General features: G+C 59.9%; 45 protein-coding genes and 3 pseudogenes. 26 read left to right on the top strand and 22 right to left on the bottom strand.

What is annotated here, in order from left to right; genetic code table 11:
- Positions 1–554: 554 nt before the first annotated feature.
- From phnE to phnC, 3 genes are read right to left on the bottom strand one after another with little or no spacing between them, the layout of a single operon-like run.
- Positions 555–1,379, bottom strand: coding sequence for a phosphonate ABC transporter, permease protein PhnE (phnE, locus tag PMES_RS03025; RefSeq protein WP_009573551.1), 825 nt, complete (start codon positions 1,377–1,379; stop codon positions 555–557).
- A gap of 24 nt (positions 1,380–1,403) precedes the next feature.
- Positions 1,404–2,279 carry a phosphate/phosphite/phosphonate ABC transporter substrate-binding protein gene (phnD, locus tag PMES_RS03020; protein WP_009573550.1) on the bottom strand — a complete coding sequence of 292 codons (876 nt, stop codon included), beginning with the start codon at positions 2,277–2,279 and terminating at the stop codon, positions 1,404–1,406.
- Between the two features lie 23 nt (positions 2,280–2,302).
- The gene (phnC, locus tag PMES_RS03015; protein ID WP_236549677.1) at positions 2,303–3,061 is read right to left on the bottom strand and encodes a phosphonate ABC transporter ATP-binding protein; all 759 of its coding nucleotides are present in this window, start codon (positions 3,059–3,061) and stop codon (positions 2,303–2,305) included.
- A gap of 142 nt (positions 3,062–3,203) precedes the next feature.
- Here phnC and PMES_RS03010 point away from each other — a divergent pair, with 142 nt between their 5' ends.
- Both PMES_RS03010 and PMES_RS03005 read left to right on the top strand, forming a co-directional pair.
- A complete protein-coding gene (locus PMES_RS03010) occupies positions 3,204–4,199 on the top strand; it encodes an NAD(P)-dependent oxidoreductase (RefSeq protein WP_009573548.1) in 996 nt (331 codons plus the stop codon).
- On the top strand, positions 4,196–5,062 hold the full coding sequence (locus PMES_RS03005) for a LysR family transcriptional regulator (RefSeq protein ID WP_009573532.1): 867 nt from the start codon (positions 4,196–4,198) through the stop codon (positions 5,060–5,062). The genes PMES_RS03010 and PMES_RS03005 overlap by 4 nt, the downstream gene beginning before the upstream one ends.
- Positions 5,063–5,160: 98 nt before the next feature.
- Here the strand turns inward: PMES_RS03005 and PMES_RS03000 are convergent.
- Positions 5,161–5,340: pseudogene (locus tag PMES_RS03000) on the bottom strand (DDE-type integrase/transposase/recombinase); the annotation flags it as partial.
- A gap of 249 nt (positions 5,341–5,589) precedes the next feature.
- Between PMES_RS03000 and PMES_RS02995 the strand changes: the two are divergent.
- Genes PMES_RS02995 through PMES_RS16960 form a run of 4 tightly spaced genes read left to right on the top strand, consistent with a single transcriptional unit; the run spans position 5,590 to position 9,080 of the window.
- Positions 5,590–5,823, top strand: coding sequence for a hypothetical protein (locus tag PMES_RS02995; protein WP_009573530.1), 234 nt, complete (start codon positions 5,590–5,592; stop codon positions 5,821–5,823).
- Positions 5,820–7,190: a TnsB C-terminal domain-containing protein gene (locus PMES_RS02990; protein ID WP_038147408.1), complete on the top strand. Its 1,371-nt coding sequence runs from the start codon at positions 5,820–5,822 to the stop codon at positions 7,188–7,190. The genes PMES_RS02995 and PMES_RS02990 overlap by 4 nt, the downstream gene beginning before the upstream one ends.
- Positions 7,191–7,206: 16 nt before the next feature.
- Positions 7,207–8,073, top strand: coding sequence for a TniB family NTP-binding protein (locus PMES_RS02985; RefSeq protein ID WP_093412196.1), 867 nt, complete (start codon positions 7,207–7,209; stop codon positions 8,071–8,073).
- On the top strand, positions 8,070–9,080 hold the full coding sequence (locus PMES_RS16960) for a TniQ family protein (protein ID WP_131815007.1): 1,011 nt from the start codon (positions 8,070–8,072) through the stop codon (positions 9,078–9,080). The genes PMES_RS02985 and PMES_RS16960 overlap by 4 nt, the downstream gene beginning before the upstream one ends.
- A 16-nt stretch (positions 9,081–9,096) precedes the next feature.
- Here the strand turns inward: PMES_RS16960 and scpB are convergent, their stop codons facing one another.
- Both scpB and PMES_RS02970 read right to left on the bottom strand, forming a co-directional pair.
- A complete protein-coding gene (gene scpB, locus PMES_RS02975; protein ID WP_093412185.1) occupies positions 9,097–9,693 on the bottom strand; it encodes an SMC-Scp complex subunit ScpB in 597 nt (198 codons plus the stop codon).
- 3 nt (positions 9,694–9,696) lie between these two features.
- Positions 9,697–10,581 carry a DUF1403 family protein gene (locus PMES_RS02970; RefSeq protein WP_093412187.1) on the bottom strand — a complete coding sequence of 295 codons (885 nt, stop codon included), beginning with the start codon at positions 10,579–10,581 and terminating at the stop codon, positions 9,697–9,699.
- Between the two features lie 279 nt (positions 10,582–10,860).
- On the opposite strand from PMES_RS02970, the gene PMES_RS02965 reads away from it, so the two are divergent.
- Together PMES_RS02965 and PMES_RS02960 are read left to right on the top strand one after the other, a co-directional pair.
- Entirely contained in the window at positions 10,861–11,847 is a 987-nt protein-coding gene (locus PMES_RS02965; protein WP_159964041.1) for a tyrosine-type recombinase/integrase, read from the top strand.
- An 88-nt stretch (positions 11,848–11,935) separates the two neighbouring features.
- A pseudogene (locus PMES_RS02960) lies at positions 11,936–12,528 on the top strand (recombinase family protein); the annotation flags it as partial.
- Between the two features lie 78 nt (positions 12,529–12,606).
- Here the strand turns inward: PMES_RS02960 and PMES_RS02955 are convergent.
- The gene (locus tag PMES_RS02955) at positions 12,607–13,002 is read right to left on the bottom strand and encodes a PIN domain-containing protein (protein ID WP_159964036.1); all 396 of its coding nucleotides are present in this window, start codon (positions 13,000–13,002) and stop codon (positions 12,607–12,609) included.
- Positions 12,992–13,219 (bottom strand): AbrB/MazE/SpoVT family DNA-binding domain-containing protein, encoded by a 228-nt coding sequence (locus tag PMES_RS02950; protein ID WP_009503866.1) that lies wholly within the window; start codon positions 13,217–13,219, stop codon positions 12,992–12,994. Before PMES_RS02950 ends, PMES_RS02955 begins: the two co-directional genes overlap by 11 nt.
- 208 nt (positions 13,220–13,427) lie before the next feature.
- Between PMES_RS02950 and repA the strand changes: the two genes are divergently transcribed.
- The 5 genes and pseudogenes from repA (at position 13,428) to PMES_RS16980 (ending at position 18,891) form a co-directional block, all read left to right on the top strand.
- Positions 13,428–14,621: a plasmid partitioning protein RepA gene (repA, locus tag PMES_RS02945; RefSeq protein WP_150297037.1), complete on the top strand. Its 1,194-nt coding sequence runs from the start codon at positions 13,428–13,430 to the stop codon at positions 14,619–14,621.
- Positions 14,605–15,537 (top strand): plasmid partitioning protein RepB, encoded by a 933-nt coding sequence (gene repB / locus PMES_RS02940; protein WP_043872231.1) that lies wholly within the window; start codon positions 14,605–14,607, stop codon positions 15,535–15,537. The genes repA and repB overlap by 17 nt, the downstream gene beginning before the upstream one ends.
- A gap of 213 nt (positions 15,538–15,750) precedes the next feature.
- Positions 15,751–16,962 (top strand): plasmid replication protein RepC, encoded by a 1,212-nt coding sequence (gene repC, locus PMES_RS02935; RefSeq protein ID WP_159964040.1) that lies wholly within the window; start codon positions 15,751–15,753, stop codon positions 16,960–16,962.
- Positions 16,963–17,130: 168 nt separating this feature from the next.
- Positions 17,131–18,737 (top strand): annotated as a pseudogene (locus tag PMES_RS02930) (ParB/RepB/Spo0J family partition protein); the annotation flags it as partial.
- 13 nt (positions 18,738–18,750) lie between these two features.
- Complete coding sequence (locus tag PMES_RS16980) at positions 18,751–18,891, top strand: hypothetical protein (protein ID WP_244512628.1); 141 nt, start codon at positions 18,751–18,753, stop codon at positions 18,889–18,891.
- A gap of 156 nt (positions 18,892–19,047) precedes the next feature.
- Here PMES_RS16980 and PMES_RS02925 read toward each other — a convergent pair whose 3' ends face one another.
- Both PMES_RS02925 and PMES_RS02920 read right to left on the bottom strand, forming a co-directional pair.
- Positions 19,048–20,415 (bottom strand): ATP-binding protein, encoded by a 1,368-nt coding sequence (locus tag PMES_RS02925; RefSeq protein WP_159964035.1) that lies wholly within the window; start codon positions 20,413–20,415, stop codon positions 19,048–19,050.
- The gene (locus PMES_RS02920) at positions 20,412–21,071 is read right to left on the bottom strand and encodes a response regulator transcription factor (protein ID WP_159964034.1); all 660 of its coding nucleotides are present in this window, start codon (positions 21,069–21,071) and stop codon (positions 20,412–20,414) included. The genes PMES_RS02925 and PMES_RS02920 overlap by 4 nt, the downstream gene beginning before the upstream one ends.
- A gap of 145 nt (positions 21,072–21,216) precedes the next feature.
- On the opposite strand from PMES_RS02920, the gene PMES_RS02915 reads away from it, so the two are divergent.
- From PMES_RS02915 to PMES_RS02875, 9 genes are all read left to right on the top strand, one after another.
- Positions 21,217–21,534, top strand: coding sequence for a PepSY domain-containing protein (locus PMES_RS02915; protein ID WP_159964033.1), 318 nt, complete (start codon positions 21,217–21,219; stop codon positions 21,532–21,534).
- Entirely contained in the window at positions 21,491–22,876 is a 1,386-nt protein-coding gene (locus PMES_RS02910; protein ID WP_159964032.1) for a ferredoxin reductase family protein, read from the top strand. Before PMES_RS02915 ends, PMES_RS02910 begins: the two co-directional genes overlap by 44 nt.
- Positions 22,877–23,057: 181 nt before the next feature.
- Positions 23,058–23,438, top strand: a complete 381-nt coding sequence (locus PMES_RS02905) for a PepSY domain-containing protein (RefSeq protein WP_159964031.1) — start codon at positions 23,058–23,060, stop codon at positions 23,436–23,438.
- A gap of 38 nt (positions 23,439–23,476) precedes the next feature.
- Positions 23,477–23,947, top strand: a complete 471-nt coding sequence (locus tag PMES_RS02900) for a DUF2271 domain-containing protein (RefSeq protein WP_159964030.1) — start codon at positions 23,477–23,479, stop codon at positions 23,945–23,947.
- 11 nt (positions 23,948–23,958) lie between these two features.
- On the top strand, positions 23,959–26,166 hold the full coding sequence (locus PMES_RS02895) for a PepSY domain-containing protein (RefSeq protein WP_159964029.1): 2,208 nt from the start codon (positions 23,959–23,961) through the stop codon (positions 26,164–26,166).
- Positions 26,147–27,127, top strand: coding sequence for an FAD:protein FMN transferase (locus PMES_RS02890; RefSeq protein ID WP_159964028.1), 981 nt, complete (start codon positions 26,147–26,149; stop codon positions 27,125–27,127). Before PMES_RS02895 ends, PMES_RS02890 begins: the two co-directional genes overlap by 20 nt.
- Positions 27,128–27,132: 5 nt before the next feature.
- A complete protein-coding gene (locus tag PMES_RS02885) occupies positions 27,133–29,040 on the top strand; it encodes a heavy metal translocating P-type ATPase (RefSeq protein WP_159964027.1) in 1,908 nt (635 codons plus the stop codon).
- Entirely contained in the window at positions 29,037–29,738 is a 702-nt protein-coding gene (locus tag PMES_RS02880; RefSeq protein ID WP_159964026.1) for a VIT1/CCC1 transporter family protein, read from the top strand. The genes PMES_RS02885 and PMES_RS02880 overlap by 4 nt, the downstream gene beginning before the upstream one ends.
- 5 nt (positions 29,739–29,743) lie before the next feature.
- Positions 29,744–30,034 (top strand): hypothetical protein, encoded by a 291-nt coding sequence (locus PMES_RS02875; RefSeq protein WP_009503882.1) that lies wholly within the window; start codon positions 29,744–29,746, stop codon positions 30,032–30,034.
- Positions 30,035–30,062: 28 nt separating this feature from the next.
- Here PMES_RS02875 and PMES_RS02870 read toward each other — a convergent pair whose 3' ends face one another.
- Positions 30,063–30,356 carry a hypothetical protein gene (locus PMES_RS02870; protein WP_009503883.1) on the bottom strand — a complete coding sequence of 98 codons (294 nt, stop codon included), beginning with the start codon at positions 30,354–30,356 and terminating at the stop codon, positions 30,063–30,065.
- A gap of 352 nt (positions 30,357–30,708) precedes the next feature.
- Between PMES_RS02870 and PMES_RS02865 the strand changes: the two genes are divergently transcribed.
- Positions 30,709–31,179 (top strand): hypothetical protein, encoded by a 471-nt coding sequence (locus PMES_RS02865; protein WP_236549676.1) that lies wholly within the window; start codon positions 30,709–30,711, stop codon positions 31,177–31,179.
- Positions 31,180–31,219: 40 nt separating this feature from the next.
- A complete protein-coding gene (locus PMES_RS02860; protein ID WP_159964024.1) occupies positions 31,220–32,044 on the top strand; it encodes an ArdC family protein in 825 nt (274 codons plus the stop codon).
- Positions 32,045–32,293: 249 nt separating this feature from the next.
- On the opposite strand, the gene PMES_RS02855 is transcribed toward PMES_RS02860, so the two are convergent.
- The 8 genes from PMES_RS02855 to PMES_RS02820 form a co-directional block, all read right to left on the bottom strand.
- Positions 32,294–33,001: a VIT1/CCC1 transporter family protein gene (locus PMES_RS02855; RefSeq protein WP_159964023.1), complete on the bottom strand. Its 708-nt coding sequence runs from the start codon at positions 32,999–33,001 to the stop codon at positions 32,294–32,296.
- The gene (locus PMES_RS02850; protein ID WP_159964022.1) at positions 32,998–33,168 is read right to left on the bottom strand and encodes a hypothetical protein; all 171 of its coding nucleotides are present in this window, start codon (positions 33,166–33,168) and stop codon (positions 32,998–33,000) included. Before PMES_RS02850 ends, PMES_RS02855 begins: the two co-directional genes overlap by 4 nt.
- Before the next feature lie 101 nt (positions 33,169–33,269).
- Complete coding sequence (locus tag PMES_RS02845) at positions 33,270–33,677, bottom strand: hypothetical protein (protein ID WP_159964021.1); 408 nt, start codon at positions 33,675–33,677, stop codon at positions 33,270–33,272.
- 214 nt (positions 33,678–33,891) lie between these two features.
- A complete protein-coding gene (locus tag PMES_RS02840) occupies positions 33,892–35,568 on the bottom strand; it encodes an ATP-binding cassette domain-containing protein (protein WP_159964020.1) in 1,677 nt (558 codons plus the stop codon).
- Positions 35,565–36,662 carry a DUF1611 domain-containing protein gene (locus PMES_RS02835; protein WP_159964019.1) on the bottom strand — a complete coding sequence of 366 codons (1,098 nt, stop codon included), beginning with the start codon at positions 36,660–36,662 and terminating at the stop codon, positions 35,565–35,567. The genes PMES_RS02840 and PMES_RS02835 overlap by 4 nt, the downstream gene beginning before the upstream one ends.
- Positions 36,663–36,673: 11 nt before the next feature.
- The gene (locus PMES_RS02830; RefSeq protein ID WP_159964018.1) at positions 36,674–37,573 is read right to left on the bottom strand and encodes an alpha/beta hydrolase family protein; all 900 of its coding nucleotides are present in this window, start codon (positions 37,571–37,573) and stop codon (positions 36,674–36,676) included.
- 36 nt (positions 37,574–37,609) lie between these two features.
- Positions 37,610–38,191 (bottom strand): aspartyl/asparaginyl beta-hydroxylase domain-containing protein, encoded by a 582-nt coding sequence (locus PMES_RS02825; RefSeq protein ID WP_159964017.1) that lies wholly within the window; start codon positions 38,189–38,191, stop codon positions 37,610–37,612.
- A gap of 293 nt (positions 38,192–38,484) precedes the next feature.
- On the bottom strand, positions 38,485–38,931 hold the full coding sequence (locus PMES_RS02820; protein WP_159964016.1) for a DUF4399 domain-containing protein: 447 nt from the start codon (positions 38,929–38,931) through the stop codon (positions 38,485–38,487).
- A 66-nt stretch (positions 38,932–38,997) separates the two neighbouring features.
- Here PMES_RS02820 and PMES_RS02815 point away from each other — a divergent pair, with 66 nt between their 5' ends.
- Together PMES_RS02815 and PMES_RS02810 are read left to right on the top strand one after the other, a co-directional pair.
- Positions 38,998–39,528, top strand: coding sequence for an RNA polymerase sigma factor (locus tag PMES_RS02815; protein ID WP_328809144.1), 531 nt, complete (start codon positions 38,998–39,000; stop codon positions 39,526–39,528).
- Positions 39,525–40,268 carry an anti-sigma factor family protein gene (locus tag PMES_RS02810; protein ID WP_159964015.1) on the top strand — a complete coding sequence of 248 codons (744 nt, stop codon included), beginning with the start codon at positions 39,525–39,527 and terminating at the stop codon, positions 40,266–40,268. The genes PMES_RS02815 and PMES_RS02810 overlap by 4 nt, the downstream gene beginning before the upstream one ends.
- Positions 40,269–40,806: 538 nt before the next feature.
- Here the strand turns inward: PMES_RS02810 and PMES_RS02805 are convergent.
- Genes PMES_RS02805 through PMES_RS02795 form a run of 3 tightly spaced genes read right to left on the bottom strand, consistent with a single transcriptional unit; the run spans position 40,807 to position 43,148 of the window.
- Complete coding sequence (locus tag PMES_RS02805) at positions 40,807–42,189, bottom strand: sensor histidine kinase (RefSeq protein WP_159964014.1); 1,383 nt, start codon at positions 42,187–42,189, stop codon at positions 40,807–40,809.
- Entirely contained in the window at positions 42,189–42,857 is a 669-nt protein-coding gene (locus PMES_RS02800; protein ID WP_159964013.1) for a response regulator transcription factor, read from the bottom strand. The genes PMES_RS02805 and PMES_RS02800 overlap by 1 nt, the downstream gene beginning before the upstream one ends.
- Before the next feature lie 3 nt (positions 42,858–42,860).
- Entirely contained in the window at positions 42,861–43,148 is a 288-nt protein-coding gene (locus PMES_RS02795) for a PepSY domain-containing protein (RefSeq protein WP_159964012.1), read from the bottom strand.
- Between the last annotated feature and the right edge of the window lie 428 nt (positions 43,149–43,576).

Below are 43,576 nucleotides of genomic sequence, written 5' to 3'. Positions count from 1 at the left end.
AGAGCAAAAGTGGACGACTTTTGCGCCGCCCGCCCCGGCAAAATACCGGCGCTACCGTGGCCTAATTTGCAACCGCCCTATACAATCGGCGACGAAACCGCCTTGCCCGACCTCATCGTGGGGATCGCAAGCTAGGTGACCCGCGTTCTGGCGGACGCCGCTTATGATGGCACCGTAGTTTCCGATTGCTTGACCCAAAAGTTCTGACCCGATGTCGAGATCACCATCCCGCCACTAATTACCGCTGTTCCCGGCCTACGCGATGGGCGCAACGCTCACATAGAGCATATCGCCGAGCATGGCCGAATGGCAGGGTAGTCAGCAACGGGATACAATCGCAGAGCCCTCGTCGAAGCCCAGATCGGGCGCCACAAAGACCCTCAACCGCATGACCCGCCTCGGTCATGCGGTCTTCAAACGTGCCGCATAGTCGTTCGGGGAAAGGGGCGCCTGCACCCATATTTTGACCCATGCAACAAGCTGGCATGAAAGAAAACTGAACCGTTGAGGTGATGGCTCATTGTTCGAGCAAATCACCTTGGCATCTGCTTAAATCACCGGAACTTCGCACGGAGCATATTGCTGAGTATATCCACAACGGTCACACAGGCGAGGATGACCAGCAAAACCGCTGACACCTGTGGGTAGTCCAGAAGGCGGAGCGAGCCGACGAGCTCAGTGCCGATACCGCCTGCACCAACCATACCCATGACGGTCGAGGCTCGAAAATTATATTCCCAGCGATACATGCTCACATCTGCGAATTGCGGAAAGACTTGAGGCAGGACGCCATGCAGGATGACTTGCATTGACGTGGCTCCTGACGCCTCGGTCGCTTCAATCGGTGCAGGATGCGCGTGCTCGATGGCCTCCGCAAAGAATTTTCCGACCATTCCAACCGAATGGAGGCCAAGGGCCAAAACACCAGGCAACATGCCAAACCCTACAGCTGCAACGAAAATTATACCCATGATCAATTCTGGGATCGAGCGAAGCGTATTCAGGACGACCCGCGAGACTTGGTAGATAACCTTGTTGGGCGATGTGTTCCGTGCGGCCAAGAAGCCCAGTGGCAAAGAGAGAGCGACCGCCAGCGCCGTGCCGGCGATAGACATAGCCAGCGTCTCGACAAGGGGTCCTACCCAGTCGCGCCAACGGCCGAAATCCGGCGGGAACATCTCAGTGCCGAGGATACCGATAGCCGGCAAGCCGCTGGTCAACCGGCTCCGATCTAGCATCCCGGTCATCCATAGCGATACAATGACGATCGCGGCGACTACGGCGATTTGAAGGAGCAGCTTTCGCCGCCCCTTGCTGTCCTCGGCCAGCACATCTTCAGCGTTGGTCAGCGCAGGCTGGGCAGTCAAGAGGCGGGTCATGGCGGTCTCCTAGTTCGGGCATTCTCAGTCGGCTTGCAGGTTCTTGCGGATGTCACGGATGATGTCGTAGTCGGCATCCGTGATTGCTGCGAACCCGTCGGCCTTGAACGGCGTCAGGACTGCATCGCCCGCGTCGGTCCCTGGCTCCAGCGTCAGGAAGGCGTCCTTGATTGAGTCTTCAAGCGCCTCGGTCATGTCGGTGCGCATAACCCAAGGATATTGTGGGATATCGGCGGAGTAACCGATGACAATCAGCTTCGATGCATCAACCGACCCCTTGGCCAGCAGGCTCTCGTAGATCGGACGGCTCAGACCGCCGACAGCGGCATTGCCCAGCTCGACGTTGCGCGCCACCGCGTCGTGCGCGCCCGTGAAGTTCTGGGTATAGTCATCGCCCTCCGTCACGCCTTCGAGCATCATCGTGTATTTCGGCGCGAAGTGGCTCGAGGTGGATGCCTGATCGCCAAAAGCCACATCGATGCCCGACCCTTCGATATCGTCGATCGAGTCGATACCGCTTTCGACATTGGCAATGAGGACAGACTGGTAGGTGGTGCTTCCATCCGTCACGCGCGCGGCGAACGGCTCGATGTCCAGATCGCCATCCGCCATCTTGGCCTTGGCGATGGTGTAGGAGGCCGGCCCAAAATACGCGACATCCACGCGGCCAAAGCGCATCGCCTCGATCATCGAAGAGTAATCGGTCGTGACGATCAGTTCGATATCCTTGCCGAGCTTCTCTTCAAGATACGCGGCCAGCGGCTTGTTATCCTGGATCACGGTCGAGGCGTTTTCATCAGGAAGCAGCGCGACGCGCAAAGTGTCCGGATCATAATCGCCTGCTGCGAATGCGGCTGTTGAGGCCAGCAGCATGGCGGTGAGAGTTGCGATATTCTTCATGGCAGTCTCCAAGAGTTGAAAGATCAGTTGGTCGTATCGGCCGGCGCGCCGTAGATGCGCGACAGCGCGGCGTTATCCAGTGCCGAGGGCGGTCCGTCAAAAACGATGTCACCATCACAGAGGCCGATGATGCGATCGGCATAGGCCTTGGCAAAATCGAGTTGGTGAAGGCTGACAATGACGGGAATTCGGTCTTCGCGGCATACGTCGCGGAGGATTTTCATCACCCGGTCCGAAGATGCTGGATCGAGCGATGCGATAGGCTCGTCCGCGAGGATCAGCTTTGGCTCCTGCGTGAGCGCGCGCGCAATGCCGACGCGCTGCTGCTGGCCACCCGAAAGGCTGTCACAGCGTGTCAGCGCCTTGTCAAAGAGGCCCACGCGGCTGAGAGATTCCAGCGCAAGGTGTTTCTCGGCGCGCGAAAAGCCTGCCAAACTGCTCCAGACAGAATGGCGACCGAGACGCGCCATGAGGATATTGCGCAGAGCGCTCAGGCGGCCGATCAGTTGGTGCTGCTGAAAGATCATGGCGGTGTCGCGCCGATGAAACCGGATATCGCGGCGCGACTTCAACTGCTGGCCCGCCGATGTCACGATATGTCCTGCGCTTGGCTGGGTCAGCAGGTTGAGAGTGCGAAGAAGCGTAGACTTACCGGCGCCCGACGGACCAAGAAGGACGGTCACTTCCCCGTCCATGAATTGGCAGGTGGTCTTATTGAGTGCGCGTGTGCCGTTCGGGTACACGACTTCGACATCGTCGACGCTCAGAATATCACGTCCCATAATACTCATTGACCCATCCATCGCACCGATTCTCCTTCTGTTAGTTCTTTGATACGCAATATATATGACAGTTTTATTACATATTGCGATATATGTTCCTTGCTGTTAGTGATTGGAAAATCGCAGCTAAGGATGTTGGATAATGGTCAAAATTGTAGTGCCCAACTGGATCGAAGATGAGACGCTGGCACGCCTTTCAGCGCACGGGGATGTCGTGACCAGCGAGGGGCGCGATCCACTCGCCGACGACGAATTGCGTGCGGCTTGCGCGGATGCATCGGCGTTGATGGCCTTCATGACCGAGTGCGTCGACCGCCCATTTCTGGACGCCTGCCCCAAATTGAAGATTATTGCCGGCGCATTGAAAGGCTTCGATAATCTTGATCAGCGGGCCTGCACAGATGCCAGGGTGCTGTTGACCTATGTTCCGAACCTTTTGACCGAGCCGACGGCCGAGTTGGCCATTGGCCTCAGCATTGCGCTCGCACGGAACATGCGTGCGGGAGACGCGCATCTACGGTCAGGAACGTTCGCCGGGTGGCGGCCCAATTTTTATGGTGGCAGCCTGCAAGGCGCGACCGTGGGCATCATCGGCGGCGGTGCAGTGGGCCGCGAGACAATGCGGCTCCTTTCGGGTTTTCGAGGCCGGCGCATCTACTTCGACGAAAATCGCCTCGACCCCACGACGGAAAAAGCTCTCGATGCGCAGTACGCTCCGCTCGATGATCTCACCCGCCTGTCTGACTTCATCATCCTTGCGCTGCCATTGACGGACCAGACCAAGCACATCGTGAATGTATCTTTTCTAGCAGCGATGAAACAAGGGACTTATCTGGTCAATCCCGCGCGCGGATCGTTGGTGGATGAGGCCGCCGTCGTGGAGGCGCTGAACACAGGCCGCCTTGCCGGCTATGCCGCGGACACGTTCGAGATGGAGGATTGGCATCGCCCGGATCGGCCAAGGCAAGTTCATCCAGCGCTCCTCGCCTGTGACCAAACGGTTCTGACACCGCATATCGGATCGGCAGTCAGCGAGGTGCGCCGCCAGATTGCAGCCGAGGCCGCCGATGAGATCATCGCCTTTCTTTCTGGCAAGCGGCCGCGCCACGCCGTCAATCCCGAGGTGCTCGAGACGTGAACCCGACTGTTCTCAAAAGCTTCGTCGCGCTGGCCGAACTCGGCAGCTTCCAGACTGCCGCCGTCCGGATCGGCATCGCGCAGCCTACCCTGTCGCAACATATCAAGAAATTGGAGGAGGACTTAGGCGCGCCCTTGATCCAGCGCAGCCATAGCGGCAGCCGCCTGACCGACGCCGGGCTGCGACTCCTGCCACATGCACAGCAGATTCTTACATCCACTCAAAGGGCACAGGCCGCCGTTTTATCCGAGTCGCTCAAGATCGGGTGCAGCGGCAACATCGCATCATACTTCATGCCGGATGCGCTGGCATCCTTTCTCAAACAGACATCATCGCAGATGCGATGGGAGGTCATCTCAGCCCCAAACCCTCGCGTTGCGCAGATGTTGCTGGCCGAAGAGATCGACATCGCCGCGATGGAGTGGCCAATTTCCCACCCCGCCGTAACGGTGGCTCCTTGGCTCAGCGATGAAATGATCGTCATCCTGCCAAGCGATCATCCACTTGCCACGCGCGAAGAGATCAGCTTTGCCGAACTCAAGACGCTCAAGATGCTGGGCGGCGAGCGCGGCAGCGGGACCGGCACCCTTCTGACAGAAGCACTAGGGCCCCAAGCAGAAGATGTCGACACCATCGGCAATGTGGGCTCGACCGAGGCAGTTAAGCGCAGCGTGGCCGCCGGTCTGGGCGCGTCCATCGTGCTGGAGACGGCGGTGCGAGGCGAAATTGCTTCGGGCTCGCTGGCACGAGCAAGGCTCGAAGGAATGCCTTTGAGAAAGCAGTTTTTCATCGCGCAAATCACATCAAGCGCCGAGACCGGCCCAGCGGCCCGGCTTTTCAAGTTTCTACTTGAGTCCGACTGACGACCCTACCCGGATAGATTGGATCGACGCGCTAGTCACAGAGGGGGTTCCGTCGCAAAGTTCAGTGTGGCCAAGAAAGACGCTTCCTCGGTTGCGCGTCACGCGGCAAGACTGGCATAGATCTCGAAGGGGCAACCACTTCCCAACTCTCCTTTCCTGATCATGTGTGCCGTTTCTATACCGTCCAAAGTTGCAGTTGCTGATCTGAATGACTTGAAGCCCAACATCGGCCTGATCCGCCGTTTTACGCCTCGGTGATCCTGCTCAACGATGTTGTTATCCGGCATGAATGATCTCGGCACCCCAATCGGAGGTTTATAATACCTCGATGTGGGTTAGAATTGACCCACCGGGATTGGGGTGTTGGGAGCACGAATGGCGGGCAGGCCGAAGTATCTCATGAGCTGAGAGCTCGAGTTGTTATCTGGCCGCCCCTTCGACTTGCCCGGTTGCGCTGCGAGCGCGGATCCGTAGTTGTCGTGTGGCCCGCTGGCTCCCTTGTTTTTGAACATTGAAAGGAGCCAATCATGAAGATCATTGCCCTCGATGTGCATCGTACCTTCGCACAAGTGGCGATCCTGGAGAACGGCAAGATCAGGGATGCCGGTCGCCTGGAGCTTGAGCGCGAGCATATCCTGAAATTTGCAAAGCGGCTAAATGTGGAGGACGAGATCGTTCTGGAAGCGACGGTCAACACAAAAGCCATCGTGCGACTGCTAAACCGAGGATCAACCCCGCAGTCGAGAACATCATCGCGGTGACCCTGCGGGAGATGTGGTTGCGCCCGGAGCAGCCGGACCTTGCACCGATCGTTGAAGAGATCCGCACCCGCTGCGCAGAGGAAGGGCACACTCCGCCCGCCTATGTCACTGTCGCCCGGCGCATTCCCATCCTGTTCACCCCGGAAGAAATTGCCCGCCGCCGCCTGTCGGATAGTAAACACCTGCACCGGCTGAAGCCGCGACCGGGCTACATCCGGGCTAACCACGCGCTCGACGTTGTCCAGATCGATCACACGCCGGCAGACATCCAGTTTGTCGAGGTTATTGATGACCACGGTGTCTTAGTCGGGCGGCCATACCTGACCATCGCTGCCGATGTGGCGACGAGCGCGATCATCGGCTTCTGCCTGACCCTCGAGCGGCCGTCGCGACTGTCTGTGGCACTTTGTCTGGCGCACGCGATGTGCTGCAAGATTGACTGGCTGGCAGAACGCAGTATCGATCATGCTTGGCCGATGCACGGTCGCCCAAAGCAGATCGTCGTCGATTCCGCCAAGGAATTCCAAAGCAGCACCTTCAGCAGAGGATGCGCGGACTATGGCATTTCCATTCGCATGCGGAACAAGGGCACCGTGCATCGGGGCGGAGTCGTCGAACGCCTGCTGGGGAAAGTGAACACGGCGCTGCGGGCTTTGCCGGGCAAGACGGGGCGTTCCATCGCGGATCGGGGCGACTATGCCTCGGAAGCGCGGGCACGGCTCAGCTTCGCGGATCTTGAACGCTGCATCGCGCTCGCGATCATCGACCACAACCTGAGCCAGAATGCGCGCAAGCTGACCGTTCCGGAGAAGGAGTGGGAAGATCGGTTCCAGCCGAAAGACCAGCCGATCGATGCACCTGTCGATGTGCTGCTGAATTTCCTGCCGCGCAAGACGCGAAAAATTTCACCTCAAGGCATCACTCTCTTCGCCATCGACTATTTCGAGCCCTGGCTGGGCCCGCTGGTCGCGCGTCGTGACCGGCTGGAGCCGCTGGATCTGTGCTATGATCCTCGCGACATCAGCCATGTCTACGTCAAGGATCCGGATACCCATGCCTGGCGGCCGGTCAGGCGACGGGACGGACTGGCCGAGCCGATCACGCTCTGGCAGCACCAGGCGGATCGACAGAGGCGGCGCGAAATCCAGCGGCGCCCTGTGCAGGAGGCATCAGCGATCCGACGCGAAATCGCCGCAACTGTTGCCGCCGCCAAAACCCCCAAAAGCCGTTTGAAGGAGATGACCCGCGCCCGGCATGCCACCGAGGCAAAGAAGCCTTATGCCGACTTCGCTGCGCCTTCCGCCTCGGCCCAGGCAAAGCTCGACCCGGATCGTCCGCGGCGCGTCTTCCCGGTCGAGGATTGGTAAGGTGCCGGACCACCTCATGTCCGCCACCGTCCCACTCTTGCAGGCCGATGACGCAGTGCGGATCGCCCATGTGCGCGCGCCGCGCTGGATCAGCCATCCGGCGGCCGGCGCGGCGCATGACGCGATGCGACTGCTGCTCGAGCGACCGCGATCCCTGCGCCCACGCGGTTTGCTGCTTGCCGGTCCCTACCACAACGGCAAGACCATGATCGCCGAACGCTTCGCCGTCGAACATCTGCGTGCCGCCGACCAACAAAAGGTGTGGGTGATCCAGACCCGGGAAGGTGCAGGGCTGTCGCATTTCTATGCCAGCATCCTGTCCGGATTGCGCGCACCACAAGCCGCTGGCTGGCGCAGCCTGTCCCGCGCCGGCGATCAGGTCGATCATCTTCTCGAGCGCCTGAAGCCGCGCCTTTTGATATTCGACGAGTTCCACAGCGCGTTGCGCGGGCGGCGCCAGGATGTGAAGGCCATCTTCTCGTTCTTGCGGCGGATCGCACGGGTGCATGACATCTCACCCGTCCTTGTCGGCGAAATCGCGATCTACGATGCGGTTCATGATACGGACGAAATGGGCTCACGTTTCGATACGATCCCCATTCCACGATGGCCGTATGACGAGGAATTCGCGACGCTTCTCGACAGCCTGGAAGCCAGTCTGCCGCTCGCCGAAGCCTCCGATCTGTCGCGCGAACCCTTGGCGAAGATCATCCATGATCTGTCAGAGGGGCTGATCGGCGAGGTTGTCGAGATCGTCACCCGTGCCGCAGTGGCGGCAATCTCGCGCGGTGAGGGCCGGATCACGGGCGCAACCCTGTGGGACCTCGGCTATGTGCCTCTCTCGAGGCGCCGTAATTCCGCTTTGCGTCACGATATGACATGAGGTTTGGGCCGACCGAGATATCCGTCACACCTGCAGAGCGGTATGAAAGTGTGGCGGGAAGCCGTTGGCCAGTGAGCATTATGCCCGCACCAGGTGAACTTCTGTCGAGTTGGCTGCACCGCCTCGCCTACGCGAACGGCATACCTCCGCACTATTTTGGCACGCTTCTCGGAGCGCCGGGTGAGAACTGGTCGGCGCGGCTTGATCGGGCGTTGCCCGATCGCATCCTGCAGTTTCTGCGAGAGCATACCGGCATACCCGTGGAAGACATCGCGGCTCTGACCATTGCCCCTGACCCCTTGGCCCGGCTGCGTTTGCCCCTGCGGGCATCGCCTCAGCAGAGTTGCGCACCCAGGAGGCAGGTTACCTGGCTGCAGTTCTGTCCCGCTTGTCTGACGGAAGACGAAACGCCCTATTTTCGCCGAGGCTGGAGCCTCGCGACACGCGTTTCTTGCTTTCACCACGGTTGTCGGCTTCGGGACAGGTGCCCATCTTGCGGGGGCGGATTGGCTCCGTTCAGCCAGAAGCGTCTTGTGCCGCATCAGATCTGCGCCTGGTGCGGCGCGGCCCTCTGCAAACGCACCCGTCCCGCCGCCAACGGAGTTCGGCGTCTGGAGCGTCTGATCGACGATCTGCTTCGTCTGCAGGCATCAGGGCATCGAATGGCAGAGGGGCGATCACTCCCGGACCTTCTTGGATCAGCCTGCTTTCAATTTAGTCGACGGCCAATGTCCATCGCGCGCCTCTCTCATCGGGATCGCTATCAGCTGTTTTGGCAATTGACGGACGGGCAATCGACGCCGTTCGGAACGCGAAGAAGTTCCGCGATCATTTATTGGAAACGCGTCGCTCAGGTTGCGCCAGCTTGGGGCGGACTGGTCACATCTTTCAGCGATGCCGTCCTGCCTCGGCCCAAAGCTGGGCCTTGCTCTAACACCGCTGGCCCGAATTTGGCGGATCTCGTTCAGGCGGCCGCGCGGCTCGATCAGCAGCGGCAAGCGCTGTAAAAATTCCCGGTGAGTTTCAGGCGCGCGCGGCCAGCCCGGCATCATTCAGCTGTTCAGCGTCTGGCAGATCGCGCAAGCTCTCCAGCCCGAAAGCTGCGAGGAACGCGTCTGTGGTCACGAAGGTATAGGGGGCACCACGACGCGGCGCGCGCGGCCCAGTTCCAATCAGACCGTGTGCATGCAGCCGCCCGATCAGGTCGCGGCTGATCTCTTTGCCGAAGATATCCTTCAGCCCGTCGCGGGTGATCGGCTGGTGGTAGGCGATCGCCGCCAAAATCGCCACGTCGAACTCGTTCAGGTCCAGCAGTTGGTCGCTCACATCAGCAGCGGCGCGGATTGCAGGCGCGTAAACAGGCCGCGTCCGGAACATCCAGCCGCCAGCAACCATGGCAATCTCGAACGCCCGCCCCTCCAGATCGGCGGCCAGATCCTCGACCAGCAGATCAACCGAAGTCCCCTGCCCCACTATGCGCGCCAGATCCTCGCGCGGTACAGGCGAGGCAGAGGCAAACAGCACCGCCTCGATCCGGCGCATCCATTCGCGCCAGCGCAACTCCGGCGGCAGGTCGGATAGTTCGCGGTCAAGCTCGGTGTCGAGTCCATCCTTGACCATCGCTCAGACTCCGTAGAGCCGGAAGGTGTCGCGGCCAGTCAGTTCGCGCACCGCCCCGAGGTCAACCAGCCGGTCGCAGAGACGCCGCGCGGCGCGGTCCGGCAAGGGCAGGGCACCGGGTGCCACCGCATCGCGGGTCAGGAACATGTCGACGGCGTCGCCTGCCCCCTTTGCCCGAAGCTTTGGTGCGACCGCTTTGAGATGCGCCGTCCGCCGCGCGAGGTCTGCGGCGAGACGCACCGCCTCGCGGGTCGATGAGATGAGCGCGCGATGACAGGCCAGGCGCAAATCGTCACCCCGCTTGCGCAGGTCTGTGCGTTTCAAACCCGCGGCCAGCAGCGGCACGACATGATCCCAACCAAGCGCCTGGGCGAGGGCGGAGTCCGCGAGGATCAACGCCGGGACTTCGGCACGGGGTGCCTCCGTCAGGACAGCATCCAGCACCAGTGCTGCTCGTTTGACCGGCGCCCCCTCCCCCGCATCGAGCCACGTCGCGATCTGGCCCGGCTCGAAGGCCGGCAAGGCTCGGCCCAGAGCCTTGACCGACACCGGTCGTTCAGCGGCGCGACGCCAAGAAAGATATGTCTCCCCTGCCGGGCCAGGTAGATCGCCAGGGCGCAGAAGATGAATCGCGTCGCGCAGCTCTGGGGCTCTTTCCAGACGACCAGAAAACCCGACACATGCCTCGGCCGCTCGCAGCGCCAGCCGATCCCGCAACAAGGCTTTGGGGACCTCTTCGCGTCCCAACACAAGATGCAGGTGGTTCAGCGCCGCGCCCGATAAAAACGCCACATCTTCAAAGGCTTCAGGACGTGCCGAGGTGACCCATGCGGGCATCCGGGGTAGAGTGTCTGTGTCGATGGAGTGTTCCGGTCGGGCAAATGTCATGACTGAAGCCTAAACCATCGCGGCGCTTTGCTCCAGAAAATAGCACAGAAAACGCCTCGCTCTATCTTTTGCCATGATGTCCGATAACCTTGTGTTATCGGACGTAAAAATGATAGGTTCAGAAACATGGGTCGTCTCACAAACAACAGCACCAAAATCGAGGGTTCGGGCGGGTCAGAGCCCGAGATTTCGAGCTCAGCGCCCCATACTGCGCCGAACAGTGACAAGCGCGACGAGAGAACTTCTCGGGACGGAGCCTCAATTGCTCTGCCCGCCCATATGGTCAGCTCCGGCGCACTCGACCGGCTGATCGATACCGCCCGCGACTACGCCGAGGCCTCGACGGCTGGCAACACGAACAAGGCCTATGCGGCCGATTGGAAACACTTCACCCGCTGGTGCCGGTTGAAAGGCACAGAACCTCTGCCCCCCTCGCCCGAGATGATTGGACTTTATGTGGCGGATTTGGCTGCACCAGCCGGGAAGACCCCTGCCCTTTCGGTCTCCACGATCGAGCGCCGTCTCTCGGGACTTGCCTGGAACTACAGGCAGCGCGGATTCACTCTTGATCGCAAGAACCGGCACATCGCTACCGTTCTGGCCGGGATCAAACGCAAGCATGCGCGCCCACCGGACCAGAAGGAAGCGATCCTTCCCGAGGACATCCAAGCCATGGTGGCCACCCTTCCCTTCGATCTCCGCGGGCTCCGGGACCGGGCGATCTTGCTTCTGGGTTATGCAGGCGGCCTGCGTCGGTCGGAGGTGGTCAACCTCGATGTGCATAAGGACGATACACCGGACTCTGGCGGCTGGGCCGAAGTCTTCGACGGCGGCGCCCTGCTCACCCTCAATGCGAAGACCGGATGGCGCGAGGTTGAGGTCGGGCGTGGCTCAAGCGACCAGACCTGTCCCGTCCATGCGCTGGAGCAATGGCTACACTTTGCCAAGATCGACTTTGGCCCAGTCTTCGTGCGCACCTCGCGGGACGGGAAAAACGCCCTCGAGGCGCGCCTTTCCGACAAGCACGTTGCAAGGCTGATCAAGGCAACCGTTCTGAAGAGCGGCGTCAGGGCCGATCTGCCGGAAGCGAAACGGCTGGAAATGTTCTCCGGCCATTCCTTGCGCGCCGGACTCGCCTCGTCAGCAGAGGTTGATGAGCGCTACGTGCAGAAACAGCTCGGCCATGCGTCCGCCGAGATGACCCGGCGCTACCAGCGCAGACGCGATAGGTTCCGGGTGAACCTGACCAAAGCCGCAGGGCTGTGAAGCTCGAGAAACTAGGCGCACTGCTGAAGCGCTAAGCTGAAATTCCAACGCTTCAGTTTCAGCTTACTGCTTCAATTGAAATCGGGAACTAAACGCGACACTGTCGCATCTGCTGGAAGTGATCGAGCGGCTGGAGGCCAGGGGTGCGTTCTTTCGCTCGATCCAGGACCCGATCGACACTGGATCCCCGCAGGGCAAGTTCACGCTGCAGGTCTTGGGCGCTGCGGCCGAGTTCGAGCGCGCCCTGATCCGGGAGCGCACCAAGGCCGGCCTCGCCAGTGCGCGCACAAAGGGCCGCGTGGGCGGAAACCCTGGACTGCGGGCCAAAGACCCTGCCGCTCTTCGCAAGGTGCGGCTAGCGTGGTGCGCATCATCAACGGCCCCTTGCCCGAGGCGCGTCGCTGGACCCAAAGCCGTCTCTTGCGCGCTGTGAAGGCCTATGTCCGCGACGGCTTCCTGCCCGAGACAGTTTTGGCCCGCGCCGGCCGCCGCGAAACCGGCGACCGCCTGCCCGCCATCGTCGCCGCCATCAAGGGCGCGGATCCCGGCATTACGCTCCAGGCGATCTGTGAACGGCTGGAATCTATGCGCGAACGCACACCACGTGGCCGAACGAGATGGCAGCCGTCGTCAGTCAAGATGCTGTTGGAGCGGGCGGAGAGGCTGGGGCTGCTTGAGTAGCCTAACAACCTTGCAAATCCTCCACTACAGGGAAGGATTACATGGTTGTGGTCAGTTTCAGGCACAGAAGCCGTCCGCTCATGCAAAGGGGTTGACGATGCGAAGCTGGCCTTCCACCAGCTGGCCATCTTGCATGTCCTCGCTCCACAGCGTGGTACACCCCGCAACCCAAGCGCTGGCCACGATCATCGCGTCGTAGATCGAGAAGCCGTAGCGTTCCGCCAAAGCGCGGCCGACGTCATGGGTCTGCACGGTGAGATCTTCGACGGGACACAAGGCGCGCACGCCTTCGAGAAAGGCCGCTGCTTCCTCCCAACCGAGGCCAGCCTTGCGGCGGCAGTTCACCAGTGACTCGTTTAGAACCTGAACGCTGATCCGGGGCCCCTGCCCCAGGATGACCTCGGCGCGATCGGCCTTTGGGCCGTCGTCGAGCAGGTAAAGAACGACATTCGTGTCCGCGAACTCAGCGCTCATGTGCGTCGTCGCGGCTCAGACGTTCTGCTGCGGACAACTTGCCCCGGAAGCGGCGCAGGCCGGTAAGTACCTCATCCGCACGAGCAAGGCGACGGACTCTGACCCGACCGTCGTCCTTGACCAGGTCGATCTGATCACCCTCCTTGAGACCAAGCTCTCGGACGAGCTCCGCGGGCAAACGGACGGCCAGCGAGTTACCCCATTTTGCGACCTGCATCGTGACCTCCCATGTGGATATACGTCTTATAATGTATATCCGAAGGGTTCCGAAGACAAGGCTGCCGCAAACCCTAGCTACTCTTGTGCATGACGCAGCGACTGACACCAAATCTAGAAAGAGCTTGCACGAATCTGATAGCTCGGGCAATAGTCTCGATAAATAACGCGCGATCACATAAAAAACGCGCCCACGAATCGAGGCAGAGATGAGCGAAGCTGAGCAGGACCTGGACATTGCCATCGGGCACTACGCAGAGCTTCTTGCGTCCAATCTTCATGCGCAACGTGCTGCCCACTTCCCTCCCGACGCCAAAAAAGTCATGCGCAGCCTGACCAGCGGCGAGGCGGCCGAGTTGCTTGGCGTCGATCATACCTACCTTCGCAAGCTTCATCGAGAAGGAAAGATCGCTGACGTCGAAACCACTGCGGGCAGCCACCGGCGATATACCCTCGATGATATCTGGGAGATTCGCCACGCCCTTGAGGCAAACGCGAAGAAGCCTGGAACTTACGTTCCGGGACGTCGTGCCGGTGACGAGCTTCAGATTGTTTCTGTTGTGAACTTCAAGGGCGGGTCCGGGAAAACGACAACATCCGCTCACCTTGCACAGCGCCTGGCTCTCAAGGGATACCGTGTCCTTGCGATCGATCTGGACCCCCAAGCATCCCTTTCCGCGCTGCATGGCATCCAGCCTGAGCTGGACCTGATGGAGGGTGGCACGCTGTATGATGCGGTTCGCTACGATGAACCGGTCCCGATCTCGGAGGTGATCCGCAAGACCTACATCCGTGGTCTTGATCTGATTCCCGGGAACCTCGAGCTCATGGAATTCGAACATGAGACACCGGCAGCCATTCAGCGTGGCGGCGCCCGCGCATTCTTTGCCCGTGTGCGCGACGCGCTCGACAGTGTCGAAGCGGACTATGACGTCGTCGTCATCGACTGTCCGCCGCAGCTTGGTTTTTTAACCATGTCCGCCCTTTCAGCATCTTCAGGGGTGCTTGTTACCGTTCACCCGCAAATGCTCGATCTGATGTCCATGTCGCAGTTTCTGCGAATGACCGCTGATCTGCTTGGCGTCATCCGGGATGCTGGCGCAAACCTTCGCTTCGACTGGCTGCGCTTTCTGCCGACCCGCTACAAGGTGGGTGATGCCCCGCAGACCGAGGTCATTGCTTTCATCCGGGGTCTGTTCGGCAGGTCAGTCCTGACCAACCACATGGTTGAGTCGACTGCGATCTCTGATGCAGGGCTGACGAAGCAGACGCTCTACGAGGCCGACAAGAAGGACTTCACGCGTCAGACTTTCGATCGTGCAATCGAATCCATGAACGCCGTCAACGACGAGATCGCGGCGATCATCCAGAACACGTGGGGACGCAATGGCAAGAAAGCCTAAACTGGGACTGCCACTGCAGACCCTGCGCAACGCGCCCGACGCTCTTGAGGGGCGCAGGCTGCGCGGCGGCGTTTTCGAAATCGAGCCTGACCAAATCGAAACCACAGGTCGGCTCGATGACCGGCTGCAGATCGAGACTGAAGGCCTCAAGGCGTCAATTTCCAAGAACGGACAGCGAGTACCAATCCTCGTCCGGCCGCTTGAGGGTGATCGCTACAGCCTGATCTATGGCCGTCGTCGACTCGAAGCTTGTAGAGAACTTGGGATCAAGGTCCGCGCCATTGTCACAGAGATGGAGGGCGATCAGGCACTTCGTGATCAGCTGTTGGAGAACCAGGAGCGGCGGGATCTAAGCTTCATCGAACGAGCGCTTGTTGCCGCAGCCTTGCTCGACGGTGACCATCTGAGCGCATCCGAACGCACCAACAAGGGTGTCGCCGAGGTTCTCAATCTGACCGAGGCAGGAGTGTCGCAGCTGTTAAGCGTGGTCCGCACCGTTGGGGAGGACCTGGTCCTCGCCATCGGTGCCGCTCCGGGCATTGGTCGGCCCAGGTGGGAAGAGCTCAAGAAGTTGCTGGGGGCTACGGATGCCGATCGCGAACTGCTTGCAGCTTTGGCGGGTGAGGCCAAGACATCCTACCAAGGCGGTATTGACGAGAAATCCGATCATGCATTTTTGGCCGTCCTTTCTGCTGCAGGGAAGCCCGAACAGACCACATCCTCGTCTCGCCCTCGCGGGCGGCCCGGCACGGTGATTCCGGGGGTCGGTGCCGCCACTGTCACGACCGGACGTCGTGGAAAGCAACTCAAGCTCGAGTTGAAGGCTGAGGAGAGCGATTTTGTCAGCTGGCTTGAGGGCAACGCCCCGCAGCTGATCGCCGAGCTTCACGAGCGCTGGAAGCGTTCGGAAGACTGAGGAAGAGCAACAATCAAAAAGGAGGCACGAGACAGGCAGAAAAGAAAAAGGCCCCGAGAAGCAAGCTTCACGAGACCTTTCTTAGGTTTCGCACGGGACCAGCCCGCTACAAAACTTCAGTTTTCGCACTTCTGAATGTAGCGATCTGGCCCCTTTCCCGCAAGCGCAAAGCGATTCGCGGGCCAGGGAAATTTTGCCTTCGTGAATGACATCATGGATTACACACCGATTTCGCCGTTTATGCGGCCGATCTCGCACGCCCATCTGCGCGTGGTCGAGCGTCCCGAGGCGTCTGTTCCCGGCAAGCCCGTCAACAAGTGGGAGCTCCTCCGCGAGCTGTCCAAGGCACAGGCCGCCTTTGGGGTTTCCGAGCGCGATCTGACCGTTCTTCAGGGACTTCTCAGCTTCTTTCCGGACGATGCACTCGGCGGCAACGCCGAAATGGTCGTCTTCCCATCCAACAAGGCGATCTGCGAGCGGCTGAACGGCATGCCTTGCTCGACGATGCGCCGTCACCTCGCCCGGTTGGTAGAGGCAGGCTTGCTCATGCGGCGCGATAGCCCCAATGGGAAGCGGTATGTGCGCAAGCGTGGTGAAGATCGCGTGGCCTTCGGCTTTGATCTCTCCCCGCTCTATTGCCGGGCCGAGGAAATTGCACGGGCTGCAGAGGCTGTGCGTGAGGCCGAGGACCGTGTGCGGCGACTGAGGGAGGTAGTGAGCCTTATGCGTCGCGACTTGGCCGCTCTGGCGGAGTTCGGCGAAGAGATCCAGCCCGGGCTTGGCCTATGGGACCAGCTCCGCGACAAAGCAGCCCTCACCGCCCGTGCTCTTCGCCGCAAACTCTCGCTTGAGGATCTGTCGGCATTTCGGACTGAACTGGAGACCCTTCTTGACCAGGCGCGTAATGTGATTGACGGTCCTGAAACAGAAGAAATGAACACCAATGATGCCCAATTTGAGCGTCACCATCATAATTCAAATAAAGAATCTATAGATCTTGAACCTGCCTTAGAAAAAGGCGGGGCGGCGGACGGCGCGCCTGATGATGATACGGGTGAGCCCGTGGCTGACCTTGAAGAGCCTGACACGAGGCGGGTGCCGAAAATCCCACTCCACCTGGTAATCACCGGCTGCCCGTCGCTCAAGACTTTCTATCAGGGCGACATTCGACACTGGCACCAACTTTTCGACGCGGCTTGTCATGTACGGCCGGCCATGGGGATCAGTGTTTCCGCTTGGGAAGAAGCGCAACGCTTCATGGGACCAGAGCAAGCCTCGATCGTCGTTGTGGCCATGTTGGAACGTTTCTCCGACATCAGATCACCGGGTGGATACTTGCGGGCGCTGACGTCCAAGGCCGCGGCGGGCGAATTCTCTTGCGGTCCGATGGTCATGGCTTTGATCGGTCGGCGAAGTGCGGCTTAACAGCTGTTAAGTTTCAACGCCGCGGTGCTCAGTTGGCATGACTTAACAGCTGTTAAGTCGCCTCTTGGCAACCATACGATCATCGAGAGGGAAAGGGGTGTTGGTTTGAGGGTGACGGGAAGTGAGATCGGGAGAGTGGCTTCCGACGCCCGTCGTGGAGAAGATCTGATGACGAAAGCTGTCCAGAAAATCATCCTGTCCCCTTCGCGGGATATCCCTTTCGACAAGCTGGTGCTGAGCCAGTCGAATGTGCGGCGCATCAAGGCTGGCGTGTCCGTCGAGGAACTCGCCGAAGACATCGCCCGCCGCGGTCTGTTGCAGAGCCTGAGCGTGCGCCCCGTCTTGGCTGACGATGGGACCGAGACCGGCAAGTTCGAGATCCCGGCCGGTGGACGGCGGTTCCAGGCATTGTCTCTGCTGGTGAAGCAGAAGCGTTTGACAAAGACCACACCCATTCCCTGCATCGTGCGCGATGCTGTGTCCGACATCCTGGCCGAGGACGATTCCCTTGCAGAAAACATGCAGCGCGTTGCCCTGCACCCGCTCGATCAATTCCGCGCGTTTGTGGCGCTGCGGGACAAGGGCCAGAGCGACGCAGAGATTGCTGCGGCCTTCTTCGTGACGCCGCAGATCGTGAAGCAGCGCCTCAAACTTGCCTCCGTCGCCCCTGCCCTGCTTGAGGTCTACGCCGAGGATGGCATGACGCTGGAGCAGCTCATGGCCTTCACCGTGAACCCCGATCACGCGCGTCAGGTTCAGGTCTGGGATGTGATCCATTCATCCTGGAACAAGGAGCCATTCCAGATCCGGCGCATGCTGACCGAGACCTCGGTCCGGGCGTCAGACCGGCGTGCGGTCTTTGTGGGTGTTGAGGCCTATGAAGCGGCGGGCGGCACGATGTTGCACGACCTGTTCCAAGGCGATGACGGTGGCTGGCTCGAGGACCCTGCCCTGCTCGATCGGCTGGTGACGGAAAAACTTCAGGCCGAGGCTGAGGCGGTTGCCGTTGAGGGCTGGAAGTGGTCGAGGTCGCGCTCGACCTGCCCTACGGCTACAGCCACGGCCTTCGGTCTCTGTCGGGTGATCCGGCACCGATGACGGATGACGAAGGTGTAGCTCATGCCAAGCTGCTTGCCCAGTATCGGGCGCTGGAAGAGGAATACGCGGATCAGGATGACATCCCCTACGAGATCGACACGCGGCTTAGCGTGTTGGAAACGGAGATGGAAAAGATCGAGACCCGGCCGTTGATCTTCGATCCCTTGGAAATCGGGCGGGCAGGGGCGTTCGTCACGCTCGACCGCTACGGCGCGCTGGCAGTTTATCGCGGCTATGTGCGCCCAGAGGATGAGCCCGTTGAGGAGACCGCGGTCCAGGATGGCGCTGATCCTGCGGTGGCGGGGCAGGGGGCTGATCGTGATCTCACCGATAGCCATGCCAGTGCCGCTCATGGCGGAACCGTCATCATGTCGGGTGGCCAGCCGATCGGAGCTGACTTGCCGGAGGATGAGGATGACGAAGCGCTGAAGCCACTGCCCGAGCGGTTGGTTATGGAGTTGACGGCCCATCGGACGCTGGCGCTGCGTGAAGCGATCGGGCGCTCGCCGGATGTCGCGCTGACGCTGCTGCTCCTGAAGCTGGTGACGGACACCTTCCGCACCTCCTCTGCTTCGGGCAGCTGTCTCGAAGCCTCGGTGCGTCACGTCTATATGTCAGCGCAAGCGCCCGATCTGAAGGACAGCGTGGTCGCCAAGCTGGTCGACGAGCGTCATGCGCCGGAACGATCTCGTGGCGCTGGACGATGAGGACCATGCCGAAGGGCAGGGGGCGGATGCCGAAGCGGCTGACAGCGTCAGTGAAGCTGACCTTCCTGCATTTCTGACGGATGACCTGCCTGCTGAAGGTGCGTCGATGCTGGCCGCGGAATAACGTGATCCAGCGGGGGGCGGAGATTCCGCCCCCAATCACCCTATAGTGTAACAATATCAATGGGATGAGTGCGATTACTCGCATTCAGAATGAAGAATCATGTCTACAACAACCATCATCGACACCGCACCCCTCGGGGCGCTGCGACGTGAGACTTCAAGGCCAATGCTCCCGATCTTTCACATGGGCATTTGGAGCATCTGTTGGCAATCTGACGGATGCCTGAAATCCAGAAGTTTCACCGGGACGTGGTGACTGGAGCAAGAGAGAGGTTTCGATCCGTTCTGCGATGGCTGCAACGATAGCGAGGCCAAGCCCGCTACCATCAGTGTTTGCATCTGCCCTCTCGAAGCGCCCTGTCAGGCGTTTGAGTGTTTCGGTTGCTACCGCGGGGCCCTCGTTTGCCACGATCAACTGCCCCTCGCTCGTGAGTGTAACCGCGACTGGGGCATTCTGCGCCCCGTGGCGTAGGGCGTTTTCCACCAGATTCCGGCACAGAATTCCCAATGCGTCGGGGTCGATATCAGACAAGACAGGCGTGTCCGGCAAGTTCAACATAAGGCGCCCGTTCTCTGTGCTGCGCGCAATATCTTCCACCACGACCCGAGTGATGGTTCTGACATCAGCGCTCTGGTCCATCCGAAGTCTACCGCCTTCCGCCCGCGCAAGCTGCAGGAGACGCTCGGACAGCCGAGTGAGACGCTTGAGCGTCGCCTCGATCTCGGCGGCGCGCGCTTCGATGGTCGGATCTTTGGTCTCTGATCGCAGTCGCTGCGCCTGGGCGATAGCGCCCGCCAACGGTGTCCTTAGTTCATGAGCTGCATTGGCTGCAAAACTTCGCTCAGCCTCGAACGCGTCGCGCAACCGAGCCAAAAGGTTGTTCAAGGTTGCGGCCAGCGGTCCGATTTCCGTCGGCAGGTCGGCCGCGGGTACTTCTGACAGGTCGCGCACGCCGCGCGCTTCAAGCCGCGTACGGAACCGATGGAGAGGGGCGAGACTAAAGCGCACAGCGAGAATAATCGACGCGAGCGCCAACGGCAGCACGACCACCAGCGGCAGGCCGAGGCCCATCTGGATTTCCCGAGCAACCGATGCGCGATGCGCCAACGGTTCGGCCACGGTGATGCTGATCGTCCCCTGGAGTGCGGCGTCGCTGTAGAGGCGATGTGTGGCGTTCTGCCCAAATCCCGGCCCATCGTATGGAGGGAACACGGCAGGGTCCGCCGCATGGGATTGCAGCAGGATGCGTCCCTCGGCATCGCGTACGATGTAGGTGAAGAACTCGTCATGCTCCCGGATCGGCGCGAGGCGCTGCGTCACACCCTGATCTTCTCGCCCGACGATGTCGGTCACGGCCAGCGGCAGGATGCGCTCGGCGGTTTCGCGTAGGGCGCTGTCGAAGACCTCATCCATCTCGCCCCGAACGATCACCGCGGTAACCGTGGCGGCGGCGAGCCAGAGGATCGTCAGCACAAGGCCGAGTGACAAGCCGAGCCGTACCTGAAGGCTGGATGGCCACATCATGGCTTGCCCAGCCGGTAACCCATGCCGCGCTCGGTCTCGATGATGGCGCTCCCCAGTTTCTTGCGCAGGCGGCTCACGTGCACCTCGATGGTGTTGCTCTCGACCTCGGCGTCGAAAGCGTAGAGCTTCTCCTCCAACTGCGCCTTGGACAGGAGCTGCCCGGGACGCGCCAGGAAGGCCTCGAAGAGCGCCCATTCCCGCGCCGTCAGCGGCACATGTCCGCCATCCCGATGGACGCTGCGCGCGGCAAGGTCGATGTCGAGCGGTCCGTGGGTCAGGATCGGGTTGGGGTTGCCGCTGTAGCGCCGCGCGACCGATCCGATCCGTGCCGACAGTTCCGACAGGTCGAAGGGCTTCACAAGATAGTCGTCAGCGCCCGCATTGAGGCCTTCGATCCTATCGGAGACCTGGTCGAGCGCCGTCAGGATGATGACCGGCGTCACGTCTCCACGCGTCCTGAGGCCCTTGAGGAACCCGATACCACGTCCGTCTGGTAGCATGAGGTCGAGCAGGAGCAGGTCGTAGGAGGTTGCGCTCATCGCGTCTGCCGCCGCGTCTAGCCGCGTGACCCAGTCTACTGACTGGCCATCAGATGCGATCTGGTCGCGCACGGCAGCGCCAAGAGTCGTGTCGTCCTCGATCAGCAATATGCGCATGGTCGTACCCGTCCTTTCCTGATGTCCCTCCATGATCCGTCTGGCTGACACGAAGCTGAAGCTTGTGGGTCGAGCCCCTTCAGGCTGCCGTCAGCTTCGCGGCGCATGAATGGCATCAAGAGGCGAGCCACTAGGAGTGTGCCCCATGAAGAAGACATTGACAATTATCGGCTTTCTCGCGGTCTTCCCGGCCGGCGCGGCGCTGGCTGACGACGACTGCTTCGTCCCGATGGCTGATTGGCAGCCGCACGATGCGGTTGCCCGTCTTGCCGAGGAAAATGGCTGGGCGGTTCGCCGCATCAAGATCGACGATGGCTGCTACGAAATTGACGGCCGGGATGCCCAGGGGCGTGCGATCGAGGTGACGGTCCACCCGGCCACGCTGGAAGTAATCGAGTTCGAGTTTGAGGACGACGATGATGATCGTCGCGACCGCGATCACGAGAGACACGACGATGACTGATAAGGCGCATCGTGATGGTAATGTCTCCGCGCCGGGCTTTCCCCCACTCCCTCGGCTTTCCCTCAACTCTACTCTGGCTCTGACGGGCCCGGTGCTGGTGGCGCTGCCATGCCTGCTGGCGGCTCTGCTCGGGTTGAACACCTATGCGCCTTATGGTGCGGACGCAGCATTTGGTATTGCCGTCGGGGCCGCGGCGGTTGTCGCGATGGCGCAGACCTTGATCCTCGCCGCACGGCCCCCACTGGTGGAACAATTGTTCGGCGGTCTCGATCGCATGTACCGGGTGCACAAATGGCTCGGCATTTCCGCAATGGTCCTCATGATCCTGCACCAACAGATAGAGCCGGATTTCGAGCGTTTGGTGCGTGAAACCTCCCTAGGGGAACTGGGTGAAGAGGCGGGCGAACTTGCCTTCAACGCACTTCTCGCCCTAGTCGCTGTCAGCTGGTTCCGGAGATTGCCCTTCATCGGGCTCGAGATTCCCTATCAGCTCTGGCGGTTCAGCCATCGTTTCATGGGAGCCCTTTTTGCAATCGTGGTGTTTCACCAGTTTTTTGTCGACATGCCTGCTGGGGTAGACCCGACATTCATGTTGGTGCTGAATGCTTTCGGCATCGCCGGAGTGGTCGCCTGGATCTTCACCGAGTTGCTCGCTCCGCACCTACGGCGTAGAGACTTCACCGTCAGCCAGATCAGACAGACCGGTGACACGACCACCTTGACCCTCCGCCCCGAGGGGCGGGCCATGCGGTGGCGGCCGGGGCAATTCGCCTTCTTCCGCGCGCCAGAGGCGGGACTGTCCGAGCCGCACCCCTTCACGATCGCCAGCGCCCCGCGCCCTGACGGCACCCTGACGTTCTCCATCCGGGGCTTGGGTGGCTGGACACGAAGCCTGCCCGCCATCTTGCGGACCGGAACGCGTGTGCAGGTCGAAGGGCCATATGGACGGTTCAATTTCCGCAAGGGCGGTGCGCGCCAAATATGGCTTGCCGGCGGCATCGGTATCACGCCGTTCCTCGCCTGGGCGGAAAGCCTGACAGAGGCGGAGAGTCGCGACATTCACCTCATCTACTGCGTTCCGACACAAGATGAAGCGATTGGCGTAGAGACGCTGCGCGCTGCGGTTGCCCGCAACCCGAGGTTCAGTTTCGAGGTGGTCGTTACGACGCGCGATGGCAGGCTCACGGCTGAGCGGCTGATCAGCGCCACCCCTTTCGCAGTCCGGCAAGCCGATCTGTGGTTCTGTGGCCCAACCGGCCTGAAGGACGGGGTCCTCAAGGGCTTGAAAGCGCAAGGTCAAACGCCTCGCCGTGTCCGTTTCGAGCAGTTCGAATTCGCCTGACCGCGGGGCAGGGCGCATAGCCATGCCAGCCCTGTAGCCTGCGCTCGCATCTTTTTGGCCCCGCCCTCATCGGCGGGGCCATTTTCCTGACGGCAAGCTGAAGCGGGAATCGCCGACGCGTCAGGAAGGCCTCAGGTCCTGTCTCCAGATTGTCCTCAGCAGATGATAAGGAGACCCTGCCATGAAGAAGACCCTGACCGCCTTCGCCCTGATCGCCCTGTTGCCCGCTGGCGCCGCCCTGGCCGACGACGACGAGTGCCGCGTGCCCCGTGACCAGTGGCAGCCGCGCGAGGCCGCGATGCAGCTGGCTGAGCAAAACGGCTGGACCGTGCGCGACTTCGAGATCGACGATGGCTGCTACGAGATCGAGGGCCGAGATCAGGATGGCCGGGAGATCGAGGTGAAGCTCGATCCGGCGACGTTGCAGATCGTCGAGATGGATTACGAGGATGAGGACGACGACCGTGGCGGCGCCCGCAATCCCGCGCCCGCAGGCACGGTCGCCCCGCCGCAGAACGGCCTCTTCGGGAACGGCGCCCCTCCGCAGGTTCAGGTGAACTGAACCGCTCTCGAGCCCCTCTCCGAACAAGGATCAAACCGATGAAATCGCTTCTCGCAACGCTCGCGCTGACCACGGCGCTGACGCTTCCCGGCCTCGCCATGGCGCGGCCGGTGACCCTGACCACGACCCTCAACAATTACGGCGGCGACGGGGCCTATCTCGCGCTCTACGTCACCGACGCCTCCGGCGCCTATGTCGGCAGCTTGTGGATGGCTGGCGGCAAGTCCAAGTACTACGAGCATCTAAGCGACTGGTACCGCGCCACCGGCGGCGACACCGCTCAGGTCAACGGCATCACCGGCGCCAGCGTCGGCGCGGGCCGCACGCTCGAGATCACGCTCGACCTGGCCGACGCGCTCTTCGATGCCGGCTACACGCTCCACATCGATGCGGCCGTCGAGGACATGCGCGACAGTCCGAACGAGGTGGCGGTGCCGCTCACGACCGATGGCGCGGGCACGCCGGTGACCGGACGCCGGTACGTCGCCAGCTTCACCTACGACATGTGAGGGGCAGGGCCATGATCCGTGCACTCCATCGCTGGCCGGGTCTTCTGGCCCTCGCGCTCGTCACGATCCTGAGCCTGAGCGGCGCTGCGCTCTCGGTCTTTCCGGCAGTCGAGCGCATCACCGCGCCGCAAGTGGAGACTGGCCTGACAGTCGCCACCCTCGCGGACCGCATCCAGGCCGTCTATCCGGGCGTCGAGCAGATCCGGCGGTCGCCCTCCGGTCGGATCACCGCCTATTGGTTCGATCAGGGCGCGCCGGGTGCTGCCGTGATCGACCCGGCGACGGGCGCGGGCGTTGCCTCGGCCGACCCGAACCAGGCCCTTCGCGGGCTCACCAACTTTCATCGCTCGCTCTTCCTCGGGGATGGCGGGCGCATCACCATGGCCGCGGGGGCCGCGGCGATGCTGGTCCTCTCGCTCTCGGGTGCTGCGCTGGTCGCGCGACGGGCGGGCGGATGGCGGCACTGGTTCGCGTCCTTGCGCGGTCCGTTCGCGGGCAGGCTGCATGTCGAGATCGCTCGGATCGCCGTCATCGGCCTCGTTCTGTCCTCCACCACCGCCCTCTGGATGACAGCCTCCACCTTCGATCTTCTGCCGGACGGTGGCGTCCTGCCGACTGATCCCACCGACGTGAGCGGAGAGATTGGGTTCGCTCTCGATCAGATGGCCACGCTGCTGCAGACGCCCGTTGCCGAGCTGCGCGAACTGAGCTTTCCCTATCCCGGCGATGCGACGGACGTGTTCACACTGAAGACCGACCGGGGCACCGGCTATCTTGACCAGGGAACCGGCGCGCTCGTGGCATGGGCCGACCTGACCGGGTGGGAGCGCGTCTCGGAAACCATTTACATGCTGCACACGGGGCAGGGGGCCGCGACGCTCGGCCTTGTGCTCGGGATGATGGCGCTCGGAGTGCCGGCGATGGGCGTGACCGGCGTCTTGATCTGGCTTGCCGGGCGGCGCGGGCGGCCGCGCATCCGGGGCAACCAGCCCGCGGGCCGTGCCGAGACGATCATTCTTGTCGGCAGCGAGGGTGGCAGCACCTGGGGCTTCGCCGCGACCCTGCATGCCGCGCTGACGGCAGCGGGGCAGGGCGTCCATGTTGGCCCGATGTCGGGCTTCGCGCCAGAGCGCTACGCCCGTGCCGAGCGCATCATCCTTCTCGCCGCGACCTATGGCGATGGTGCCGCGCCGGCTTCGGCGAAGGGCTTTCTCGACCGGCTGAACGCCACAGACCGAGCGCCCGACTTTCCGATTGCCGTTCTCGGCTTCGGCGACCGTAGCTTTCCGGCCTATTGCGCTTTCGCCAAGGACGTCACGGCAGCGGCAAAGGCGAAAGGTTGGCCCGAGCTTCTGCCGCTCGACACGATCGACCGGCAATCGCCGCAGGATTTCGCGCGCTGGGGCCGCGCGCTTGGCGAGATGCTTGGCATACCCCTTGACCTTGCGCACCAACCCGTCTTGCCGCGCACCGAACAATTGACCCTCGTCTCGCGGCGCAACTACGGGGCTGAGATGCAGGCGGGGGCCGCGATCCTGCGCTTTGCCCTGCCGCGCGCAACACTATGGCAGCGGCTGACGGGCGCGGGCTTCGCCCGGTTCCGGGCAGGCGACCTGATCGGCGTCCTGCCGCAGGGCAGCCCCGTGCCGCGGCTTTATTCGCTGGCCTCGGGTCAGGCCGACGGGTTCGTCGAAATCGTGGTGCGCAAGCATCCGGGCGGCCTTGCCTCGGGCCAGCTGACATCGCTGGAACCGGGCGATACCGTCACGGCTTTCCTGCGGCGCAATCCCGGCTTTCACGCCGGTCGCGGTCGCACCCCGCTGATCCTGATCGGGGCGGGCACCGGTGTCGGGCCGCTGGCGGGCTTCATCCGCAGCAATGCGCGGCACAGGCCCGTGCACCTGTTTTTCGGGATGCGGCATGCGGACAGCGATTTCTTCTATGGCGAAGAGATGCCCGGCTGGCAGGCTGAGGGGCGGTTGACCCGGCTTGTCACCGCCGTCTCGCGCGGCGCGCGGCGCAGTTATGTGCAGGACGCCTTGCGCGCCGACGCGGCGCAGGTGGCCCGGCTTATCTGCGACGGGGCGCGTGTGATGGTCTGCGGCGGGCGCGACATGGCCACGGGCGTGAGCGATGCGTTGGCCGAGATCCTCGCACCTGCCGGGCTTACGCCCGCAGTCCTAAAGGCAGAGGGGCGGTATGTCGAAGATGTCTACTGAGCGCGCGCGCATCGCCCTGAACGGCCCCACCATGGGCACGCGCTGGTCGGCGCTGTTCTTCGCGGATCGGGGCCGCGACACGGATGCAATCCGTGCCGCCCTTCAGGCGGCTGTCGACGAGGTGGACAAGCAGATGTCGACGTGGAACGCGGAGAGCGCGCTCATGCGGATCAATGCGGCGCCGGTGGACGATTGGGTGGTGGTGCCGGAGCAACTGCGGGCGGTCCTGCGCCTCGGGCTCGAGATCGGGCGCGCCTCGGGCGGGGCCTTCGATATCGGCATGGGCGATGCGGTGACGGCCTGGGGTTTCGGGCCCGGGGCCGCCGCGCCCGAGGGTATCCGCGCCGTGATGGACGCCCCCCGCCGCCCGGCGCAGGAGGTGCTGGAGATCGAGGGGATGCAGTTGCGCAAGACCGCGCCCATTGCGCTGGATCTGAACGGCATCGCCAAGGGCTATGCCGTCGACCGGCTCGCCGAGACCTTGCGCGATCATGGGATTGCCGACGCCCTTGTCGGCATCGACGGTGAGATGCGTGCCATGGGCCTGCGCCCCGATGGCGAGGCATGGATCATCGCGGTAGAAGCGCCGGACCCTGATCGCCGGACGCCGCATTCGGTTCTGGCGCTGCAGGACGCCGCCGTGGCGACCTCCGGTGACTACCGCCATTGGGTCGAGGTTCAGGGGCGCCGCCTGTCGCATACCATGGATCCGAGACGTGGCGCGCCGCTGATCGCCTCACCGGCCTCCGTCACCGTGGTGGCCCGCACCTGTGCCGAGGCCGATGCTTGGGCGACGGCGCTCATGGTGCTCGGTGCGGAGAGGGGTGCGGACCTCGCGAGACAACGTGGACTCGACGCCCTGTTTCTTCTGCGCGATGATGAAGGCAATGCAATGGGCGTGGGAGTCGGGCGTCTTTTTTCCGAAGAACCAGCGGCAATCGCCTCAGCCGGGGGAAGATGAGCCGCATGGAACAGACCCGTACCGATCGCTTCAAGACCGCACTCCTGCTGATGGCCGCAACCGGGCTGATCGTGGGACTCGCATTCTACCTTGCGGGCCAACCAGAGATCGCGACCCTGATCTGGATTGCAGGAGTTGTTCCCGCGCTGGCAGCGCTTGTGGTCGAAATCGTCCGGAGCATTGGGCGCGGCGAGGTGGGCCTCGATATCGTTGCCGCGCTGTCGATGTCGGCGGCGCTTGTCTTCGGCGAGACCTTGGCTGCGGCTGTCGTCGCAGTCATGTATTCTGGAGGCACTTTCCTCGAAGCCTTCGCTGAGGGCCGTGCACGTCGTTCGATGAAGGATCTTTTATCCCGCGTACCCCGGACCGCGACGCGGCACCGGAACGGCGGTCTTGAGGATGTGCCTCTCGAGGAGATCGCACCGGGCGATCGCCTGCTGATCCGGCAGGGTGATGTCGTTCCCGTGGACGGCACGGTGGCGTCCGACACCGCCTTCCTCGACACCGCGGCGCTGACGGGTGAGTCCCTGCCAGTCCGGCTGGCGCGCGGGGCCGACGCCATGAGCGGATCGACCAACGCGGGCGAGGCCTTCGACCTGACGGCGACGCGCGAGGCCAAGGACAGCACCTATGCCGGGATCGTTCGTCTAGTGGAGGAAGCGCAGGCGTCCAAAGCGCCGATGTCCCGGCTGGCCGACCGCTGGTCGCTGGGCTTTCTGGTCGTCACCGTCAGTATCGCCTTCGCGGCCTGGTGGATCACAGGCGATCCGATCCGCGCGGTCGCCGTGCTGGTGGTCGCCACGCCCTGTCCGCTGATCCTTGCCGTGCCGGTCGCACTGGTCGCGGGTCTCTCGCGTGCGGCGCATTTTGGCGTTTTGATCAAGGGCGCAGGGCCGCTCGAGACAATGGCGCGCATCCGAACGCTGATCCTCGACAAGACGGGGACGCTGACAGATGGCCGTCCGCAGATCATCTCGATCGACAGCCACGATGGCATGACCGAGGACGACATCCTCCGCCTTGCCGCCGCGCTCGATCAGGCATCGAAACACCCTGTGGCGCAGGCCATCGTCGCTGCCGCAAAGGCGCGGGCCTTCACACTGCCCGTTCCGACAGAAGTGGCTGAGATCCCGGGCGAAGGGGTCTTGGGTCGTGTGGAGGACCGCGAGGTGATCGTCGGCGGCGACGGCTTCGTGGCGTCCCGTGTCGGGCGGATGGTGGGCGATCACCCCGCCAAGGGCGCCGGATCGGTCCTTGTCGCAGTGGCAGTTGACGGTCACATGGCCGGGCACCTCGTCATGTCCGACCCGCTGCGCGAGGGAGCGGGTGCCATGCTGGACGGTCTGCGCCGTCAAGGGATCGCGCGCATCCTTCTGGCTACTGGCGACCGCGCGGACGTGGCCGAGCGCGTGACCGAGGGGCTGGGCCTCGACGGGCTGCGGGCCGGTCTGACGCCGGATCAAAAGGTGTTACTGGTGCTTTCCGAGCATAAACACGGGCCGGTGATGATGGTGGGTGATGGTGTCAACGACGCGCCCGCCCTGGCCGCAGCCGATGTAGGCGTGGCAATGGGGGCACGGGGCGCCGCGGCCTCGGCCGAGGCCGCCGACGTGGTGCTGCTCGTCGACCGGATCGACCGGCTGGGGCCCGGCATCGAGATCGCGCGGGCCTCGCGGCGGATAGCGGTCGAAAGCATTGTCGCCGGGATCGGCCTGTCTGTCATGGGCATGATCGCGGCCGCTTTCGGCTACCTCACGCCGGTCCAGGGCGCGCTCCTGCAAGAAGTGATCGACGTTGCCGTGATCCTGAACGCCCTGCGCGCGCTGCGCATCGCGCCGCAGGAGCCAGCTACGGGCAAACCACAGGCCATCACGTCAGAGCAAGGTGACATCGTTCAAGGAGCCACGCCATGAGCCGTCTATCACATTCTGAAATCCATATCGTGCATCGCATCGGCTGGTTGCGGGCCGCCGTTCTCGGAGCCAACGATGGTCTTGTCTCGACCGCGAGCCTCGTCGTCGGCGTCGCGGCCGCAGGCTCCGGCAAGCCCGAGGTCATGATCGCCGGGCTGGCCGGGCTTATGGCTGGTGCGATGTCGATGGCGGCGGGGGAGTATGTCTCGGTCAGCTCGCAAACTGACGCCGAACAGGCGGACCTCGCCCGAGAGAGCCGTGAACTCGAGGAAACGCCCGAGGCCGAGCTCGAGGAACTAACCCTGATTTATGTTGAAAGGGGGCTGGACGGCGACCTGGCGAAAAAGGTTGCCGTGCAACTGACTGAACGCGACGCGCTCGGATCGCATGCGCGCGACGAGCTCGGCATTTCGGAAACCTTTACCGCCCGCCCTATCCAGGCGGCTCTGGTGTCCGCACTGACCTTCGCCGTTGGGGCGGTGCTGCCCCTGATCGTCGTGCTGCTGGTCTCGGAGGCGCAGATCGCTCCCCTGGTGGCGGGATCGACGATCCTTGGCCTTGCGGTTCTTGGCGGATTGGGCGCTTCGGCCGGCGGCGCAGGCGTCGTCCGTGGGGCCACGCGGGTCACGCTATGGGGAGCGCTTGCAATGGCGGCGACAGCCGGGGTCGGTGCGCTGTTCGGGGTCGCCGTAGGCTAGAGTCAATGGGGTGTACCCGAACCCCGCTCCGGCTGCTTGTTGCGGCAACGCTCGTCAACATCGTGCTGATCATCGAGGTGCCACAGATCGAGTCGCAGCGCGTGGGGTCAGAAACCCATGTCCGCAAATGGGTCATGCTGGACGAGATCAACACCGATATTCTGGAGCGGTCCTATGTCTGGGAGGACCGCACGCCCATCGGCACGTTCAGTTCCGTCTTCACATCCAAAATCCAGTCCAGCCTGATCGCGCTTGCCAGGTCGGGCGGGGCATCGATTGTTGATCGGCTGAAGTAGTCTCAATCACCGCAGGGGCTACCCAGCTTCATTTGTTCCCATCGATCCATTTTGACATCAGCCCCTTGTCGCGGAAACACTCATCCGGGACGGCGCGGCGTTTGATCCGGGCGAGACGCTCGGCGAAGGCGACCTGCTTCGATGTCGGGCGGCTGTCCTGCGCGCCCGGGTTCAACTTGGCTTGTGCGTCGATCCAGGCGCTCAGGGACCGCCGATCTTGCTGAACCTCCCACGGCAAAAGCGTCTGGGTGCGCAAGGCCAGCGCGCGCGCATAGGCGATCTGCTTGGGCGTCGCGGGCAGGGCGTAAGTGGTGCTTTCCATCGGGGATCTCCCTTCTTAGCGTGGTTCTTAAAATAGAACATAACAGGAACAAAATCAAGCCACCTGCGGAAATCATGGGGTTTGAGAGGAAGAGGAGGGCCGGGGGAGGTCAGGCCTGAGGATGCCCGAAAGAGGGTGTCCGGGCCTGATCCTGTTCCTCATTGGGGTCTGATGCCGGAAAGTGCAGGATTCTGCGTTCTCATGAGCTTCGCATTTAACAATCTCCGGCATCAGATCCCTAAAGAGTGAAAGTGTCCTTCGGGTTTTGTGACTGATGGATGAGGGCCTTCGGGGTCCCTCAGATGGGTCCGGGCCGGGTTCCGGTCTGCCGTTCCTGATGAAGGGCATTCCCATGCAAACAGGTGTCTTGCGCGTGTTACGCGCGACCGCCGCCTCGTGGTGGCGGCACAAGGAACTACGCCGAACCGGCCAGACGGGCCAGGCACTGCAGCTCGAGCGTGAGACCGTCCTGCGTGATCTCGGCTATCTGAAGCAGGCGGCGCCATTGCCAAACGCGCACGTGATCTGCGGGGAGGGTGGGACATTCCTCCATCTCGGTTGGACCACCGTTTCGACCTTCGCGCCGATCGAGCGCTTTCCCTTGGCCACTCTTGCGGTCGCACGAGGGACGCCCTTCATCGATATCCGACCCGTCACCGATGTCATTGCCTTCGCGAGACTGCCGCGGGTGGCGCGGGACGGATCGGTCGACCCTGATCCTTGCGGTTCTGGCAGATCCGTCTCGCTGACCGCCTACATCGACATGGTCGAAGCCCTCGGTGCCAGGATCGCCAACGATCCGAGGCCCCTTCAGACAATCTGATCACCATTCCCTCTCACCAAGTCTCGAAAGGACGCCAGCCATGGCCCGATCCCGCACACCCAAACTCGATGCCTCCGAGGTCATCACAAACGAAATCATCCGCATCATCGAGCGCGGCGTCCTGCCTTGGCGCAAGCCTTGGACAGCAGGTGGCAGCTCTCGTCCCCTGCGCGTGGGCGGAGAACCGTACCAGGGGGTGAACAACTTACTGCTGACGATGCGGACCGTGATGGCGGGCCACAGCTCGCCTTTTTGGATGACGTTGCCGCAGGCCAATGCGTTGGATGCAAAGGTTCGCAAGGGCGAGAAGTCCTCTGTCGTCGTTTACTACGGTCAAAGCCGGAGAGACGCCGGCGATGAGCATGATCACAGCGACGGGGATGATCACTCCGAGGAAGCCCGTATCTTCCGCTTCCAGAAATCCTACCGTGTGTTCAATGCCTGCCAGATCGAGGGCTTGCCCGACAGCTTCTACCCTGACCCGGAGCCCGTGCCCGAGCATCCGCCGTCCGAGCCCATCCCGCACATGCAGGCGTTTTTCGATGCCATCGACATCACAACCGTCTTCACGGGCACGGAGGCCTATTATTTGCCCCCCGTGGACAAGGTTTACATGCCATCCATCACGCGGTTCCAGGACCCGCGCAATTTCTACGGGGTCTGGTCGGTGTTCCTGGGTCAGACGCTCGGCTTCACGGCGCATACGCTCGAGATGAATGCCGCCTACCTCCACAACTGGTTGCGCGTTTTGCGTTCGGACAAGGGCGCGATCTTCCGGCACGCCGCGGACGCGCAGCGCGCCTGCGACTATCTGATCGCCAGATCGGAGACGGGCAGGGCAGGGCGCAGCGTCGAGGCGGCGTGATTAGACTGCCGCGGCAACATGGAGAATGGCAGTTGTGAGCCAGCTTTGGCAGAATTCTGCGTCACTGCGAAAGTCGGCTTTTCCAATTCAGCCAAATGGCTTCAAACTCAGCTGGTGTCAGAACGAGTCGATGGAAGATTGTATTCGCAAATCTGACACTCGTCGTCCGTCGGCAATGTAATACAAGGGATTCTGATAGCAGATCTCCAAGCGCTATACAGGTAGCATCTTCCGCAAAAACACCTAACGCTAGACACTCACGCCAAATAGGCTTCCGACGGCGGCGGTGATGGCCATAGCGGCTGCGCCCCAAAACAAGACACGAGCGGTAGCGCGCAGCTTTGGTGCACCGCCAACATGGGCCCCAAGGGCACCGAGGCCCGCGAGACAGATCAGTGTTGCGACAACGACAGTTGGGATGATCTTGTCGCTTGGTGCCAGAATGGCGGCGGCGAGTGGCAGTGCAGCAGCCACAGTAAATGTCAGTCCCGAGGCGAACGCGGCTTGCAGCGGGTTTGCTGCGTGCACTTCGGACAGGCCAAGTTCATCGCGGACATGCGCGCCAAGTGCGTCCTTGACCGTCAACTCTCTTGCAACCAGGGCCGCTGTTTCGGGGGACAGGCCCCGCGCCTGATAGATCGACGCCAATTCCGCTTCTTCCGCTTCCGGCGTATCGATCAGGGCCTGTTTTTCACGTGCGATGTCGGCCCGTTCCACATCTGATTGCGAGCTGACCGAAACATACTCTCCTGCGGCCATAGACATTGCACCCGCGGCAAGTCCAGCGGCCCCAGCCACAAGAATTGCCGTCGGGCTGGGATCCGCGGCCGCAACGCCGACGATCAACGACGAAACTGACACAATGCCATCATTGGCACCCAGAACAGACGCACGCAGCCACCCCGCGCGATTGATATAATGCAGTTCTTCGTGTGCAGAGTCGTAGGGCAAATTCATGTCTCATCCTTCGCATTCAATTGTGGCGCAACCCGGAAAGTGGCGATCGCGGACAATCCTCGTCCGGCGCTGTTTTGCAGACGTATTTCTCCACCGTTGGCTTCAAGGATATCCCAGACGATTGCAAACCACAGCCCCGAACCGCTTTCAGCGGTATCGAGACGCACGCCGCGCTGCGTAACGTGGGAAATCTGCGAGGCCAAAACACCGGTCTCATCATCGTTTCCAATGATAGATATCACTGTTCCCGGACACCGCGCTCAATCTGTTATAGACCAGCCGGATTTCCGTTTTCCAACACAGATCGGTCCGTCACTTCGTTGTTCCGAACCCAGTGAATGGTATTCCCGCGTCTGAAAAAAGATACGCAGCGCTCTCGGCCTTTACCTAATTCGTTCCATTGCCGACAGTAACGGTCACCCGACACTCGCCACGTTCCTGTATCATGACGGCGACGCTTGGAAGTAGTGTAGTCAATTTTCATTGTATCCGCCGAAGAATAGTAAATTACATAGCTGCCGGTTTTGTCGGTGCCACGCAGCGAGTTTCCCGGCAACAATGCTTGAATCTCTGACCCTGCCAACTTTTCAAAACCGCTTAACTCTGGAAGCTGATTTGTTGTGGAACAAGCACTGATGGCTAGCGCAGCAGAAACAGCCAAGATGGTATTTTTCATAGTTCTTCCTTTTCGGTTTGGTTTCTCAACTCAACAATTCGTGGGTGTTGGATTGTGTGAAAATGGGCGGTAGATTTGGTTTAAAAAAACTAAAATCGCGTCGATTGTCTTTCTACTGACTGCTGCCTGCCTTGGGTCGATAAGGACAACAGATGGGGGACCAGAGCCTGGTGGGCTCTACTTACGTCAACACGTTGCGTGAACTTCCGTCTCTTCAAGCAGCATTAAGCCGCCCAAAAAAATCCTGGGCTGGCCCTTTTGAGCCGAAGACCTCTTCCGGCAAGCCGGATTGAACGATCTGCCCATCAATAACGAACAAAACTAGATCCATCAGGCGCGCGATTTCGGTATTGTGGGTGATTAAAATGGTAGTCGCGGAAGTTCCATCCAACAATTGTTTCACAAGACCTGCTCCTTCAATATCCAGCGTGTCATCTGGTTCGTCCAGCAATAGCACCTGGGATCCCGAAAGCGCGGCTCTCACGAGCATCACGCGCCTCACCTCTCCGCTAGAAAGGTTGCGTCCTGCTTCAGTCACGTGGCCATCCAGCCCTCCAAGCCGCTCTACGACGCCTTGCAAACCGTATGATTTGGCAGCTTGAAGTATCCGAGTATCTGAAGGCTGCTGTGCCGCACCCATAATCATAGCTCGACGCAAACTTCCTGCGAGGATCGGAGACTTTGGTCCAACGAATGATATCATTCGCTTGCGATCCGAACTGCTGAGACTGGATGGAGCATGGTCGCCAATCAAAACTTGGCCGGTTAAAGCTGTTTCAAGTCCGGCTGCCAATGCCAAGAAAGTCGACTTTCCTGAACCATTGGGGCCCATAACGGCTACTTTTTGACCAGCTTCCACCACGAGATCAACGCCGGTCAAGAATTCCGTCTCAACATTCTCAAAACTGATCGAGTGTGGTTCATTTGCCAGCGGACCGCCGAGAGACTTGGGTCGCGAAATACGTGGTTTGTTCAAGAGATCTACGCACTTGTTTCGCGCGGCAATCCACGCACGATAACGGTCGCCAACACCGGCAAGATCGCGCATTGGTTTGATCATCAACCCAACGGCGGCCACAGCACCTGCAACTTCGGCCGCAGGAATGCCGGATCGAAAAGCAGCAAAAAGAAGTGACGCTGCCGCAAGACCAGATATTGCGTCCGGTATTGCTTGTAATAGCGCCGCACCCCTGACGCGTTTGATTGCCGCATCAATCATTTTGTCAGTCCGGCGCATGAGTGTTCGGTTTTCAACTTGCATCCTCCCCATCAAGCGGAGTTCCGGTGCATGGGGGATGCGTTCACTCATGTCTGCGGCCAAACCTCCACGCCGTGAACGCAGGCGTCGATGTATTTCACCAAGCCGAGGTGCAACCAGCGCCATTGTCATTAGGCCAAGCCCAATGGGTATGGATGCCGCCAGCCCTAGCATCGGATTGAGCAAGAACAGGACAACAGTAGCCAACGGCAACACGATCAGTGATGAGATCAATCGAGCAATGCCAAGACTGACCCAGTTACGTACCGCGGCGAGATCTCCTACGAAACGGAGAGCCATGGAACCCTGGCGGCGGCGGTCAACATACCCGACGGGCAAGCGGGAAAAGTGATTAAAAAGCTTCAGCCTTAAGTCGGACGCGTAATTCTGCCCGACTTTCTCTGCCACCACGCGCTCCCAAATTCTCAACCCGGCAATGGAAATCCCGGCCAATGCGATCAGCCCTAAAGGCAAGAAAGGTGTTGCTGCGAGGGTGTCACGAAGGGCGGCAAATACATCTCGGGTTGCAAAGGCTGCCGTACCTGCCGCAACCGCCTGCGCAACCGCCAGTACAGCAACTTTTCCTATTCCGATGCCACGTCCATTACCCGTTATTTTTGGCAGTTCATTCATGCCGCCCTCTCGTCGCCCTTTACACGCAGAACACTTTCGGCACTCATTTTCTGGGTTCGGATTCTTGCAATCAACGCACCTGCAGACACGGGATCGACAAGGCTTTCGCGCTTGACAACATGGGTTCCTACGGCTGCCTCAGCTTCTTTCGTGGCAAGTGGAGAGCAACTGACCATACCAGTTACGATACTAGGTTCGATGTTCATTGAGCGGAGAACAGAGCATCCTCCAGCCGTCGATGCAGCGCAGGGCGCTGCAAAGAGAAAACCATCAATACTTGCCCTAAAATCACTACGGTTGAGTAAGGCCGCCGTTTCACCTTGAAAAATTCCGTCTGCGAGTTCAACGATGGCGACCTCACAGCCGTTGTCAGCGGCATGGTCGAGGAGGGTTTTGGTACACCTCATGATGCGCGATATCGGCTCCATGTAAGTCGAAACCATTCCCGCATCCACGAAGTCTGCGACATAGTCTGCTCCGGCATCTACATAAGCATTATAGTCACCGTATGCTCCGGTACCTGTCGCCTTTATTGCTGCGACCCGATAGCCGGCACGAGACAGGCCATGTGCAAAGCTAGCGACGGCGGTTGTCTTTCCTGCATTCATTGAGGCACCTACAGCCGCGATGACCGTCAATTTGCCGGGAGTGGCAAGTTCGGGAAGGCTGTAGTCAGCGAGATTGACTGGATTGCCATCCCGACCACAGAGTAATCCGACAGGCAGTACACGTGTAGGACCTGCCATCCGTTTGTTGGCCGCCCGCATCACGCCGATCACACCACCGCCAGCCAGCATGTCCGATCCGTCAGGGTCGATTTTCGCATGACCCTCATATTGGTCTGGCGCGTAGCGGCTGCCACAAACCAACACGACAAGATCTCCGCGGTACAATTCCGATGGTCGCCCACTGGTGAGTTGGATGCGCTTATGTGATCCGATCTTATTAACTCTCGCCAAAACAAGATCGCCTGCCTTTGCGTCCGAAAAGTTTGTCGTCAATCCGACGACATCTTCATGGATCACACGCCGAGTCGTAAATGCCCACTTGGCAGAATTTGTCAGCTCAGTGCTGTCAATTTTTTGGAACAACATCCTGAATTTCCTTATGTATTTAAGCTCTGGCATTCGCTTGCACGAGCCGCTTTTGAGCTAAGTCTATTTGCCCGACGATTTGTCAGACCTTCGGATCTTTCAATGGAACGGTCGGACATTAGAAAATCTACCAAGCCACCTTTTTTTACGCATTCAATGAAGTCATGTCCGCTTTCGGGAAGTTCCATGATGCGAACGTCAGGAACGGGCAACCGTCGTTCACGGGCAGCCTTCAAAAGAGCCTTTTCCCATTGATGCGCGCGATCGATGCGGTTAGCGCCCTGTTGGTGATCTATTTCTGTCCCACTTCTGGTGTTGCTATCCCGCTCGCCATCAAGGGAACCCACCGCAATGTTCAGAGGAATCTGCAAGAATTCATGTAGACGCGACTCCATCTGCGGTCCCCAGTCATCTTTGCGTCCGTCCCTTTTGCCAAGGCCATAGGGGAACGGACTGGCATCAGGGAAAGTGTACCAGCCCGCTGATGTTACCGACAGAGATTTGACTAGATTTGGATATAGCATAGCAAATCGATGGGCGAACTGCGCGCCGCCTGAAAACCCGCTCAGATCAAATCTCTTTGACTGCCATATGCCCGTCAAACGCAAGTCGTTCATAAGCTCAAGCAATGCAATATCTGCGCGCCCCTTTCGCACAACCTGTTGGTAAAGCGGCCACTGTTCCTCCGCAAACAGCGGAGCAATGACCACTTGCCCGACCTTTGCCGCACTGGCACCAAACTGCTGTGCCTGCACTTTGGCCCCTCTGCGGATGCCATGTACTGCAACTAAAGGCGGGCAGTCGGTGTCCAACTCTGTGGGAATAGCGAGCCAGCATGGAAGACCATGACGGCCCGAGCCGACCTTGAATTCAAGTCTGAAGGCTCCAGGCACTGAAGTGTTCTTTGTCACGATATTGTCTCCTAATGACTTTTGTGGCCTTGGCGGCTATCGAGCCCAACCAGCGGCACCAAAAACCTGCTGCGACATTGCGGCGGGCAGCATGTCAAAGATCATGTGGATTCTATCCTGATCCCCGTCATTGTGTGCTTCATGCATCTTGTTATTGTCGAACCACCAAACTTCGCCTTCTTTCATCCGGATTTCCTCAGATTCGGCTTTCAACCAGGAGCCAGCCGTAGATCTGAGGACGAAATGATACCGTCCACGAACTCTGTAGTACTCACCCTGATCGATATGGGGATAGACCCGCTTTCCTGCCGGCAGGCAAACGACCTTGGCGCGCCCGAGAATACAGTCCTGTTCATCGGCAAATGTCTCAAGAAATGCGCGCACTTTGGGGTACTTCATCGACCCGGTTGTCCAGCGGCTTTCATGAACATCGCGACGCTTGCGTCCATTGATTGCAGATTTCCGCAGACCCCTGATGGGAATAGCCAGCGCTTCGCGTTGGACAGCAATTTTGTCTTGCCGGCCGGTGGATTCGTCCCATGCACCGTCAACACTGGAAATCTCTTCCAGAAACGGCTTTGGGTCCTCGAACTGCTTGATTAGTTTGAAATTATCCATCTACTTTTCCTCTACGGTGGTTATCTCATCGGGTCTAGCGTGTGGTGCATTACAATTCCCTGACAGAGCTTTCATATGTTTGGTCCAGAGCCGTACGAGGGAAATCAACAAAGCGCTTTCCTAACTCTAGTGGACATAACTGGGCGAAGTTACGGGCCTAAGTCCGAAGGTTTCGGTCACTGGCGAACTGTCGGCAAAACTTCGCTCAAATAACGGAGGGGTTCCGTCCCGCCATCGGACGCCCGTAAAATTCGCCGGCCCAAGCGACCGGCGAATACGAGCATTTGGCGAATTTAATTGACCGTAATCGTAATGACCTCAGACATGACCGGAGGGTCGTGTGGGACATGGTTCAAATCGCCGAGAACAAGTTGTAGTGTGTGGGTTCCAGGTGCGAGATCCAGAGTCATTTCCGTCTGACCGCCACCAAAATGTACGTGGTTATCATCGGCTGGTAGGCCATACTGAAGTTCCTCTGCACCATCCGGGCCTTCACCAAGTTTGGGGCGATCAATCAGGAGGTGGTGGTGCCCGGTATGTGCCTTTTCAGTCCCTGCGGGTGCCACACCCATCCCTGACAATCCGAAGGTGACCACAAATGGCGAGGACACGACGGCACCATCTTCTAAGGTCACAAAGTAGGCCTTTGCGCCTTCGGGTGACATCGTATCCTGTGCCAAGACTGGTATAGCGGACGTAAACACTGCCGCTGTCACGATTGCCAAAAGTTGTTTTTTCATGTTTTTCTCCCTGAGTAATTTGTACAGAGCGCCTGCTCTGCACATAGAAAACACTCGGGACACAGAATTATTCGAAATTTTCTCAAGAGAACTGCGAAAGAAGAGGTTAGCCAAGGTTTAACGATTTTGTACCCTCGGCTTTGGCGATATGCATTGGTTCTGACCTCAAACGCCGAGTCTGCCGCCGATCTTGCTCAATCAACTTGCGTTCGGGCACTTGAACGAAGCGCCCAATATACGCCCGGAACAAATCTTGACCGCTGGTTATTCCGTATTGCTCACCGCATCTGGTTGAATGAACTGCGTTCAGTCGCAGTGCGTCGTGGCGGAGGTCTTTTGGCCGTCGAAGATGTTCAAATTCCAGACAGAAAGCATGACGCAGAAACGAATTTTTTCGCGCGGCAAGTGTTACATAACATATGCCAGTTGCCGGAGGCACAGAGAGTCTGCGTTCTTCTGGTTTATGTTGAAGGTTACAAATACGCAGAAGCTGCTGAGTTTTTATCGATTCCTGTCGGTACGGTGATGAGCAGACTCTCGGCGGCTCGAAAATGTGTGGTAGAAAACATGTCTGCAAAGGATGCGAAACTAGGATGACCGACACAAACCAGATAACAGACGAAATCTTGACGGCTTTTCTGGATGGTGAAACCGACGCTGAAACGTCTCGCATGATAGCGGCCGAACTGAAAGCCGATCCTGATCTTCGGGCCCGTTTGGAACTTCTTTCGATGCCTATAGAAGACGTAAAACAAGCGTTTGATATGCTTTTAGACGCTTCACCCAAAGCTCCTGTGTTTCTGCCGCAATCCCAAAATTTGCAATCAGTTGGCAGGAAGACTGTTTTAGCGGCTATCGCTGCAAGTCTTATCATGGGAGTTGGGTTAGGTATCGCTCTAACACGTTCGCAAGAAAAATTGGGCACTTGGCAAGAATACGCAGCCGCCTACCACGCGTTGTATGTGAAAGGCACTCTATCAACTGTAGAATTCTCAGAAGCTGATCAAGTCATGCAATTGGCAACCCTTAGCGAAGTTCTGGGGCAAGATCTCGACTCTGCAAGAGCTGATCGAGTGCTTCAGTTCAAGCGCGGGCAACTGTTGGGTTACCAAGGTAATCCTTTGGTTCAGATTGCGTATTTGGCACCATCCGGAGATCCCGTCGCACTATGCATTACACGTGCTGAAATTGAGGGTGATAGAGCTGTAAGCACAGCAATTCTTGAAGGGATGGTGGCTGCCGAGTGGAACCGAGGCGGTTTCTCCTATTTGTTGATAGGAGGGACAGATTACGATCTAATCGACGCCGCCGCTAAACGTCTTGAACAGTCAATCTAGTGTCAGCTACGATGGCATTCTCTCAATCTGCGTGACAAGGTTGCAGTAAATATACGCCTCCTATGACACATTTCAAATCATCCTAGAACTAACACTTGCGCCGTCGTAACGATCTGGCTCAACTCCCTGCAGTTGTGTCGATTGGACCACCAATCTCATCTAAACATACCCATGCTAGGCATAGCAGGCTCGACTGCCAGCGACGATTGCCAGAAAATGATTTTCGAGGCACAGACGTTTGGACCGATCTGGCCCTTTAGAGGAATTATAAGCAAGAGCAGTGGCGCTGAGGCTCCTTTGAAAAACTGATTGCGGATGAGGAGGCCGCGTGAAGTGACCGCGCGGTCGAATGAGTGGATTGGTTCCACAACTGGCTCTTATTGGGGCCGATAACGAAAATTCCAGCAGCCGAAGCCAAGATAACAAACTACGCCGCAATGGAAGGATCAGACATGGTCAAGAAGCGAAAGCAAATTAGCCACAGACAATCCCGGTGCGGCTCAGAACGACATGATGTGGTCTCCAACATAAAGACGGCTCACGGATCTTTCTTTGAGTTCATGCTTGTCGCAGCTGGAAACGCAACGGCTGCAGTCAAACCGCCACCGGTTCGATTTTCCAGTCTCAGTTGACCACCATAAGCGTCAACAATATCCTTGACGATTGCAAGGCCCAGGCCCGAACCGCTTTCGACAGTATCCAAGCGCACGCCGCGCTGCGCAATGTATGAAATCAGCGAGGCCGAAACACCGGGTCCGTCATCGCTTACAATGATGGATGCCCATCCATCCCTGACACCGCACTCAACAGAAATGGTCTCATTGGCAAATTTGCAGGCATTTTCCAGAAGGTTTCCGGCGACTTCAAGAAAATCACCCTGATCGACGGCTAGTTCGACCCATTCGGGCACCATGTTCTGAAATTGCAGCTTTTCGCCTTTCGGGGTTTTGGCAAGTGTGCGAATTATTGAATCAATTGCGGTTTTGGCCGCAGTGCGCGCATGGGCCCGGCCGTGCCTGTCACGGGCACGCGCAAGTTCGCGATCAAGATGCCTGCGCATCCTTGATGACAATTCGTCGATATCGTCGGCAATATCATCGGCACCGATTGCGCGCAGACGCGCGATATCCGTCGCCAGCGCGGTCAGCGGGGTCTTCAGGCCGTGCGCCAGATCAGCGGCGCGATCACGCGCACGGACCATGCTTTCATCCTGTTGATCCAGAAGGCTGTTGAGCTCTTCGATCAGGGGTCCGACCTCGGATGGCGCATTCGTTGGCAATCGTCGCGCGGTCCCAGACTTGACGTCTGCGACCCCTTTGCGAAGCCGATCGAGCGGCCTGATCCCGACACCGATCTGAAATGTGAACCCGAGCAAGAGCGCGACGGCCAACAAAGCCAAGGCTGGAATGAGATCACGCGCAAATCCTGCCTTGAGCGCCATGATTTCTGTTTTGTCGATTCCAACCGTAACAAGTAGCGACAATTCTTGACCGCGTTCCACAACTAGAATTCGGCTTTCATGCAGAAGCAGCGTTGAATTGTTTGGACCCGGTCGTGTGTGCACATGAACCTGACCGGGATCGACGGTGTCTTCGGGCAGGTCGAGCACCGTATCCCAAAGCGAGCGCGACTTGAGGATAACCTCTCCGTCCAAGGTGGTGACTTGGTAGTAGAGACCACCAAACACCTTGCCGAAACGAGGGTCGGTCAGGTCCCGGGATAGTTTGACCGTTCCATCCGGCTGGAACCGCAGGCCCCCGATGATCTGTTGCAGGTGGGCATCCAGTTCCTGCCCCTCCCGGCGCTCGATATTGCGCTCAAGAAGGTAGGTAAGCCCCATGCCTGTCACGATCATCATGCTGACGACGACAATGGTCGCGATGGCCAGCAATCGCAGCCTGATGGACTTCCGCTTCCACATCAGTTCTGTGTCCCGGAGGGCACGAGGTAGCCAAAGCCACGCCTAGTTTCGATCAAGGCATTGGGGAGTTTGCGTCGCACCCGTGCCACAAGCACCTCGACCGCATTTGATTCACGTTCAAAATGGACAGACTGCAAATGCTCTGCCAATTCCTGTTGTGGCACCACCCGACCGTTGTGGAGCATCAGGTATGACACCAGACGGTACTCCTGCGGCGAAAGGTTGACTGTTGCACCACGCACGGACACCCGCATTTGACGTTCATCAAGTTCCGTCTCGCCAATTGTGATGACGGATCCGGCGTTTCCGCCTGATCTGCGTATGATCGCCCGCAACCGGGCCAGCAACTCTTCGACATGAAATGGTTTCGGCAGATAGTCGTCTGCCCCCGCATCAATACCATCAACCCGTTCATTCCAGGTACCGCGCGCGGTCAGAATCAAGACTGGCATGGTCTTGCCTGCCTTGCGCCAGCGCTTCAGGACCGTGAGCCCATCCATCTGCGGCAATCCTAGGTCCAGCACAACGGCACCATAGGTTTCGGTATCGCCCAGAAACCAGCCTTCCTCGCCCGATGCTTCGACATCGACAATGTATCCCGCCGCCTCCAGCGCGGATTGGACATCTGACCGGATGCGGTCGTCATCTTCGATCACCAGAACGCGCATGGCTCAATCATCCAACTTTTGGAGCATGATTTCACCGGTTCGGGCATCCACGTAAATTTCGCGGCGGCGTCCTTGAGGGTCCAGAAAGTAGATTTCATAGGCGATGCCGAAGTCTTCATGCTCGACTTCCACCTCGAGGATAGTGTCGCCCGTCACCGGACGGACCATTTCAAGAATGGCTGCCAGAGGCAAAATCTCACCCTGTCTGAGCAGTCGCGACACCTCGTCCGGCTCCGTCTCGTCGGCCCAGATGGGTGTCATTGTCGCCAGCAGAACTGCGGCACTGGTCAATATGTATCGTAATCTATTCAACTGTATCACCTGACGCACGATTGCGCCTTTCTTCCCATCATCCTTCTAGGTTCGCACAAATTACAGTTCGCTGACAGCCGGTGTCAGGCATCTGTCATTTTGGGTCTGCCAAAAGGGGTTCATCGAAGCGAGCAATTCCGCTCTGAACCTCAAGGATAGATCCAATGTCCAAACTTCTTCTTTCCACCGCTGCTGTGCTGATGCTGGCAGCCCCCGCCTTCGCCGAAGAGATGAAATGCAACGTCCCTGACCAGACAACCTAGATGTCCAAGGAAGACCTGACCGCGATGTATGTCGAACAGGGCTACGAAGTGAAGAACATCAAGTGTCAAGGGCGGTGCAAAATTGGTCCATTAGGGCGGCGTAAAAGTAGGCCAGTTTGGATTGAGCCGTTTGTTTGATTTTAG

This window comes from Profundibacterium mesophilum KAUST100406-0324 (assembly GCF_009835145.1).
GTDB classification, from domain to species: Bacteria; Pseudomonadota; Alphaproteobacteria; order Rhodobacterales; family Rhodobacteraceae; genus Profundibacterium; species Profundibacterium mesophilum.
Note: the sequence above shows the minus strand (reverse complement) of the source record. Positions and strands in the feature narration are given on the sequence as shown.

What these genes read in the sequence shown, in the direction of transcription:
- phnE (WP_009573551.1), bottom strand. Translation starts at nt 1,379, where the DNA reads ATGACCCGCCTCTTGACTGCCCAGCCTGCGCTGACCAACGCTGAAGAT.
- phnD (WP_009573550.1), bottom strand. Translation starts at nt 2,279, where the DNA reads ATGAAGAATATCGCAACTCTCACCGCCATGCTGCTGGCCTCAACAGCC.
- phnC (WP_236549677.1), bottom strand. Translation starts at nt 3,061, where the DNA reads ATGGGACGTGATATTCTGAGCGTCGACGATGTCGAAGTCGTGTACCCG.
- PMES_RS03010 (WP_009573548.1), top strand. Translation starts at nt 3,204, where the DNA reads ATGGTCAAAATTGTAGTGCCCAACTGGATCGAAGATGAGACGCTGGCA.
- PMES_RS02995 (WP_009573530.1), top strand. Translation starts at nt 5,590, where the DNA reads ATGAAGATCATTGCCCTCGATGTGCATCGTACCTTCGCACAAGTGGCG.
- PMES_RS02985 (WP_093412196.1), top strand. Translation starts at nt 7,207, where the DNA reads ATGTCCGCCACCGTCCCACTCTTGCAGGCCGATGACGCAGTGCGGATC.
- PMES_RS16960 (WP_131815007.1), top strand. Translation starts at nt 8,070, where the DNA reads ATGAGGTTTGGGCCGACCGAGATATCCGTCACACCTGCAGAGCGGTAT.
- scpB (WP_093412185.1), bottom strand. Translation starts at nt 9,693, where the DNA reads ATGGTCAAGGATGGACTCGACACCGAGCTTGACCGCGAACTATCCGAC.
- PMES_RS02970 (WP_093412187.1), bottom strand. Translation starts at nt 10,581, where the DNA reads ATGACATTTGCCCGACCGGAACACTCCATCGACACAGACACTCTACCC.
- PMES_RS02965 (WP_159964041.1), top strand. Translation starts at nt 10,861, where the DNA reads ATGGTCAGCTCCGGCGCACTCGACCGGCTGATCGATACCGCCCGCGAC.
- PMES_RS02955 (WP_159964036.1), bottom strand. Translation starts at nt 13,002, where the DNA reads ATGAGCGCTGAGTTCGCGGACACGAATGTCGTTCTTTACCTGCTCGAC.
- PMES_RS02950 (WP_009503866.1), bottom strand. Translation starts at nt 13,219, where the DNA reads ATGCAGGTCGCAAAATGGGGTAACTCGCTGGCCGTCCGTTTGCCCGCG.
- repA (WP_150297037.1), top strand. Translation starts at nt 13,428, where the DNA reads ATGAGCGAAGCTGAGCAGGACCTGGACATTGCCATCGGGCACTACGCA.
- repB (WP_043872231.1), top strand. Translation starts at nt 14,605, where the DNA reads ATGGCAAGAAAGCCTAAACTGGGACTGCCACTGCAGACCCTGCGCAAC.
- repC (WP_159964040.1), top strand. Translation starts at nt 15,751, where the DNA reads ATGGATTACACACCGATTTCGCCGTTTATGCGGCCGATCTCGCACGCC.
- PMES_RS02925 (WP_159964035.1), bottom strand. Translation starts at nt 20,415, where the DNA reads ATGATGTGGCCATCCAGCCTTCAGGTACGGCTCGGCTTGTCACTCGGC.
- PMES_RS02920 (WP_159964034.1), bottom strand. Translation starts at nt 21,071, where the DNA reads ATGCGCATATTGCTGATCGAGGACGACACGACTCTTGGCGCTGCCGTG.
- PMES_RS02915 (WP_159964033.1), top strand. Translation starts at nt 21,217, where the DNA reads ATGAAGAAGACATTGACAATTATCGGCTTTCTCGCGGTCTTCCCGGCC.
- PMES_RS02910 (WP_159964032.1), top strand. Translation starts at nt 21,491, where the DNA reads ATGATCGTCGCGACCGCGATCACGAGAGACACGACGATGACTGATAAG.
- PMES_RS02905 (WP_159964031.1), top strand. Translation starts at nt 23,058, where the DNA reads ATGAAGAAGACCCTGACCGCCTTCGCCCTGATCGCCCTGTTGCCCGCT.
- PMES_RS02900 (WP_159964030.1), top strand. Translation starts at nt 23,477, where the DNA reads ATGAAATCGCTTCTCGCAACGCTCGCGCTGACCACGGCGCTGACGCTT.
- PMES_RS02895 (WP_159964029.1), top strand. Translation starts at nt 23,959, where the DNA reads ATGATCCGTGCACTCCATCGCTGGCCGGGTCTTCTGGCCCTCGCGCTC.
- PMES_RS02890 (WP_159964028.1), top strand. Translation starts at nt 26,147, where the DNA reads ATGTCGAAGATGTCTACTGAGCGCGCGCGCATCGCCCTGAACGGCCCC.
- PMES_RS02885 (WP_159964027.1), top strand. Translation starts at nt 27,133, where the DNA reads ATGGAACAGACCCGTACCGATCGCTTCAAGACCGCACTCCTGCTGATG.
- PMES_RS02880 (WP_159964026.1), top strand. Translation starts at nt 29,037, where the DNA reads ATGAGCCGTCTATCACATTCTGAAATCCATATCGTGCATCGCATCGGC.
- PMES_RS02875 (WP_009503882.1), top strand. Translation starts at nt 29,744, where the DNA reads ATGGGGTGTACCCGAACCCCGCTCCGGCTGCTTGTTGCGGCAACGCTC.
- PMES_RS02870 (WP_009503883.1), bottom strand. Translation starts at nt 30,356, where the DNA reads ATGGAAAGCACCACTTACGCCCTGCCCGCGACGCCCAAGCAGATCGCC.
- PMES_RS02865 (WP_236549676.1), top strand. Translation starts at nt 30,709, where the DNA reads ATGCAAACAGGTGTCTTGCGCGTGTTACGCGCGACCGCCGCCTCGTGG.
- PMES_RS02860 (WP_159964024.1), top strand. Translation starts at nt 31,220, where the DNA reads ATGGCCCGATCCCGCACACCCAAACTCGATGCCTCCGAGGTCATCACA.
- PMES_RS02855 (WP_159964023.1), bottom strand. Translation starts at nt 33,001, where the DNA reads ATGAATTTGCCCTACGACTCTGCACACGAAGAACTGCATTATATCAAT.
- PMES_RS02845 (WP_159964021.1), bottom strand. Translation starts at nt 33,677, where the DNA reads ATGAAAAATACCATCTTGGCTGTTTCTGCTGCGCTAGCCATCAGTGCT.
- PMES_RS02840 (WP_159964020.1), bottom strand. Translation starts at nt 35,568, where the DNA reads ATGAATGAACTGCCAAAAATAACGGGTAATGGACGTGGCATCGGAATA.
- PMES_RS02835 (WP_159964019.1), bottom strand. Translation starts at nt 36,662, where the DNA reads ATGTTGTTCCAAAAAATTGACAGCACTGAGCTGACAAATTCTGCCAAG.
- PMES_RS02825 (WP_159964017.1), bottom strand. Translation starts at nt 38,191, where the DNA reads ATGGATAATTTCAAACTAATCAAGCAGTTCGAGGACCCAAAGCCGTTT.
- PMES_RS02820 (WP_159964016.1), bottom strand. Translation starts at nt 38,931, where the DNA reads ATGAAAAAACAACTTTTGGCAATCGTGACAGCGGCAGTGTTTACGTCC.
- PMES_RS02810 (WP_159964015.1), top strand. Translation starts at nt 39,525, where the DNA reads ATGACCGACACAAACCAGATAACAGACGAAATCTTGACGGCTTTTCTG.
- PMES_RS02805 (WP_159964014.1), bottom strand. Translation starts at nt 42,189, where the DNA reads ATGTGGAAGCGGAAGTCCATCAGGCTGCGATTGCTGGCCATCGCGACC.
- PMES_RS02800 (WP_159964013.1), bottom strand. Translation starts at nt 42,857, where the DNA reads ATGCGCGTTCTGGTGATCGAAGATGACGACCGCATCCGGTCAGATGTC.